The 56,197-nt window shown below is 53.9% G+C and carries 59 protein-coding genes (1 of these 59 cut by a window edge); 37 read left to right on the forward strand and 22 right to left on the reverse strand.

Going from position 1 to position 56,197, the window contains the following annotated elements:
• Nucleotides 1–452 precede the first annotated feature (452 nt).
• Nucleotides 453–875, reverse strand: coding sequence for a hypothetical protein (locus tag GO013_RS09380; protein ID WP_163810458.1), 423 nt, complete (start codon nt 873–875; stop codon nt 453–455).
• An 86-nt stretch (nt 876–961) separates the two neighbouring features.
• Between GO013_RS09380 and GO013_RS09385 the strand changes: the two genes are divergently transcribed.
• Nucleotides 962–1,447 (forward strand): CinA family protein, encoded by a 486-nt coding sequence (locus GO013_RS09385; RefSeq protein WP_163810460.1) that lies wholly within the window; start codon nt 962–964, stop codon nt 1,445–1,447.
• 85 nt (nt 1,448–1,532) lie between these two features.
• Here GO013_RS09385 and GO013_RS09390 read toward each other — a convergent pair whose 3' ends face one another.
• Both GO013_RS09390 and GO013_RS09395 read right to left on the reverse strand, forming a co-directional pair.
• Entirely contained in the window at nt 1,533–2,012 is a 480-nt protein-coding gene (locus GO013_RS09390) for a DUF3124 domain-containing protein (RefSeq protein ID WP_163810462.1), read from the reverse strand.
• Between the two features lie 64 nt (nt 2,013–2,076).
• Complete coding sequence (locus tag GO013_RS09395) at nt 2,077–2,811, reverse strand: sulfite exporter TauE/SafE family protein (RefSeq protein WP_163810464.1); 735 nt, start codon at nt 2,809–2,811, stop codon at nt 2,077–2,079.
• A 114-nt stretch (nt 2,812–2,925) separates the two neighbouring features.
• Between GO013_RS09395 and argJ the strand changes: the two genes are divergently transcribed.
• The 20 genes from argJ to truA all read left to right on the forward strand — a co-directional run bounded on the left by argJ (nt 2,926) and on the right by truA (nt 21,776).
• Entirely contained in the window at nt 2,926–4,107 is a 1,182-nt protein-coding gene (argJ, locus tag GO013_RS09400; protein ID WP_163810466.1) for a bifunctional glutamate N-acetyltransferase/amino-acid acetyltransferase ArgJ, read from the forward strand.
• Between the two features lie 9 nt (nt 4,108–4,116).
• On the forward strand, nt 4,117–4,314 hold the full coding sequence (locus GO013_RS09405; protein ID WP_163810468.1) for a 2-hydroxymuconate tautomerase family protein: 198 nt from the start codon (nt 4,117–4,119) through the stop codon (nt 4,312–4,314).
• A 92-nt stretch (nt 4,315–4,406) separates the two neighbouring features.
• Nucleotides 4,407–5,027, forward strand: coding sequence for an HD domain-containing protein (locus tag GO013_RS09410; protein WP_163810470.1), 621 nt, complete (start codon nt 4,407–4,409; stop codon nt 5,025–5,027).
• Nucleotides 5,028–5,192: 165 nt separating this feature from the next.
• Nucleotides 5,193–5,999 carry an ABC transporter permease gene (locus GO013_RS09415; RefSeq protein ID WP_163810472.1) on the forward strand — a complete coding sequence of 269 codons (807 nt, stop codon included), beginning with the start codon at nt 5,193–5,195 and terminating at the stop codon, nt 5,997–5,999.
• A gap of 8 nt (nt 6,000–6,007) precedes the next feature.
• Nucleotides 6,008–6,862, forward strand: a complete 855-nt coding sequence (locus GO013_RS09420; protein WP_163810474.1) for an ATP-binding cassette domain-containing protein — start codon at nt 6,008–6,010, stop codon at nt 6,860–6,862.
• Nucleotides 6,856–7,302 carry an outer membrane lipid asymmetry maintenance protein MlaD gene (gene mlaD / locus GO013_RS09425; protein ID WP_163810476.1) on the forward strand — a complete coding sequence of 149 codons (447 nt, stop codon included), beginning with the start codon at nt 6,856–6,858 and terminating at the stop codon, nt 7,300–7,302. Before GO013_RS09420 ends, mlaD begins: the two co-directional genes overlap by 7 nt.
• Nucleotides 7,303–7,321: 19 nt before the next feature.
• Nucleotides 7,322–7,966, forward strand: a complete 645-nt coding sequence (locus tag GO013_RS09430; protein ID WP_163810478.1) for an ABC transporter substrate-binding protein — start codon at nt 7,322–7,324, stop codon at nt 7,964–7,966.
• Nucleotides 7,963–8,784, forward strand: coding sequence for a VacJ family lipoprotein (locus GO013_RS09435; protein WP_343219559.1), 822 nt, complete (start codon nt 7,963–7,965; stop codon nt 8,782–8,784). Before GO013_RS09430 ends, GO013_RS09435 begins: the two co-directional genes overlap by 4 nt.
• 21 nt (nt 8,785–8,805) lie before the next feature.
• Nucleotides 8,806–9,285, forward strand: coding sequence for a metallophosphoesterase family protein (locus GO013_RS09440; protein ID WP_163810479.1), 480 nt, complete (start codon nt 8,806–8,808; stop codon nt 9,283–9,285).
• Between the two features lie 149 nt (nt 9,286–9,434).
• Nucleotides 9,435–10,667, forward strand: a complete 1,233-nt coding sequence (locus GO013_RS09445) for an ABC transporter substrate-binding protein (protein ID WP_239057812.1) — start codon at nt 9,435–9,437, stop codon at nt 10,665–10,667.
• Entirely contained in the window at nt 10,664–13,237 is a 2,574-nt protein-coding gene (locus GO013_RS09450) for an EAL domain-containing protein (protein WP_163810483.1), read from the forward strand. Before GO013_RS09445 ends, GO013_RS09450 begins: the two co-directional genes overlap by 4 nt.
• 38 nt (nt 13,238–13,275) lie before the next feature.
• On the forward strand, nt 13,276–14,646 hold the full coding sequence (gene nhaA / locus GO013_RS09455; protein WP_163810485.1) for a Na+/H+ antiporter NhaA: 1,371 nt from the start codon (nt 13,276–13,278) through the stop codon (nt 14,644–14,646).
• A 76-nt stretch (nt 14,647–14,722) separates the two neighbouring features.
• Nucleotides 14,723–15,454 carry a tetratricopeptide repeat protein gene (locus GO013_RS09460; protein ID WP_163810487.1) on the forward strand — a complete coding sequence of 244 codons (732 nt, stop codon included), beginning with the start codon at nt 14,723–14,725 and terminating at the stop codon, nt 15,452–15,454.
• A 59-nt stretch (nt 15,455–15,513) separates the two neighbouring features.
• Entirely contained in the window at nt 15,514–16,917 is a 1,404-nt protein-coding gene (locus GO013_RS09465; RefSeq protein WP_163810489.1) for a cobyrinate a,c-diamide synthase, read from the forward strand.
• A 34-nt stretch (nt 16,918–16,951) separates the two neighbouring features.
• Nucleotides 16,952–18,139 carry a DNA polymerase IV gene (gene dinB / locus GO013_RS09470; protein ID WP_163810490.1) on the forward strand — a complete coding sequence of 396 codons (1,188 nt, stop codon included), beginning with the start codon at nt 16,952–16,954 and terminating at the stop codon, nt 18,137–18,139.
• A gap of 119 nt (nt 18,140–18,258) precedes the next feature.
• A complete protein-coding gene (locus GO013_RS09475) occupies nt 18,259–19,536 on the forward strand; it encodes a hypothetical protein (RefSeq protein ID WP_203529495.1) in 1,278 nt (425 codons plus the stop codon).
• Nucleotides 19,537–19,620: 84 nt separating this feature from the next.
• Nucleotides 19,621–19,794: a hypothetical protein gene (locus GO013_RS17005; protein ID WP_203529497.1), complete on the forward strand. Its 174-nt coding sequence runs from the start codon at nt 19,621–19,623 to the stop codon at nt 19,792–19,794.
• Between the two features lie 36 nt (nt 19,795–19,830).
• Nucleotides 19,831–20,271 (forward strand): flagellar export protein FliJ, encoded by a 441-nt coding sequence (gene fliJ, locus GO013_RS09480; protein WP_163810492.1) that lies wholly within the window; start codon nt 19,831–19,833, stop codon nt 20,269–20,271.
• The gene (locus GO013_RS09485; RefSeq protein ID WP_239057813.1) at nt 20,231–20,905 is read left to right on the forward strand and encodes a magnesium transporter MgtE; all 675 of its coding nucleotides are present in this window, start codon (nt 20,231–20,233) and stop codon (nt 20,903–20,905) included. The genes fliJ and GO013_RS09485 overlap by 41 nt, the downstream gene beginning before the upstream one ends.
• 124 nt (nt 20,906–21,029) lie before the next feature.
• Nucleotides 21,030–21,776, forward strand: coding sequence for a tRNA pseudouridine(38-40) synthase TruA (gene truA / locus GO013_RS09490; RefSeq protein ID WP_163810496.1), 747 nt, complete (start codon nt 21,030–21,032; stop codon nt 21,774–21,776).
• On the opposite strand, the gene GO013_RS09495 is transcribed toward truA, so the two are convergent.
• A complete protein-coding gene (locus GO013_RS09495; RefSeq protein ID WP_163810497.1) occupies nt 21,777–23,678 on the reverse strand; it encodes a FapA family protein in 1,902 nt (633 codons plus the stop codon).
• Nucleotides 23,679–23,834: 156 nt separating this feature from the next.
• Nucleotides 23,835–25,073 carry a BPL-N domain-containing protein gene (locus GO013_RS09500; RefSeq protein ID WP_163810499.1) on the reverse strand — a complete coding sequence of 413 codons (1,239 nt, stop codon included), beginning with the start codon at nt 25,071–25,073 and terminating at the stop codon, nt 23,835–23,837.
• A gap of 131 nt (nt 25,074–25,204) precedes the next feature.
• Between GO013_RS09500 and GO013_RS09505 the strand changes: the two genes are divergently transcribed.
• Both GO013_RS09505 and cobA read left to right on the forward strand, forming a co-directional pair.
• The gene (locus tag GO013_RS09505) at nt 25,205–27,871 is read left to right on the forward strand and encodes a valine--tRNA ligase (RefSeq protein WP_163810501.1); all 2,667 of its coding nucleotides are present in this window, start codon (nt 25,205–25,207) and stop codon (nt 27,869–27,871) included.
• A gap of 231 nt (nt 27,872–28,102) precedes the next feature.
• Complete coding sequence (gene cobA, locus GO013_RS09510) at nt 28,103–29,611, forward strand: uroporphyrinogen-III C-methyltransferase (RefSeq protein ID WP_163810503.1); 1,509 nt, start codon at nt 28,103–28,105, stop codon at nt 29,609–29,611.
• A 70-nt stretch (nt 29,612–29,681) separates the two neighbouring features.
• On the opposite strand, the gene GO013_RS09515 is transcribed toward cobA, so the two are convergent.
• Complete coding sequence (locus GO013_RS09515) at nt 29,682–30,428, reverse strand: transporter substrate-binding domain-containing protein (RefSeq protein WP_163810504.1); 747 nt, start codon at nt 30,426–30,428, stop codon at nt 29,682–29,684.
• 206 nt (nt 30,429–30,634) lie between these two features.
• Between GO013_RS09515 and purN the strand changes: the two genes are divergently transcribed.
• The 5 genes from purN to GO013_RS09540 all read left to right on the forward strand — a co-directional run bounded on the left by purN (nt 30,635) and on the right by GO013_RS09540 (nt 33,639).
• Complete coding sequence (gene purN / locus GO013_RS09520; RefSeq protein ID WP_163810506.1) at nt 30,635–31,339, forward strand: phosphoribosylglycinamide formyltransferase; 705 nt, start codon at nt 30,635–30,637, stop codon at nt 31,337–31,339.
• 6 nt (nt 31,340–31,345) lie between these two features.
• Nucleotides 31,346–31,888: a 3'-5' exonuclease gene (locus GO013_RS09525; protein ID WP_163810508.1), complete on the forward strand. Its 543-nt coding sequence runs from the start codon at nt 31,346–31,348 to the stop codon at nt 31,886–31,888.
• Nucleotides 31,889–32,030: 142 nt separating this feature from the next.
• Nucleotides 32,031–32,798, forward strand: a complete 768-nt coding sequence (gene cobM, locus GO013_RS09530) for a precorrin-4 C(11)-methyltransferase (protein ID WP_163810510.1) — start codon at nt 32,031–32,033, stop codon at nt 32,796–32,798.
• Between the two features lie 100 nt (nt 32,799–32,898).
• Nucleotides 32,899–33,306: a secondary thiamine-phosphate synthase enzyme YjbQ gene (locus GO013_RS09535; RefSeq protein WP_163810512.1), complete on the forward strand. Its 408-nt coding sequence runs from the start codon at nt 32,899–32,901 to the stop codon at nt 33,304–33,306.
• A gap of 60 nt (nt 33,307–33,366) precedes the next feature.
• Nucleotides 33,367–33,639, forward strand: a complete 273-nt coding sequence (locus tag GO013_RS09540; RefSeq protein WP_163810514.1) for a cysteine-rich small domain-containing protein — start codon at nt 33,367–33,369, stop codon at nt 33,637–33,639.
• A gap of 6 nt (nt 33,640–33,645) precedes the next feature.
• Here GO013_RS09540 and GO013_RS09545 read toward each other — a convergent pair whose 3' ends face one another.
• The 6 genes from GO013_RS09545 to cbiE all read right to left on the reverse strand — a co-directional run bounded on the left by GO013_RS09545 (nt 33,646) and on the right by cbiE (nt 39,375).
• Entirely contained in the window at nt 33,646–34,092 is a 447-nt protein-coding gene (locus tag GO013_RS09545; RefSeq protein ID WP_163810516.1) for a hypothetical protein, read from the reverse strand.
• Nucleotides 34,093–34,165: 73 nt separating this feature from the next.
• Nucleotides 34,166–35,368: an HD-GYP domain-containing protein gene (locus GO013_RS09550; protein ID WP_163810518.1), complete on the reverse strand. Its 1,203-nt coding sequence runs from the start codon at nt 35,366–35,368 to the stop codon at nt 34,166–34,168.
• A 4-nt stretch (nt 35,369–35,372) separates the two neighbouring features.
• The gene (locus GO013_RS09555) at nt 35,373–36,071 is read right to left on the reverse strand and encodes a flagellar brake protein (protein ID WP_163810520.1); all 699 of its coding nucleotides are present in this window, start codon (nt 36,069–36,071) and stop codon (nt 35,373–35,375) included.
• Between the two features lie 174 nt (nt 36,072–36,245).
• Nucleotides 36,246–36,803, reverse strand: coding sequence for an AmmeMemoRadiSam system protein A (gene amrA / locus GO013_RS09560; RefSeq protein WP_163810522.1), 558 nt, complete (start codon nt 36,801–36,803; stop codon nt 36,246–36,248).
• A 10-nt stretch (nt 36,804–36,813) separates the two neighbouring features.
• Nucleotides 36,814–38,085, reverse strand: a complete 1,272-nt coding sequence (locus GO013_RS09565; RefSeq protein WP_163810524.1) for an MFS transporter — start codon at nt 38,083–38,085, stop codon at nt 36,814–36,816.
• A 54-nt stretch (nt 38,086–38,139) separates the two neighbouring features.
• Nucleotides 38,140–39,375 carry a precorrin-6y C5,15-methyltransferase (decarboxylating) subunit CbiE gene (cbiE, locus tag GO013_RS09570; RefSeq protein ID WP_239057814.1) on the reverse strand — a complete coding sequence of 412 codons (1,236 nt, stop codon included), beginning with the start codon at nt 39,373–39,375 and terminating at the stop codon, nt 38,140–38,142.
• Nucleotides 39,376–39,535: 160 nt separating this feature from the next.
• Here cbiE and fsa point away from each other — a divergent pair, with 160 nt between their 5' ends.
• Complete coding sequence (fsa, locus tag GO013_RS09575) at nt 39,536–40,186, forward strand: fructose-6-phosphate aldolase (RefSeq protein WP_163810526.1); 651 nt, start codon at nt 39,536–39,538, stop codon at nt 40,184–40,186.
• A 50-nt stretch (nt 40,187–40,236) separates the two neighbouring features.
• On the opposite strand, the gene GO013_RS09580 is transcribed toward fsa, so the two are convergent.
• The 5 genes from GO013_RS09580 to GO013_RS09600 are packed head-to-tail and all read right to left on the reverse strand — an operon-like array spanning nt 40,237 to nt 45,028.
• Nucleotides 40,237–41,079: a glycosyltransferase family A protein gene (locus tag GO013_RS09580; protein WP_163810528.1), complete on the reverse strand. Its 843-nt coding sequence runs from the start codon at nt 41,077–41,079 to the stop codon at nt 40,237–40,239.
• A gap of 9 nt (nt 41,080–41,088) precedes the next feature.
• Entirely contained in the window at nt 41,089–42,219 is a 1,131-nt protein-coding gene (gene cbiD / locus GO013_RS09585; RefSeq protein ID WP_163810530.1) for a cobalt-precorrin-5B (C(1))-methyltransferase CbiD, read from the reverse strand.
• Nucleotides 42,220–42,226: 7 nt separating this feature from the next.
• Nucleotides 42,227–43,729: an SDR family oxidoreductase gene (locus GO013_RS09590; protein ID WP_163810532.1), complete on the reverse strand. Its 1,503-nt coding sequence runs from the start codon at nt 43,727–43,729 to the stop codon at nt 42,227–42,229.
• Nucleotides 43,730–43,742: 13 nt separating this feature from the next.
• Nucleotides 43,743–44,021 carry a hypothetical protein gene (locus GO013_RS09595; RefSeq protein WP_163810534.1) on the reverse strand — a complete coding sequence of 93 codons (279 nt, stop codon included), beginning with the start codon at nt 44,019–44,021 and terminating at the stop codon, nt 43,743–43,745.
• Nucleotides 44,022–44,035: 14 nt separating this feature from the next.
• Entirely contained in the window at nt 44,036–45,028 is a 993-nt protein-coding gene (locus tag GO013_RS09600; protein ID WP_163810536.1) for an NAD(P)H-dependent glycerol-3-phosphate dehydrogenase, read from the reverse strand.
• Nucleotides 45,029–45,169: 141 nt separating this feature from the next.
• Between GO013_RS09600 and GO013_RS09605 the strand changes: the two genes are divergently transcribed.
• From GO013_RS09605 to GO013_RS09630, 6 genes are all read left to right on the forward strand, one after another.
• The gene (locus GO013_RS09605; protein ID WP_163810538.1) at nt 45,170–45,646 is read left to right on the forward strand and encodes an Lrp/AsnC family transcriptional regulator; all 477 of its coding nucleotides are present in this window, start codon (nt 45,170–45,172) and stop codon (nt 45,644–45,646) included.
• A gap of 27 nt (nt 45,647–45,673) precedes the next feature.
• A complete protein-coding gene (gene hemL, locus GO013_RS09610) occupies nt 45,674–46,933 on the forward strand; it encodes a glutamate-1-semialdehyde 2,1-aminomutase (RefSeq protein ID WP_163810540.1) in 1,260 nt (419 codons plus the stop codon).
• A gap of 154 nt (nt 46,934–47,087) precedes the next feature.
• Entirely contained in the window at nt 47,088–48,116 is a 1,029-nt protein-coding gene (locus tag GO013_RS09615; protein WP_163810542.1) for a cobalt-precorrin 5A hydrolase, read from the forward strand.
• On the forward strand, nt 48,109–48,855 hold the full coding sequence (gene cobJ, locus GO013_RS09620; protein WP_163810544.1) for a precorrin-3B C(17)-methyltransferase: 747 nt from the start codon (nt 48,109–48,111) through the stop codon (nt 48,853–48,855). The genes GO013_RS09615 and cobJ overlap by 8 nt, the downstream gene beginning before the upstream one ends.
• A gap of 171 nt (nt 48,856–49,026) precedes the next feature.
• Nucleotides 49,027–49,440, forward strand: coding sequence for a cytochrome c3 family protein (locus GO013_RS09625; protein ID WP_163810546.1), 414 nt, complete (start codon nt 49,027–49,029; stop codon nt 49,438–49,440).
• Nucleotides 49,441–49,516: 76 nt separating this feature from the next.
• Entirely contained in the window at nt 49,517–50,806 is a 1,290-nt protein-coding gene (locus tag GO013_RS09630) for a hypothetical protein (protein WP_163810548.1), read from the forward strand.
• Between the two features lie 128 nt (nt 50,807–50,934).
• On the opposite strand, the gene GO013_RS09635 is transcribed toward GO013_RS09630, so the two are convergent.
• The 4 genes from GO013_RS09635 to GO013_RS09650 form a co-directional block, all read right to left on the reverse strand.
• Nucleotides 50,935–52,389 carry a YdiU family protein gene (locus GO013_RS09635; RefSeq protein WP_163810550.1) on the reverse strand — a complete coding sequence of 485 codons (1,455 nt, stop codon included), beginning with the start codon at nt 52,387–52,389 and terminating at the stop codon, nt 50,935–50,937.
• Entirely contained in the window at nt 52,386–53,330 is a 945-nt protein-coding gene (locus GO013_RS09640; protein WP_163810552.1) for a phosphotransferase, read from the reverse strand. The genes GO013_RS09635 and GO013_RS09640 overlap by 4 nt, the downstream gene beginning before the upstream one ends.
• Before the next feature lie 4 nt (nt 53,331–53,334).
• Entirely contained in the window at nt 53,335–53,508 is a 174-nt protein-coding gene (locus tag GO013_RS09645) for a hypothetical protein (protein WP_163810555.1), read from the reverse strand.
• A gap of 154 nt (nt 53,509–53,662) precedes the next feature.
• Entirely contained in the window at nt 53,663–54,283 is a 621-nt protein-coding gene (locus GO013_RS09650) for an SDR family oxidoreductase (protein WP_163810556.1), read from the reverse strand.
• A gap of 51 nt (nt 54,284–54,334) precedes the next feature.
• On the opposite strand from GO013_RS09650, the gene GO013_RS09655 reads away from it, so the two are divergent.
• A complete protein-coding gene (locus GO013_RS09655) occupies nt 54,335–55,495 on the forward strand; it encodes an aminotransferase class I/II-fold pyridoxal phosphate-dependent enzyme (RefSeq protein WP_163810558.1) in 1,161 nt (386 codons plus the stop codon).
• Nucleotides 55,492–55,824: a TraR/DksA C4-type zinc finger protein gene (locus tag GO013_RS09660; protein ID WP_163810560.1), complete on the forward strand. Its 333-nt coding sequence runs from the start codon at nt 55,492–55,494 to the stop codon at nt 55,822–55,824. Before GO013_RS09655 ends, GO013_RS09660 begins: the two co-directional genes overlap by 4 nt.
• Nucleotides 55,825–55,840: 16 nt before the next feature.
• Here the strand turns inward: GO013_RS09660 and GO013_RS09665 are convergent, their stop codons facing one another.
• Nucleotides 55,841–56,197 carry the end of a 4Fe-4S binding protein gene (locus GO013_RS09665; protein ID WP_163810563.1) on the reverse strand. The gene runs 624 nt beyond the window's last position, so 357 of the gene's 981 nt are visible here — the last part of the coding sequence; the start codon falls outside the window, past its right edge — the gene reads right to left on this strand; the stop codon is at nt 55,841–55,843.

The following is a 56,197-nucleotide window of genomic DNA, read 5'->3' on the forward strand; positions in this document are numbered from 1 at the left end:
GCCTTTTTGATGAGGAGCCGAGGCGCGGAATCCATCAGGGCCATATCAAGAGTATAGGCCGAATATATGACAGCATTCGATTCTGCGTTGCCAACAAAAAAAGCACTTGCCAAATGGGCGGGTCCATATATGCCTGCTTTTTGCCGCCAAGCAAAAAGCAGGTCGCCGTAAGGGCGAAACCTTTGAAATAATTTCGAATGACTCTCTACCGCGAAGCGCGCAACGCTCAATAAATAAGGAAATAACTGGTCTTTTCCTTGTGCTTTTTCTTTGTTCTTTAAAGAAAAAAATTACCGTCGCCGGAACACCCCCTCGTCGTTGTAAGGGCGAAACCTTTGGAATAATTTCGAAAGACCTTCACCGCGAAGCGCGCAACGCTCAATAAACAAGGAAAAATGGGGCCTTTCCCTTATGTCTTCTTTTTCCCCTCTTCAAAGAAAAAATGACAAAAATCAGGGCTTGATCCCATTTTTGTAATTCTCCACCATCACTCGTATCAATGCGCCAAAGCCGATAATCAGGGCGAGGGCGGCCAGTTCTCGACTCCAGAGTGCCCAGAGAAAGAAAATTGCGATGCAAAAGACCAGAAGGAATCGTGTCCATTTGCCGGTATTCCATGGCGTTGCAAACCAATCCTTTTCCCATTCAATGCCCGCGTGAACAAACCGGAACCAGCGGGTGTTCGGTGTTGTTTTCATGCGCAATTCGAGAAAGCCGACCGCACCGAGAATGATCGTTGCGGTCAAGAAAAAAGGACTGTGAAAAAGGACCGCTAAACAGCATGAAATGAGCGCGGTAAAATGCAAACTCCAATTCCACGGCTGGCGATGGCGTTGTGTGGCGAGCTGGAATAGATCGGACGGGGTGATAGTCATGGGATCTCCTTGCGTCAGGATACAGAGGGGCTGCCCGAGATTGCAACCTCTTCGAAGATTTTGTACAGCCGTGGCTGGAGGACAGTATGGATATCAAACTTATTTCTCGGGCCGTCGCCGAAGTGGGCGAATGCCTGCGTGTGGAAGACAATTTGCTCGCCACGGCAGAATCCTGCACCGGCGGACTGCTGGCAAGCACTTTGACCGATACCCCCGGGAGTTCGGAATGGTTCGCCGGATCGATCGTCGCGTATTCCAACACGGTCAAGGCCAACGTGCTCGGCGTGTCTCCCAAAACGTTGGAAGAACACGGTGCCGTTTCAGAAGCGGTGGTGCTCGAAATGGCCCAAGGTGTTTTGAAAACCGTTGGAGCACATGTTGCCGTGGCCATTTCCGGCATAGCCGGTCCCGGCGGTGGATCGCCGGAAAAACCGGTTGGAACGGTCTGGTTGGCCTGGGCGTGGCCGTCAGGCACCCGGGCGCGAATGTATTCTTTTTCCGGCACACGACAGGATGTCAAGGAACAGACGGTCATGGCCGCGGTCAATGGCCTTTTGAGTGTGACCAAATAAAATTCACTGCGTCAAAAGAAGAAACGCCTTCAGCGCATCGTCTGAAGGCGTTTCTTTTTTGGTATGATTGTGTGAGAAGGAATGACTATTCCTTTTCCTTGATGGCAACACCGTCACACACGAAAGATATGCCCTGCGATGAAGCCGTGCCGATCATGACCGCCTGGATGATTGGGGTGGAGACCTTGGTTGTGCTCTCCCACATGACGGTGAAGTTGGCACCCGAGCCGCCGGATGTGTCGCGTTCCGGGATATAGACTTCTTTTGTCCCCATGGGCGGAATGGTGACCGGGGAGGTGAAATACGCTTTTTGCATGGTGCCGTTGTCGTCATAATATTTGACTGACGTGATGGTGATCGGCTCGTTGTAATCGACGTTGCGAATGGAAAGCAGGGCAGATAGATTGTATGGCTTTCCCTTGATTCCCTGATAAATGTGAGAATACACCGGAACATAGACTGTTTGCCCGGACGAGAGAAAGATTTCTCGACCTGCCAATGCCGGGACCGAAAGCATCACGATCAGCAATGCCGTCAGGATCGGACGAAGGATGCGGGTAGACATGGGTGACTCCTTGCGTTGCAGGTTCGTCTTCATTGTATGCCCTGTCAAGGGGGTGAAGGCAAGCCTACAAAACGCTGCGGAGCACCAGTGCAAGCCCGAGCAACGCGATCAATGCGAGGACGATTTTGCGGAAAACAGCTTCGGGGAGCAGGCGGCGGACCTTGCCTCCGAGCCAGATGCCAAGTCCTACCGGGACGATGCCGACAGCGGAAAGTGTCATGTTTTCGACAGAAAGGAGTCCCAACCGGCCCAGTCCTGCCAACATGACCAGACTGGCGATGGTAAAGGAGGTGTTGATGGCCTGAACCAATTCATCTTTGGTGATGCCCAGTGACATCAGGTACGGCATGATGGGCATGATCTGCGAACCCGTCAGCCCGTTGATGAGTCCGGTGAAAAGGCCGACAGCCATTTCGAGAGGCGGTGTCTGTCGCAGGGAAAGTTGTCCTCGCCACAAGCCCCAGGAACCGTACATGAACATGGTTGCGCCAAGGACCATGCGGGGCAGGTCCGTGGTGTTGTCGCCCAATATCCAGAGTCCGACAGCCAACCCGGGGAGCGCGGAAAAATAGAGAATCCAAAATCGGCGGAAGATGGACCAGAAATTTCCGGCGTCGATCATGACCATGGTGTTAGCCAGAAGAGAAGGAATGATGACAAGGGGGATGGCGAGGCGCAAATCGATATAGCTCGCCATGATACCGAGACAGGATGTGGCAAAACCGAGACCTGCCGTGCCCTTGAGAAACGCTGCGAAGAAGAACGTGCCGAGAACGAGTCCGATAATGAGTGGTTCCATTGCCGTGTGGTGTTACGCCTTCTGTCTTTCTTGTGCAACATGTTCCCCCTTTTCACACGGGGCACTCTGAGGTACCGTGATGACCCGATGAAAAAAAATGGTATGGAGAATTCAATGAATATACCTGTTGGATATGAATTTGCCGCCACTGCGGCATCATTTAAGAAACCTGGGAAACTCGACCTGGGAGCGATTGTCAGCCGGTGCCCGGCGGTGGCTGCTGGCGTGTTCACGACCAATAAATTCAAGGCCGCTCCGGTCCTGCAATGTCAGGAGTTGCTGGCAGACGGTCGCATGATGTCCGGGTTCCTGATGAATTCGGGACAGGCCAATGCCTGTACCGGCGAAGAAGGGCGTGCCAACTGTCGTGAAACCCTGAATCTTGCGGCCCAGGCACTGAATGTCCCGGCGGACGAATTGCTGCCGGCCTCCACAGGCGTGATCGGTGCGCAGTTTGACATGACCCAGTGGAAAGCGGCCATGCCGGCCCTTGGCGAGAGCCTTGGCAAGGCAACCCCGGAAGACACGGCCAAGGCCATCATGACCACGGACACCATCCATAAAATCAGTGAGGCTTCGTTTTCGTTGAAAAACGGTGAAGTCCGTGTGCTCGGCATGTGCAAAGGGGCCGGGATGATCTCGCCGAACATGGCGACCATGCTGTCGTTCATTACGTGTGACGCCGCCATTGACGCGGAGGCGTGGCAATCCATGCTGACGGATTGTGTGAATCAGTCCATCAACAGGGTGACCGTGGATGGCGACACGTCCACTAACGATTGCGTGATGGCCCTTGCCAACGGTGCATCCGGTGTGACCATTGAATCCGACGAGGAGCATGTCTTGCTCCGTAAACATCTGCTGACCGTGCTTGAAGATCTGGCGTACAAGATCGTCATGGATGCCGAGGGCGGAACCAAGGTCGCCTTCATTCAGGTTTCGGGTGCGAAAACTGATGCTGATGCCGAATTGGTCGCGCGTGCCGTGGGCAATTCCCCGTTGGTCAAGACCGCGCTTTTCGGGTCCGATCCCAATTGGGGACGTATTATTTGTGCGGCCGGGTATTCCGGTGCGGACTTCAAGGCGGAAAATCTGGTCCTGAAAATCGGGGGGATCCTCGTTTTTCATCATGGGACTCCAGAACCCGGTGATATGGACGACCTGCTCGGGCCGATCATGCAGAAACGGGATATTGTCATTCACCTCGATTTGGGCAGTGGTCCCGGCAGTTCCATCCTGCTCGCTTCGGATTTGACCCGGGAATATGTGAGTATTAACGCGGATTATCGATCCTAGGAGTATTGTATGCCGATCTTGACGCTACAGACATGGGCGGGAACCCCGCTGGAAAAGAAACGTGAGCTGGTGGACACCTTGACTCGTGAGATTGTCAGGATGCTTGAGTGTCCGAAAGAGGCGGTCACTGTGCTGATTGAAGAGGTGCCCAAGGAAAATTGGGGTGCGGCCGGAGAGCTGTGTTCGGAACGGTTCCCCGACAAATGATGAGAACTCGATAGATTTCCCTGTTTGCCGTGCGCCGGGCTGTCTGGCTTGGGTGGATTTGGCGCGGACAGTGGATGGGAGAGCGTTGGATAATGGTGAATATGAAAGGTCGGGATAAACTGACCAGAATAGTTGATTTTTTAAATGAATGCGGTATGTTGCGAAAAACGCCAAGGACCGGATATCAATTTTTGGGATCAGGATCGGAATCCGTGGCCGAACATTCGTTTCGGACAGCGGTCATCGGGCATGTGTTGGCCCTGATGGCAGATGCTGACGTGGCGCGCACGACGTACATGTGTTTGTTTCATGACCTGCACGAAGCCCGGACCGGGGATTTCAATTACGTGAATCAGCTCTATAACAGCTCGGAACGGACCACGGCCCTGAAACATGCCTGTGATGGCACCGGACTGGAAGACGCTGTTCTCGGATATTGGGACGAATTGGAAGAGACCGAAACGCTCGAAGCGACGTTGGCGCAGGATGCTGACCAATTGGACTTCATCTTGAATCTCAAGGAAGAGAGCGACCAGGGCAACACCTATGCCGGGCAATGGCTGGAATCGGCCTTGAAACGGGTGCGGACGAAATGGGGTCGGGAATTGGCCGAGACCATCGCCAAAACCGATCACAAGGATTGGTGGTTTTTGGGACCTGATTCAGAGTGGTGGACCCATAAGAATGGCAAGGATGACAAAAAAACGTCATGAGGGTGTTTTTTGGATGAAGTGTTCAGAGAGAATAGGTGGAGAACCTTGCCGTTTTTGAAGATATTGGGTACATGATTTTCTTGATACTGTGCTCTGTATAGGGCGCGTGGTGTTTTTTTGAGTGCTCTATTGTGCTTTATCTGTCTTGGATGATATGGATATTTTATGACTGTGAAGATTCGAGACCATTCAGTGCCTGCTTTTTTCCCGTATACACTGTGTCGGAAGATTGTGGATGAAATAGGGGAAATATTCCTTTTTTCCCTTGATTCGTTGCGGTTGATTTTTGCGGGACGAGGGCAGTTCTCCAAGATTATCCGTCAGATATATTTTATTGGAGTGCAATCTGTCAGTGTTATCGCCTTGATCGGACTGTTTACGGGCATGGTCATGGGGATGCAGTTGTATTATGCCCTCTCCGTGTTCGGTGCTGATGGTTTTCTCGGGACGGGTGTCGCGTTGTCCATGGTGCGAGAGCTGGCTCCGGTGCTCACGGCGATCATGTTGACGGGGCGGGCCGGGTCCGCCATGACCGCTGAAATCGGGGTCATGCGAATTTCTGAACAGATTGACGCTCTATCCATCATGGATATCAATCCCATGCGATATCTGGTGGCTCCCAAAATGGCCGCCTGTCTTATCAGTTTTCCAATTCTGACGGCTTTTTTCAATCTGATCGCCTTGTGGGGTGGATGGTTGACCGGGGTAAAATTGCTGGGGGCCAATGCCGGAGTGTACTGGTCGAGAGTGAATGGTGCTCTCAGTTGGGATGATATTGAAGGCGGATTCATCAAGTCCATCGTTTTTGGCCTGCTCGTCTGTACCGTCTGTTGTTTTGAAGGATACTATACCCATATTCGTTCCGGTCATGCGGGACCGGAAGGAGTGAGCCAGTCCACCACTAATGCGGTGGTCAAATCCTGTGTGATAACCCTTGCGGCAGATTATGTTTTGACGTCGCTGCTTTGGTAGAGGTCTTTGTGAGTAACGCACCCAGCATACGACTTGAAAATCTGGCTGTCGGCTATGGCGGCAGGCCTGTTGTCAGCGACCTGAATATCGAATTTCCCGGCGGGAAATTGTCCATGGTCGTTGGTGGCTCTGGATGCGGAAAATCCACATTGATTCGGCATATCCTGCAACTTCAGGCACCGATCAGCGGTAAAATTTATATGGGCGGTCATGATCTCAGTTCCATTTCCGCCAAGAAACAACATTGTCTCAGACAACGAACAGGGGTGCTGTTTCAGGACGGTGCCATGTTGGGATCGTTGCGCCTCAAGGATAACATTGCTCTGCCCTTGCGGGAGCACACGAAACTCGGCGAAGCAGAAATTTTGCGGATTGTTCAGGATCGGCTGGAAATGGTCGGGCTTGGACATGCCATGGAATTATATCCCAATGAATTATCCGGGGGAATGCGCAAACGGGCCGGACTTGCCCGTGCGTTGGTCATGAACCCGCAGGTCTTGTTTTGCGATGAGCCGACATCCGGGCTGGACCCGATTTTGTCAGCGGAGCTGGATCAGTTGCTGCTCGACATGATGTGTCATTTCGACATGACCATGGTTGTTGTCACACACGATTTGGCAAGTATGCGTGCATTGGCCGATAATGTGGTCATTCTGGGAGAAAGAAAATGCCTGTATCAGGGCACGATCGAGCAGCTTGAGACAACGGAAGATCCATATTTGCGGTGTTTTTTGGATAGAAAGGCCGAGGAGCGGACAGCCCCCAGGTTGACCATGACTCCTTTGGACCCGTCCATGCTGAAACGTGATTGTACAAAGATACTTGGCGAAAACATAACGATCCGAAAAGGTGACCGATGCTGAAAATGAAAAAAGAAACCGCAGTAGGGATTTTTGTGGTCATGGGGTTGCTCGCCGTGGTCTACATGAGCATCAAGCTGGGTAACGTGCAGTTGTTCACGGATAAATATTATGAAGTGAAGGCCAATTTTTCGGATGTGTCCGGACTGAAGGTCAATGCGCCGATTCAGATGTTTGGTGTGGGGATCGGGTTTGTCAGGGAAATTCATATAGATCAGGACAAGGGCGTCGCGGCCATTTCCATGATGATCGACAAGAAGGTGACGTTGACGGACGATGCCATAGCTGCAATTAAGACAAGTGGACTTATCGGAGATAAGTTCGTGAAAATTGTGCCTGGTGGGCTTGGAGATCCTGTTCATGCCGGAGATACGCTGTTTGACACGCAGTCGGCTATAGACCTTGAAGATCTCATCAGTAAATTCGCCTTTGGCAATGTATAAAGAGTGTGAAAGGATCTGCATGGTGTTGAAAAGAATTTGTACCGTATTGGTCATGTGTAGCGTCCTTTTCGCGAGCAGCCTTGCTCTGGCGGATCAGACGCCGACGGACCGAGTCAAGGCTGGGGTTGAAGAGTTGATTGCCATGTTGTCTGATCCGGATATGTTGGACCCGGACAAGCATGACGCCTCGGTGACCCGTTTGCGAAAGACTGCGGAAAAATATATCGATTTCGGATTGGTGACCAAGTATTCCATCGGCAAGCCGTGGCTCAAGATGTCATCGGCACTGCGTGCTGACATGACAGAGGCGTTCATTCAGTTGATGGAGCGGTCGTATCTTCGCCGGATTCCGGCGTATAGCGGTGAAAAAGTTCAGTACACAAAAGAATTGATTTCCGGGAAGAAAGCGAAAGTTCTTACGGAAATAATGAATAAAGATAAAAAAATAGTCGTTGAATTCCGGTTAAGAATAGTTCATGGAGTATGGATGATCTATGATGTCGTTGCCGAAGGTGTGAGCCTGGTGATGAATTATCGGAGTCAGTTCTCTGCCATTTTGCAAAAGGGAACGCCCGAAGATCTGTTGCAATTGATTCATGAACGGGTCGAGAAACTCGACAGAAATGAGCCGGATGAACTGGACAAGGAAGAATTTGCGTCGTGAAAACTGGTGCTGAAATACGTCAATATCTGCTGATATGTTGCTTGTTTGCCGCATTGTGTGTGGGGTGTGCTGGAACCGTTTTTGCGGCGGACTCCACTGCGTCCGAGACGCCGGTTCAACTGGCTCAGTTTTCTTCTGATATGGATGAAGAAGATGATTTTGACGATTTCAACAGTGAGTATACAGAGCAGGTTCGTGTCGCTGATCCGTTATATTATTGGAACCGGGTCTGGTTTGAAATCAATGATGCGTTGTATCACGGGCTGTTTCGTCCTGCTGCCGAGGGATACGCCTGGCTGGTTCCTGTCAAGCCGCGTACCTGGGTCAATAATTTCTTCACCAACCTGTTGTTTCCCGTCCGATTCGTCAACAATATCCTGACTGGCAAGTTCGATGCCGCCTACATGGAGACCTCGAAGTTCATCGCGAATACCGCATTCGGCTTGGGGGGATTGGGTGATGTGACCGGCGGAATGCCTCGCAATTGGGAGCCAGAACGGCCAACAGCCGACGGTTTTGGCCAGACCCTTGGCAAGGCTGGCATCGGGCATGGCGTCTATCTTGTCTGGCCATTTATTGGCCCGAGTTCCATTCGTGAATCCGTGGGCTGGGTGGCTGATGCCTATATGGACCCGTTGACCTATGGTCGGTTCACCTTTCTTGAATTTGTCTCCATTCGGGCCTTCAACAATGTGAATACCTTGTCACTTCAGTTGAAGGGGAACGAATATGAAGCCCTCACTGAAGGGGCTGTGGACAAATATGCGGCTGTGCGTGACGCCTACATTCGGTTCAGGGCCAAAAAAGTCGCTGAATAGTTTTTCCCCTCCTGATGTATTATGAAAATCGCTGTTATCTCGGATACCCATATGGGGTCAGTCCCTGCGTGGCTTGACGATGTTTATTCCACATGGCTCGCGCCTGCGGATGTTCTTGTTCATTGTGGTGATATCACTTCTGTCGCGATCTGGTCCTACTTCATGCAGCACGACAATTTTGTGTGCGTTCGTGGGAACTGTGATTGGGACCCGCAATTCGCCGATTTGCTCAAACCCATGACCTCTTTTGAACGGGACGGTCTCTCCGTGGGGGTGACACATGGTTGGGGACCTCGTTCCCATGTTCCGGTGACGGTTGCTCAAGCCTTTGGTCCCGAATATGACCTCGTCTGTTACGGTCATACCCATGCACGAGACTGGTCGATTGTCGAAGGTCTGCAATTGGTGAATCCTGGCTCTTTGGGTGAATCGGGTTCCCTTGCCCTGATCAGTATTGCGACCGATGGGACCATGCAATGTGAGTTCGTGGACGTTTTCTGATCCTTTTTCGGAAGTGTTTTTTATCAACTCGTTGCCGTTTGGACATACCTGTGTGAAAATACGGTTAATCTCCAATGAAAAATGGCAGATTGGTTGCGCTTTTTTCCTATGAATGGCATAAATTAACCGTGTCAAAAATGAGCTTCACAATGCGCTGTGCGACAGCTGTTCTTCTTCTGCTCATGTCTCTGTTGTTTTCTGCTGTGCCGGTCAGAGCTGAAAATTCCCGTGAGTTGACTTTTGGCATGTCCGCAGCTTTTACCGGCGCGAATGGAGAACTCGGCATTGAGTTTTACCGCGGGTTCATGGCCTATATTGATGCTTTCAATGCCGCTGGCGGCGCAGACGGATGGACGATCAAGGTTGTGCCAGCCAATGATGGGTATAATCCTGGCCCGTGTTTTCAGAATACCGTGCGCTTCATAAAGCAGGATGCAGTCTTCGCCCTGTTTTCCTATGTTGGAACACCGACCACTACCCATATTCTTCCTTTGCTACAAAAATTTGAAGATGAGAATATTTTCTTGCTCTTCCCTTTCAGCGGGTCGCAACCTTTGCGGACTGAACCTTTTGGTCAATATGTCTACAATCTTCGGGCATCGTATTTCGATGAAACCCAGGGGCTGGTGGACCGCCTTGTCGCGATTGGGCGAAAAAGGATCGGTGTTTTTTATCAGAGCGATGCCTATGGTCGAACCGGCTGGGATGGAGTGCATCGGGCCTTGGAACGACACGGTTTGTCCCTTGCGGGTGAAGCTGCGTACAAACGCGGTGCGTCTTTTTCCCAAGATTTTTCTTCCGAGGTGGAACTGTTGTTGAGCAGTGACCCGGATGCCATCATTGTCGTTGGGACCTATGCCTCTCAAGCCGCGTTTATCCGCGACGCGCGAAATTATGGGTATACGGATCCCATCGCGGGGTTGTCTTTTGCCGATAGCGACAAGATGCTCGAATTGCTCGTGGCCGAAGGGAAGCGGGTTTCAAAAAAGTACACCGGAAATCTGATCAATTCGCAGGTGGTCCCAAGTTATACGGACGAGCGGCTTCCCGGTGTGCGGCTGTATCGGAAGATCATGGAAGGGTATACCTATGAGCCGGTGGCCAGAAACGACGAGTATACGCCTAGAGTTTACAGTTATGTCAGCTTCGAAGGGTTTCTGAATGGCGTTATTCTGGGAGAAATGGTCAAACGGATGGCAGATGATCCTCGCCGGACGCGGATTCCACAAGTCATGAATTCCATGCAGAATTTCGATTTGGGGATCGGTGTCAATGTGGATTTCAGCCGGAATGGTCATCAGGGGCTGGATACCGTGTATTTCACCACCGTCATCAATGGATTGTTTCAGTCTGTAGACGATTGGGAGCAGTGGCGACGATGAAGGCACCCAAACTTTTTATCAAGCCGCTGATTTTCATGGTGGTCGTCTTTGGGATGATCGCCTTGGTCACCTCTTTTACTTTCAGTACGCGCATCAAGCGGGAAATGACGCGGGAGTACGAATCCAAGGCCCTTTCCCTGGCCAGAAGTGTCGCGGAATCGGATATCTCGACGATCTTGAGCCAGGACGCCGGGTCGGTTCAGTCCCGGATTGATCAGTATCAGGCCATCGCCGGGGTTTCCTATGTACTGGTGGCGGACGAAGAAGGGACCGTCCTCGCGCACACCTTTGTCCCGATTGTGCCGGAAGCCGTCCTGCATATGGTTGTCGAGACGTCCTATCAGCGCAACCGGGAAGAGCACATTATTCGGGATGTGGAACTGAGTGGCGAACGATTTCTGCATGTGACCAGCCCAATTTTGACCGGCATTGCCGGATACGTGCATATCGGCATGGACATGGCGGTGATCCAGCAGAATATTCAGGAAGCAGTGGTTGAACAACAGCTTGTCATGCTTGTCCTTTTTGTGGGCAGTGTGCTGTTGGCATTCGTCTTTGTCCTGAATATTTCCAAACCATTGACCCAGTTGTCAGAGTACGCCGGGCGTGTGGCGGTCAAGGATTTCACCAATGTGCCGGATATCAAATCCAATGATGAAGTCGGCCAATTGGCCCGTGCCATGAATGCCATGACGGGTCAGATTTCGGAACTGGTCGGGAATTTGGAAGACCGGGTTCTGGAAAAAACGCACCAGCTCCAGGAGGCTCGGGACGCCTTGAAGCAGAAGGTCGAGGAACGAACGTGCGAATTGATGCGGACCAATACCCAGTTGAAGATCGAGATCGCCGAGCGAAAGGTGATTGGGGACGCGCTGCGCAAGGCTGAAAAAAAATATCGCGCTATCTTCGAGAACGCTGTGGAAGGAATTTATCAATCGTCGCCCAGCGGTCGTTTTCAGGACACGAATCCTGCACTCGCTCGAATCCTCGGCTACAATTCGCCCGAAGACCTCATGAGTTCCATCTACGACATCGGCACACAGATGTATGTGGACCCGAATCGCCGCAAGGAATTTTTGAAACTGCTTGAGGGTAAGGACGAGATCAAGAATTTTATTTCCAAGGTTCGTAAAAGGGATGGGCGGATTATTTGGGTGGCGGAAAATGTTCGCAAGATTGTGGATGGCGACGGGCATGTGGTTTGCTATGAGGGGTCCATCGAAGACATCACCATGCGTAAGAAAGCCGAAGATCAGTTGAAACGTCAGGCCTTTCATGATCCGTTGACGGGACTACCCAACCGTGCGCTTTTTTTGGATCATTTGCGAATGGCCATGGAACGGTCCCGCCGCCGCAAGCATATGTTCGCGGTGTTGTATATGGATCTCGATCGGTTCAAGGTGGTCAATGATTCTCTGGGGCATGATGCCGGGGACGAATTGTTGTGCGGCGTGGCTCGTGTGCTGGAAAATTGTGGCCGATCCGTGGATACCGTCGCTCGTTTCGGCGGCGATGAATTTGCTATTTTGCAGGAAGAGATATCCGCGCCAAAGGATGCCATTGCCATTGCCCGCCGTATTCTCGAAGGTGTGCGACAGCCGTTCAATATCGGTGGGAACGAGGTCTTTACGTCGGCGTCACTTGGTATTGTCCTCAAAACCGATGGGTACGACCGGCCCGAAGCCCTGTTGCGAGATGCCGATACCGCCATGTATCGGGCAAAGGAACTGGGAAAATCCCGATTCAAGGTCTTTAACCGCAAAATGCACGATCAGGCTTTGCAGCTCATGGAGCTGGAAACAGATCTTCGTCGGGCCGTGGACCTTCGTGAATTCGAAGTGTACTATCAGCCGATCGTTCAATTGGATAAACGCCGGGTGTGCGGCTTCGAAGCGTTGGTCCGCTGGCGGCATCCCGTGCACGGCATTATTGGCCCGGTGGATTTTGTTTCCTTGGCTGAGGATACCGGGTTAATCTATTCCATTGATAATTTAGTCCTTGAAGAAGCGTGCGCTCAAGTCAAACGTTGGCAGACCGTGGCAAAGGTCGAGTCCGGTCGGGATCTGACGATTAACATCAATATTTCAGGCAAACACTTCGGCCACTCCATGCTGGGCGGACAGGTGGCGCGCGCTTTGGAAGACTCCGGACTCGGACCGGAGTCGCTCAATATCGAAATCACTGAATCAGCCCTGATGGACAATCCCACGGTGGCGGAAGAGATGTTGCAACAACTCAAAGACTTGGGTGTCAGCATTTGCATTGATGACTTCGGGACAGGGTATTCTTCACTTTCCTATTTGCAGCGATTCCCCATTGATGTGGTCAAGGTTGATCGGAGTTTCGTGATCGATGTCGAGACGGACGCGGACAGTCAGGCCATTGTCCGAACCGTGTTTTCCCTGGGTGAGTCCATGCGACTCAAGATCGTTGCCGAGGGTGTCGAGACATCCGGGCAACTTGAGTTCTTGGAAAACGAAGGATGCAAGTTCGTGCAGGGGTATTTCTTTTATAAACCCATGACGGTGGAAGCCGTGGATCGATTACTGGCTGGCACTGTCGGAGCGTGATTCAGCGTCGGGGACGCGTCAAGCAGGGAGAAGAAACCATGACCATCAGGCAACGTCTGACGTGTGGCTTGGAACCCATTGAACAGGTGCTTTTACCATTTCAGGCCTTTTTCAAGTCCAAGACAACAGGCGGTATCCTGTTGATTATAAGTGCCGTTGCCGCGCTTGTCTGGGCCAATTCTCCGTGGTCCGATACGTATTTCGCCTTGCGGGATACCAGCTTTACCGTTGGTTTCGGTCAGGCCTCTCTGTCAAAGCCGGTTGTGCTGTGGGTCAATGACGGGCTGATGGCTCTGTTCTTTTTTGTTGTCGGACTTGAGATCAAGCGGGAATTTTTGGTGGGGGAACTGTCTTCCCGCAGTCAGGCTGTCCTGCCTATAGCTGCTGCACTTGGCGGTATGATTGTCCCTGTGCTGGTGTATGTGCTGGTCAATTGGGGCACGGAATCCGCCAGAGGATGGGGAATCCCCATGGCGACCGACATTGCATTTGCCCTTGGTATTCTCAGCCTTCTCGGCGATCGTGTTCCATTTCAGTTGAAGATATTTTTGACCGCTGTCGCCATTGTAGACGATCTCGGCGGTATCCTCGTGATTGCATTTTTTTATACCGCCGATATCTCTTTTGGTCTTCTCATGGCAGCCGGCGGGTTGCTTCTTGTGGCCTTTGTGGGAAATCGTCTGGGAATACGATCGCCGGCATTTTATGCGATCGTGGGGCTTCTGGTATGGTTGACGGTCTTGAAATCCGGTGTGCATTCCACGGTTGCCGGTGTGCTCATGGCTTTCATGATTCCGGCCCGGACCCGATGTGACGCGTCCGCCTTTGTCCAGAATGCAACTGATGTGCTGGAAGAGTACAAGGGAGCGATGCGACCGGGGACGTCTGTCCTGACCAATTCCTCAATGCTTTCGGCCCTGCTGTCCATGCAATACGTCACCTCCCGATCACAAACTCCGTTGCAACGATTGGAACATGGGCTGCACCCGTTGGTTGATTTCGCGGTCATGCCGCTCTTTGCCCTGGCCAATGCCGGCGTGGTTTTTGGCGGTGACATGGGAGCCGTGATGTCCAGTCCCGTTGCTGTGGGGACCGCATTGGGGCTGGTTGTCGGCAAACCTCTCGGGATTGTCGGTGCTGTCCTGCTGATCTTCTGGATTTCCGGCGGTGTGCCTCGCGGCGTCCATATACGACATTTTATCGGGATCGGATTGCTCGGCGGCATCGGCTTCACCATGTCCCTGTTTATCGCGACGCTGGTTTTTGGGGACGCTCCCCTCTTGTTGACCGGTGCCAAGACAGCCGTTTTTGGAGCCTCTGTGGTGGCGGGCATTGCCGGATATTTTGTTCTGCGCAGTGCGCCAACCGTCGAGGAGTTGCTCTCGGGAGAGACTTCTCAACACGACTGAAGACGTGTACGGTGCGGAGACCTGCTGCCCTGCACGAGCGGGCAGTTCACTCAACGTTATTGTCGGATAGTGAAATATGAACGTAGACAACCGGCTTCAAGGTGTTTTTTCCATTGAACGAAGAGCGAAAATCGGGACCGGCACCACGGCCCGACGTGTTGCACAGTCCGCGCTGTATTATGCGCAGGAAGTGGATGATGAGATTATTCTGCTTCAGGGATTGAACACCAAGCATGTTCCGTTTGGTGAAGTGGAAGAGATCACCAAGGATCAATTGTTGGCCGACTATTTGCCCATGCCGCAGCTTTTCAAGGAAGTTGTCGGTAATTTGCGGAAGGTCCAGAAATCCGTGGCCCGTGGTGACAAGTTCCGCAAACGTGGAGAGACCTTTACCGCAGAATATGAATACGCCAACGCCTTGAATCTAGACGAACAGAATGTGCGGGCGAATTTTGGCATTGGACTGTGTTTGTTGGCCCGGGATGAAACCGACAAGGCCCGAAAGGTCTTTGATCGGATCATCCAGATCGATTCGGCCTTTGGACAGGATCACAAGCATTTGTTCAATGAATATGGCATTGCCTTGCGCAAGAAGAAATTGATCGGTCAGGCCGTGGATTATTATCGGCGTGCGTTGGATCTCGCGGTTGACGATGAGAACTTGTGGTACAATCTGGCCCGGGCGCAGTTCGAGCGTGAAGATTGGGCCAAATGCGGAGAGGCGGTGTCCCGGTGTCTGGATCTTGATCCGGCGCACCCCGAAGGCAAAAAATTATTGGAATATCTCACCGGCAAGGGATTGGTTTGAAGAATCGTTCCCATGGCTGATTGCTGTGTTGGCAGTGAAAATATGGATCAAGGATACGCATGAGTACGCTCAAAGGTTTTGTTATCGCGGGAACGCACAGCGGATGTGGCAAGACGTCAATCGCATTGGGGTTGATGGCGTCTCTGTCACGCAAGGGACTTGCTGTGCAACCATTCAAATGTGGACCGGACTTTATTGATCCCGGACACCATGCCCTGGCCTGTGCCCGGGACGGCCAGCCTGTGCCAAGTCACAATCTCGATGGATGGATGCTCGACGAAACAACGAATATTGATATTTTCAATCGGTATGGAGCGTCAGCCGATGTCGCGGTGATCGAGGGCGTCATGGGGCTGTTTGACGGCATTTCCGGGGTTACGGATGAAGGGTCCACCGCGCAGATGGCCAAGACGTTGAAATTGCCAGTGATTCTGGTGGTGGATGCACGGTCCATGGCTCGGTCCGCAGCTGCACTTGTCTCGGGGTATGCCGATTTTGATCCCGAGGTGAATATTGTCGGGGTCATTTTTAATCGGGTCGGTAGCGAATCTCATGGGGATTTGCTTCGTGAAGCCATGTCGCTCATGCCGGATGTGCCAGTGCTCGGCTGTCTGAAACGGGATGAAGCGATCGCCACTCCGTCGCGCCATTTGGGATTGGTGACGCCGAATCAGGAAGGCCCGGACATGGATCGATATCAGCGGTTGGCCGATTGGGTGGAAACCGGTCTTGATCTGGACGCGCTGCTCGAAACCTTGCCGCAAATTGCTGTTGATCCGCCGTTCGAGCCGGTCCCCCAGTTGCCCAGTGTCACCATCGGATTGGCTCGGGACAATGCCTTTTGTTTTTATTATGAAGAGAATCTGCGGCTGTTGCGCACGGCCGGGGCTCGCTTGGTGGAATTTTCACCCCTTGAAGATACGCGGCTGCCTGAACATCTTGATGGGTTGTATCTGGGAGGAGGATACCCGGAATTGTCTGTCTTTGAGTTGGGACAAAACACCCGGCTTCGTCGAGAGATCAAGGCATTTTGCGAATCAGGACGCCCGGTGTACGCCGAGTGTGGCGGGTTCATGTATTTGATGAACGACATCATTACGGGGCGGGGGCGATATGCCATGGCCGGGGTCTTTCCGATTCGGGCAGAGATGTTTGAAAAATTCCGTGCCCTTGGATACCGGGAAGTGACCACGCAGGCCGAAACACTTTTGGGACCGGCCGGAACCTGTGGGCGTGGCCATGAATTTCATTATTCTTCGATTCAGGATGAGCCGGGAATGCAATCGTTGCCGTCTGTGTATTCCATGACCGGGCGCAAGGGACCGATCACGACTCCGGAAGGGTTTCAGATGGGGAATACGCTCGGGTCGTATGTGCATATGCATTTTGGCAGTCAGCCTGAGATGGCGCGCTATTTCGTGGATGCGTGCAAGCGTGAATCTATTCGGAACATGCAGGATTGATTGTTGATTTCGAATGGAGTCAGGATCATTGGGTATGCAGCATTGGATACTTCACATCGACATGGACGCCTTTTTTGCCTCTGTGGAGCAGCTCGATAACCCCGAATTGCGCGGTCAGCCCGTGGCGGTCGGTGGGTCTTCTGAACGGGGGGTTGTCTCAGCCGCAAGCTATGAAGTCCGGGCGTATGGCGTGCATTCGGCCATGAGCGTGGTCAAGGCGCGGCAATTGTGCCCGAATATCATTCTCGTGCCCGGTCGGATGAAGCGGTACAAGGCTGTTTCGCGTCTGGCCATGGGCGTGTTGCACGAGTTCTCTCCGACGGTCGAACAGACCAGTGTGGATGAAGCCTATCTGGATGGGACCGGACTGGAGCGACTGTTCGGGCCGATTGACGAAGTCGCTCGGCGGATCAAGACCCGGATGGTGGAGGTCACTGGATTGACCTGTTCCGTTGGTGCCGCCCCGGTTCGTTTTTTGGCCAAGATCGCATCCGATGTGAATAAACCAGATGGTATTTTCATCGTGCATCACCAGGATGTCCCGACATTTTTGCACACGCTACCCGTCCAGAAAATTCCCGGTGTCGGTAAAAAGTTTGTTCAAAGATTGAAACGGCATGGAGTTCGAACCTGTGGCGATGTGTTGCGTAAACCACGTTATTATTGGGAAGAAAGACTTGGCAAGTATGGTGGTGCACTGCATGATCGCGCCAGTGGAATCGACCCGACGCCGGTCATGGTTTCCTCGGGTGCCAAGAGTTGCAGCGCGGAAAATACGTTTCATCAAGATACCACGGACAGAGATATTTTGAAGAAGTGGTTGCTTGTTCAATCGGAACGGGTTGGGGCAGATCTTCGACGACATGGCTACAAGGGGCGGACCGTGACGCTCAAAATCAAATACGCTGACTTCAAGCAGATCACGCGGTCCAAAAGTCTGGATGGACGCACGGATGAAACCTCGGTCATTTTCGAAACCGTGTGTGGCCTTTTGCAACGGGAGCGGCTGCGCCGGGCCGTGCGACTTATCGGGGTCGGCGTTTCCAATTTTGAAATACGCACACGACAGGTCATGCTTTTTGAAGAGTCGCCGTTGGAACTGGAAGCGACCAGCGAACTGGACAAGGCCGTGGATGCGGTCCGCCGTAAATTTGGTGGGACAGCCGTGACGCGTGTGGACCTGCTGGGATTTCAGGGAAAAAAAACGGATTCTGATAAATAAGTTCATCATTTCATCGATATAGCAGAAACTTGCCAAGGCCATGAAAGATTACTACATCATGCCTTGAGACGTGACATTAACTGTCCGCATGTCTGTGCGGCGTAACCCAATATGGATATATGAAAAAAAAGAGTGTGCGTTTTCAAACTGTTGCCCATGGCTTTTGGGTCATGCTCGTTTGTTCCCTGCTGGCTGTTTCTTCGGCCTTTGCCGAAGACCCGGAAGGATTGATGGACGTTGATCTGTCCCCCAAACCCGCTGCCTTGGACTCGGCTGTCGAGGCCGGACTTGACCATGTATTTCAGGTTTTGGAAGGGGACAATGCCCAGTTCAACCTTCAGGCAATTCAGCCCATGCTGGATTTTGTCGTGAATACGACCGATGACCCCAAGAATATCGCTCCGGCCAAACGATTCAAGGGAAAAGGCATCTGTTTGCGGCAGGAAGTCGCCACGGATCTCGATACGATTTTACGGTATTTCTACAACCCGGATATTCCCAATTATCTGTTGTGCCCAGCGGTGCTTCGGTTGTCCGGTTGGCACAAGGACAGCCAGTTCCTGACCCGGGACAAGGGCTTGTGGGAAGAACTGCCGACATTGACCGAACCGGTGTTTGTCCGGGGACGTGAATTTGAGGCCAATACGCCGGACTCCTTTGCTGAAGCCTATTATGCTTATGATTCAAATCGGCTGCTCATTCTGCTTAACTATCAGGGAAAAAACGTTTTGGTGTCCGTCACGGAGCAGGACGGCAAATCTGATGTTGGCCGCAAAGGCGCGATCTTGAATGACACGCAATGGGATTATTTCTATTCCGGTCTGGAGGGATTGAACAAGGGCATGATCGGGTGGATGGATACCTTCATGTATTCGTCCGGTTCGGTGCAGATTTTCGTGGAGCATGACGCGACCGCGCCACAAAGTTCCGTGTTCCTGTTCAAGTGGCTGAACGCGGGTTGGGCTGGAATGAACGTGGTCAAACGGAGCCATATCTATGACGGAAGTCTTCGGTATGCCCGGAGTTTCAAAAAGGTAGTCGAGTCCACGGATCTGACCCCTGAATCGGTGGTGCAGAACATGGCTGACGTGGTCTCCATGTCTGATATCGAAATGGATGTGCTGATCCGCCAGTATGCCAGGAATTTTGAAACCCGTTTCAAGAATGATCCCAAACTCAATTCTGGAGAATATGCAGAGATCATCGCGGACGGCGGCTATGCAAACGTTTTGGACAAAGAAGGTCGTCGGTCGGTTTTGGCCTTGGAAAAGCTCAAGAGTATGCTCGGCATGGAAACGCTGGTGACGCTTGGTGATGCACCCGCAGCCCCGAAAGTGGTTGCGACACCGGCTCCGGTTGTCGTCGAAACCCCTGTCAAGGAAATGCCGGAAGGGTAAACGCTGGCAGGAAACTCGTATCCACGCTATATTGACGGCGCGTTCCATTTGGTGACGCGCCGTTTTTTTGCCAAGGAGAATACCATGTTGGTCAGTGAAAGTGATGCCAAGTTCATGTTTTGTCCCCTGCTTAAAACACACGATGATAAAATGAAGATGTGTCAGGTTACCATGTGCATGATGTGGCGATGGGCTGATGAAACCCGGGGAAAAGGGTATTGCGGTTTGGCTGGAAGTCCTGTTTCAGCCAAGAAATAACTGGCTGTTTTTCTGGAAGAATAGCGGGAGACGGGTGTGTCAAAACCATTTGAATTTCAACTGGAAAAGGTTCTCGAATACCGGGAGCAGCTCGAAGAGCAGGCCAAGGGTGCTTTGGCATTGGCCAAGGCTGCGCGGGAGACGCAGGCGGCCAGGGTAACTGCGTTGGAAGAGCAACTGCGGAAACATCTGCTGACGGAAAACACGTCCCATTCTTCAGCCAATGATATGTGGTTGTGGCGGCAGTACAAGGACGCGTTGACTCAGGATCTTTCTGTTGAACGGGTGAACCTGAATACTTTGGAACTCAAATTGCAAAGATGTCGGACGGAGGCCGTGGAACGCTCCAAGGAAAAAAAACTTCTGGAGAAGCTCAAGGCAACACAAGCCAAGAAGCATCATGACGAAGAAAACGCCCGCCAAGAGAAGGAAAACGATGAAATGGCAACGCTTCGGTACAAATCTCAAAATTTCTAGAATTCTCGCCAGCCTCGTCTTTTTGGCGTTGCTCAAGCTCGCGGTATTCGGAATGCTCAGTGTCGATTCTCTGACACTCAAGGTCGTGGAATCGGTTTTGCCCGACAGTGTGGCCTCTGTGGCCAGTGCTGCGGAAACCGAAAAACCGTCTTCCACTCCCATTGCGGATACGGCTGATTCAGAGGCCAACCGGCGGATTCAGGCAGAGGCTGAAGCGGACAAGGCCGCCGCGTTGCGGACAGAAGACGATTTGCCCAAGGAGTGGAAAGCCCTCAAGCGCAAAGAGGAACAGCTCGCCATCAAGGAGCGCACGCTCAAGGAGATGGAGGCCAGTATCAAGGCCGAGGCCGCCAAGGTGGAGAAGCTTCACGCCGAATTGCGGCAGATGCTCGACGAGGCCAAGCGGGTCAAGGACAAGCGCGTCAAGCAGTTGGTGGATATGCTCTCCAACACCAAGGCCAAGAAGGCCGCCGAGATTTTGCAGAACATGGACGACGACTTGGCCGTGAAGGTGTTGTCCGGGATGCGGGGTCGTCAGGCCGGTCAGATCCTTTCGTTTGTAGAGGCGAACAAGGCGGCGCGGCTTTCGGAAGAGCTGACCAAATTGCAAATTCCCTTTGATGCCGACATGTGATTTTGAGAGGAAAATGATGGAAAGGGTGTGGTTTTGAGCCGCACCCTTTTTTTGTGGGGAAGCCTCTGGTGGCCTTTTGGGGGTGGTCTTTCCAGTTCGGGATGTTTCGGGTATACCCGGGCGCATGATTCGTATTCGATTGACCCTTGCCTATGACGGGACTGATTTTTGCGGGTGGCAGTTGCAACCCCGGGACAGGACCGTGCAGGGCGAGTTGGAAAAAGTACTTGCCACGATTTTGGGCACACCCATTCGGGTGCATGGTTCGGGCCGGACTGATTCCGGGGTTCATGCCCTGGGACAGGTCGCGCATTTTGACTGTGACGATGCCCGGGAGGATTTTCCGTGGCGGCGCAGCCTGAATGCCCTGTTGCCCAAGGATGTCCGGGTGGTTGCTGCGGCAAAGGCTCCCTTGACCTTTCACGCCCGGTATTCTGCCGGATCGAAGACGTATGAATACTCCCTCTGGCATGAACGCGAGTTCTGTCTGCCCCAGCGGCGTTTATTCGTGTGGGACTGTGGCCCGGTAGATTTTTCTGCCATGGATGCGGCGGCCCGGATATTGGTGGGCGAGCATGATTTCGCCGCGTTTCAGAATGTGGGAACTGACGTTTCGTCAACGGTTCGTTCCATCAGTGAGATTTCGCGACATCCCGGCCAGACGGTCCATGAGTCGATGTGGCGGTTCTCGGCCAACGGATTTTTGAAACAGATGGTCCGCAATCTGGTGGGGTGTCTGGTGGCGTGTGGTCGAGGTCGGATGTCTCCGGATGCCGTCTCAAAACTGCTGGATGGTCGTGATCGGACACAGGCTCCAGCCACGGTGCCGCCGCAGGGCTTGACCCTGATGCAGGTGGAGTATCCGCACTAATTATCTGGTCAGTATATCGCGGTCCTTTTCGCTGAAAAAGAAGGTACTCGCTTCCATGCGCTGCGTGATGGGCTTGACCTTTTTGCAGAATTTGATGGTGGTTCCCGGGTAGACCATTCGTTTGACCTGAATGTCGATGCCATCGAGTTCCCGTTGATGAGCAACCATGAGGTCTTGCATCCTGTTTTCCACCGATTGATGACATTTGGCCAGAGCGGCCCGATGTTTGAGCACTTTGGCGATGGCCTGTCGTTTGTCCTTGGGTGCGCGGGTGAGCAGTTCCTTGGGAGACGATGTGCCGATGGCCTCGTCGATTTTCGCGATGGCCTGCCGCACCTTGTTCCGTTTCAGGCGGAGGTCGTCATCTTCCTGTTGTTCAAGGTAGACCCCGATGACGGTAATCACGCCAAGCTCCGAGCTGGTCTCGTTGGCTTCGACGCCTTTGCGAGTCAGGATCGTTCCACCATTGATGACGCCTTTGCCCGAAGTGGCGAATAAACGACCATCCGCAGAGATCGTGGAGTTGAGGATTTCGTTGGCCACATGGATGTCGCCTCCGGCCCGGACATTCGCATTGGTCATGTAGTTGGCAATGATGTCCCCGTCACAGACCACTTCTCCCCCATCCGGCATGAGGATGCCCCCTTTGACCTCGATCAGGTCTCCGGCATAGACCGTGGCGCTTTCGATGGACCCTTCGACAATGACGTGCGCCGGGGCTGAGACGGAAAATCCGGCCTGGACGGACCCGAGAATCTTGATGGAGCCGTGCTCCACCTTGATGTTGCCGGAATTCAGGTCCACATTGCCCGGAATAACGAGACATTCGGTGACGGAAAGCGTGTTGCGTTCCATGACGACGATGCCTTTTGCCTTGGAGCGAAAGGTGATCTCGTCGTCATCGAGCATCACGTTTTCGCCAAGGTGGACATGCAGTTCTTTCCCTTCATGAGCCGGGATGGTCTTGCCATAGAGGTCAATGCCTCCTTCTCCCGTTGTGGGTGGGTGCAATTTGCCGATGGCCTGATTGGTTCGGACTGTCGGATAGGTTCCCCTGTTGCGAAAATCCAATCGTCCCGACGTGTCTTCGGTCCCAGTTGTCTCTCTGGTGGTAACGAGATATTCGAGCCAACCATCCCGACCCGGAACCGGGTGTGCGCCTTTGACGAGCGTCTGTTCGTGCAAGGGAAGGCCAAGTCTTTTGGCTTGGCTCAGCTTTTCGTCAAGTGCTGTGCGGTCAACGTCAATGACGACGCCGAGATCACGCATTTCCTTGTCAATGCGTTTCGGGGTGATGCGGTTGCCTTTGAAGTCCTGATGGTGAAGTGTTCCCGAAATTTCCACGGCGTCTTCTGAAATGCGTGGAATGGGGAAGACCGAAACAATGCCGTCCGAGACTGAGGCCATACCCCATACTTCGGAAATATATGACTGGCTAACGGCATCCCAGTGGACGTTGTCTCCGGCTTCGATGGAGATTTCTTCCGGTTTGAAAACGCCTTTGGGCGTCAATGTATGACCGTCGATGGTCTGACCGTTCGCGGCTTTTTGGGCCTTGCGGAATCGAATGAATCGATCGTTCGGGAAAACAGGAAATTTGAGATCGCCAAGGGCCATGAGTGTTGCGTCTCGGGGCTCTTGTGCTGGAATGCCTCGCACCAGAGTGATGCCCTTGAATTCTTTTTCTTGAGTGATGGCATCGATGATTCGTCTGGCAGCGACATCGTCAACGGGAAGCTGGACACCGGCTTCGGCAACCTGTTTTCGCAGCAGACTGACGCTGGGCTGCTCTCCTCCATCGGGAGGGAAATAGCGGTTCACTCCAAGTTTCATGCCGTCTTTGGACATGGCGAAACGAAATCGTGCGTCCAGGCCTTTTGTATGTGCTTTTTCGTCTGCCATTATTCCACCGTCAATGAGAAAATGGTTGAGGGTCAGGTCACAGGGCGTCTTTGCAAAAAAGGGAAATCCAGAGTCTAAAAAAGACCTATCACAGGATTCTCGAGTCTGGCAATTCCTCGAAGAAAGAAGTATTTATAGGAGTAGTTATGGTTTGCTTTAGCGGGAAAGTCGCCAGTACAATTCTTCAAGGAGTGCCACGAGATCGGCGTGGATTCCCCCTGGTTCCGGGGGGATGCCGAACAGAGCGCGACGTTGTTCGCGGAGTCCTTCGGTCGAGACGGCCAACGGGTCGGAATGGAAGACTGTCATGGCCAGCCGTTCGGCGAGGAGATAGCCGGTCAGGCCATTGACCAAAAGGTCCATCAGCTCTTTGAAACGGTTGCGATTCCGGTTCCAGAATTCGAGAGCATCATTATTGGGTTCGGTGGCCACGGATTCGCAGATGAGCGAGTATAACGAATTGATACCGGCGCCGGGAATGCCACGTCGCCAGCCAAGGAGCCACGGGTTGCGCCAGAAGAGCAGGAAGTGGTCCGTGCCAGTGGTGATGATCTGTTCCATGGCCTTTTGGGCTGAGAGAAGGATGGGGTCATCCCAATGGGTCGGGCGGGCCGAGATATCCCATGCCGGGACCGGGCCAGTGTCGAACGTGGTACCCAGGGCCTTGCCCAAAATGTGTTGGAGCCAGTGGTTCGCATGTGGTGAGGCTGGAGTTTCAAGGTGTGCATAACTCAGAATCACTGTTCCCTGACCAAAGTCGTTGGCCGTGACACAGGGCAGACCATCCATGAAATCCGGGCTGAGATGGATTCCGTACAGATTTTCCCAATCCGCCATGGTCCCCTTGGGCAGGGTGGACAGATTGATGTCTGCGACCCAGAAATCCGGGCCGGGTTTTCCGTATCGGGCCAACACGGTCACGGAGTCGTCCTTCGGAGCGAATCGGCCTGGCCACCAGACCGGGAGCAGGGCATCTTTCATGTCGTCGGGGATCAGGGAATTCCCTTGCGTCAGGGTCACGTTGACATGGCCGGATAAGAAGTGGTGGAGTCGATTTTTGTAGCCCCGGCGAGTCCAGGGTGAGAGTCCCAGTCCATACGGGCCGGTCAGGGCCAGACCCGTGCCGCCGCAGAATCCGAGATAGGTGCCGCCATCGTGAACGAATTGACAGATGGCGTCCATTCCCCGTGCGGTCAACCGATCCGCCTTGCCTTTGGCCCGTCCTCCGGGAACGATAAGGAGCTTTGGCGTGTCTCCGAGCTTGCCAGAGAGCGCGCCATCAGCTATTTCTTGGCCGCGTACAAGACGATGGGGAATACCCCACGCGGACAGTGCCCGTGTGATCAAAAGTCCCCAAAAATGGGATTCGTCCCAATATATATGTATGCTTGACATATGCGGCCCCCTCGACAAGGGTAAGTGCGCACGCTACCAAGGCCTGCCCCGGGAGGCAAGCTTAACCAAACGATATTTCAGGCCGTCAGTTTCGCAGACTGGCGTTTTTGCTCTCATAAAGGAAGGATTTCATGGCACGTAAAGAGTTGGCCAAAGCCTACGAACCGTGGGATGTCGAGGAAAAGTGGGAAAACCACTGGGAAGAAAACAAGACTTTTACCCCTGATCCCGAGGCGGAAGGCGATCCGTATTCCATCGTCATTCCTCCGCCGAACGTCACTGGCGTTCTGCATATGGGCCACGCGCTCAACCTGACCATCATGGACATCTTGTGTCGTTTCAACCGGCAGCAGGGCAAGAATGTCCTGTGGGTGCCCGGGATGGATCACGCGGGTATCGCCACGCAGAACGTGGTCGAGCGGCAGCTCAAGGAAGAGGGTTTGACCCGGTACGACCTTGGCCGCGAAAAATTTATCGAACGTGTATGGGACTGGAAAAAGGAGAAGGGTGACCATATCCTGAGCCAGATCCGTCGCATGGGCGCATCCGTTGACTGGAGCCGGGAATGTTTCACTTTTGACGAACAGCGCGCCAAGGCCGTTCGCAAGGTTTTTGTCGAGCTGTATGAAAAAGGTCTCATCTACAAGGGCGACTACATCATCAACTGGTGCAATCGGTGCCACACCGCCCTGGCTGACGATGAGGTCGAGCACGAGCCGAAACCCGGCAAGCTCCATCATATTGAATACAAACTTGGTGACGGGTCCGGTACCCTGACTATCGCCACCACGCGTCCCGAGACCATGCTGGCCGATACAGCCATTGCCGTGAACCCCGAGGACGATCGTTTCAACCATTTGATTGGCAAGACCGCGATCCTGCCCATCATTGGCCGCGAGTTGCCGATCATCGGTGACAAATACGTTGATATCGAATTCGGAACCGGTTGCCTCAAGGTGACCCCCGCACACGATATGAACGACTGGGAATTGGGCCGCAAGCACAATCTCGAAGTGATTTCCATTCTGGATGAAGATGGTGTCGTCAACGAGAATGCCCCGGAACGATATCAGGGACTCGACACCGTGGCCGCGCGCAAGCTCATCCTCGAAGAACTCGACGAACTCGGACAGCTCAAATCCATCGAGGACCACGATCACAAGGTCGGCGTGTGTTATCGCTGCAAATCCGTGATCGAGCCGCATGTTTCCACCCAGTGGTTCGTGTCCATGAAGCCGCTGGCTGAAAAGGCCCGTGCCGCCATCCCGTCCAAAACCCAGATTTTCCCGGAACATTGGACCAAGACGTATTACAACTGGTTGGACGAAATTCGTGACTGGTGTATTTCTCGTCAGATTTGGTGGGGGCATCGTATCCCGGCCTGGACCTGTGAGGAGTGCGGTGAATTGACCGTGGCCGTGGATGATCCGACCTGTTGCTGCAAGTGTGGGTCAAAGAAGATCGTTCGAGACGAAGATGTGCTCGACACCTGGTTCTCGTCCGCCCTGTGGCCATTTTCCACCATGGGCTGGCCCGATGAGACCAAGGAATTGGCGAAATATTACCCGACGTCCTGCCTGGTCACCGGCTTTGATATCCTGTTTTTCTGGGTGGCCCGCATGATGATGATGGGGCTTGAATTCATGGATGAGATTCCGTTCCACCATGTGTATATTCACGCGTTGGTCCGGGATGAAAAGGGCAAGAAGATGAGCAAGTCCACGGGCAATGTCATTGACCCTCTGGACATGATCAAGAAATATGGTGCTGATGCCCTGCGTTTTACTCTGACGAGCTTCGCTGCCATGGGCCGCGACATCAAGCTCTCGGAACAGCGAATTGAAGGCTACAAGCACTTCATGAATAAAATTTGGAATGCGACCCGGTTCGCCATGATGAATCTGCCGGAAGAAATTCCGGCGGTTACGTTGTCTGAAGCGGATGGGCTGGCCAACAAGTGGATTCTGCACCGCCTCGAAGAGGTCAAGCTGGCGATCACCAAGGCCACTGAGGAATACAAGTTCAACGAGATCGCCCAGATTCTCTACAAGTTTATCTGGAGTGAGTTCTGCGACTGGTATCTGGAGATGGTCAAGCCTGCGCTGTACGGTGAAGACGAACAGGCCAAGGCCGCGACACAAGTGGTGTTGTGGACGGTGCTGTCCGAAATCATGGTTCTGTTGCACCCGGTGACGCCGTTCATCACGCAGGAAATCTGGTCCGTGCTGCCCCGTCCGGCTGGCGATGACCGGTCCGATGATATCGCGACCCTGCCGTTCCCCGAGACTCGGGATGCGTGTCTGGATGCGGCCAGTGTCAAGGACATGGAATTGTTCATGGGCGTGGTGTCCGGTGTGCGGAATATCCGGACCGAACTGTTGATCGAACCGGCCAGAAAGCTGGATTTGCTCATCAAGACCGTGTCCGATGCCGACAAGGCCGTGCTCGAAGCTAATATTACCTTGATTCAGTCCTTGGCCCGGGTAGACACCGTGACCATTGGTCCTGATGTGGTCGCTCCCAAGGCATCCGGCGCAGCCGTGGTGCAGGGCAACGAAGTGTCGGTCCCGCTGGAAGGCGTGGTGGACTTCGAGTCTGAACTGGCCCGTCTGGACAAGAATATGGTCAAACTTGAAAAGACCATGAAGGGTGTATCCGGCAAATTGGCCAACCCCGGCTTCGTGAACAACGCTCCCGAAGCGGTTGTCGAAGGCGAGAAGAGAAAATTGGCTGAAATGGACGAAGAAAAAACCAAACTGTCCGAACTCAAGGCCCGCCTTGAAAGCGTGATGGGATAAATTGTCTTCATTCCGGGAGCGGTTTCGATCATGAAGCCGCCCTCGGTTCTTTCACCTGAACTTGTACCGCGTCGTCAAGAGTTCGGGAATGCAAATGATATTTATTGGCGACGCGCGGCACAGTCCTTTTGCTTGTGCCAGAAACATCAGCACCCCGTTTTCCCCCTCACTCGCGAAGCGGCCCACGCGTTTCGGAAAGGAGAAAGGGATGGGGGTGCGGAGGCAAACATCATGGCAAACGTATTTCTTGTTGGAGCCGGCCCGGGTGATCCGGGAATGCTCACATTGCGTGCAAAGGAAATCATCGAGACCTGCGACATCATGATTTACGACTATCTGGCCAACGCCGACTTTTTGAAGTGGTGCAAGCCGGAGTGTGAAATTTTGTATGTGGGCAAAAAGGGTGGAGATCACACCCTGCCGCAGGATAAAATCAACGATCTGATCGTGGAAAAAGCTCGGTCCGGCAAGGTTATTTGCCGACTCAAGGGCGGCGATCCCTATGTCTTTGGTCGTGGCGGCGAAGAAGGCGAGGAATTGGTCGAGGCCGGTATTGATTTCGAAGTCGTTCCAGGTATCACCGCAGGTGTGGCCGCCGCAGCCTATGCCGGTATTCCGGTCACCCATCGCGATCACACGACCTCTGTCTGTTTTATTACCGGACATGAGGACCCGACCAAGAGCCAATCCGGTAACAATTGGGCCGTGTACGGGCAATCCACATCCACACTGGTTTTTTATATGGGTGTGGGCAACCTGCCCATGATTGCCAAGAATCTCATGGACAATGGTCGTGCCGTTGATACGCCAGTCGCTTTGGTGCGCTGGGGGACCCGGTGCAACCAGACGTCCTTTGTTTCCACTTTGGAAAATGTGGCTGAAGAGGCCAAAAAACGCGATTGGAAGGCCCCGTCCATCATTATTGTCGGTGGGGTGTGTTCCCTGCATGACAAGCTGGCGTGGTTCGAGAAGAAACCCATGCTCGGCCAGGGCGTGGTTGTGACCCGCGCTCGTGAACAGGCGTCCGGGCTGGTCGATGTCTTGCGCGGCCACGGTGCCTGTGTCCACGAGTTCCCGACCATTTCCGTGGAACCACTCGCTGACTATATGGCTGTCGAGACCGCGATCTTGCAGTTGGCCAGATATCAATGGACGATTTTCACCTCGGTGAATGGCGTGAAATTCTTTTGGAAACAACTCAAGGAAATCGGTTTGGATTCCCGTATCTTCTGCGGAATGCAGGTGGCGGCGATCGGACCGGCCACGGCGGACGCATTGCGCTCCCGTGGGATCGAGCCGGATTTTGTACCGGAAAAATATGTGGCTGAACATGTGGTCAAGGGGCTGCTCGAACTGGATATTCAGGGAGCGGATGTCCTCATTCCCCGCGCCAAGGTCGCCCGTGAAGTCCTGCCCGAAGCATTGAAAAAGGCCGGATGCAACGTCACGGTGCTGCCAGTGTACGAAACCAAACTCGTCCAGGCTTCCGGGGATGACATGGAAGCATCGCTGACCAATGGTGAAATTCAGTATGTGACGTTCACCTCGTCCAGCACGGTAGAGAACTTTTTTGCATTGGTCTCACCCGATGTTTTCAAGAAGTACCCTGAAGTGAAGATCGCCTCCATTGGACCGATTACTTCTGACACCGTCAGGAAATTCGGCTTTACGCCAAGTCTGGAACCGGAGGATTACACGATTCCCGGTCTGGTGGCGGAATTAGTCAAGGATACGGAATAACGATTTTGAAAAGGCTTTTGACAAGGGCTTTGACCATGTGGTTGAAGCCCTTTTTTTGTTGGATGGCGTGTTATCGATAGCGTGCTATAATGCGATCGAGTTCGCCTGAGATCGTGAGGTGGTCGAGGGCCTTTTGGAGTTTGTTGACCGTGGCCGGGTCCATGGATGGATTCACTCCGAAGGAGAAAGCATTGTCCATGAGTGGGTAGACGCTTTCAAACAGGTCTGGGTCCGCCCCCAGCTTTTTGATATGATGTGAAAAAGCGAGTTCCGGTATGGCGATCAGATCAATGCGACCAGAGAGCAGTTTCTGGACGTTCAGTTGAATGTCATGCAAACGCTGGATATTTTGGTTTGGCACGCCGTGCGCGGTCAGCGCGTGATCGGACGCACTTTTTCGCACCGTTCCGATGGAATAGTGCCGAGTGTCGGCTACCAGGTCTCGAATGACGATTTTCTTGTTTTTAGGGGCAATGAGGCTGCTTTTGATGTGGACAATCGGTCCGATCCATTGGAAGTGCTTTTCTCGTTCAGGAGTTCTTGCCATGCAAAAGAGGATGGCATTGGGTTCGTCCTGGAGTTTTTGATACGCTCTGGCCCACGGCAGGATCTGGATGTCGTCGCGGGTGAGTGGCACCTGAGCAATCTCGGTCATTCTGAACAGGATATCTGTTGCCAGACCGGATATCCCTTCTGCTGATGTATAGTTGAAGGGAGGATTCTCTTCCGTCAGAAAAAGTATCTTCTGGGCTTTGGCCGAAGCGGTCCCTAGAATGACGGTGTATAAAAAGGCGAATGCCCACAGTGCTTTTTTCATAGTAGAGACAGACAATACGATGTTAGATGTGCCCTCACCCCTGTTGTGACAAAACCTCAGTAGGGAAGCAATGTTTTTACAGATATTTGCACGCGATGTTGTACTGTGGCTGCTTGTGGAAAATCCGCGCTTGAAAAAATGGGCGGATTGGGCCAAGTTCGGGCCTGGAGAAAAACACCTTCTGGACATATTTCAAGGGAGTATTCATGCCATTGCCCATAGCCGTTCTCGTGTCTGGGAGCGGGTCGAATCTGCAATCCATCATCGATCGGGTCGAAGCCGGAGTACTGGATGTCGAAATCAAGCTGGTCATATCCAACAAGGCCGATGCCTACGGGCTTGAACGAGCCAGACTCCACGGCATTCCCACACGGGTTCTGCTGCATACCGACCATGCCTCCAGAGAAGCCTTTGATGCCGAAATGGTCCGGGCGATCACGGAGAGTGGTGTCGGTCCTGAGGGTGTGGTCGTCATGGCTGGATTCATGCGTATCGTGACCCATGTTTTTCTCGGTGCATTTGAAAATCGGGTCATCAACATTCATCCGGCGTTGTTGCCGTCGTTCCCCGGTGTGCATGGGCAGGACGACGCCGCAAAGTATGGCGTCACGATTGCCGGGTGTACGGTTCATTTTGTCGATGAGGAAATGGACCATGGGCCGGTTATCATTCAGGCCGCTGTTCCCTGCCTGGCAGGCGAAGGTGGCGATGGCCTCGGATCGCGTATTTTGGAAATGGAACATCGGGTCTTTCCACAGGCCTTGCAATGGCTCGCAGAAGGACGACTCGAAATCGAGGATCGGTCCGTGCGGCTGAAACCGGCAGAAAAAAAACAGGCCATCCAACCTGTCGCGGGTGTCGATAAAGAGACTCGTGCATTGATTTGGCCACCATTGGAAGCGGGGTTTTAAACGGGTATGTCACTGCATTCTATTGAAGATGTTCGATTTGTAGCTATTGATTTTGAAACGGCTGATCCCAAACGGGATTCCGCCTGTGCCGTTGGCATTGTCGTGGTGGACAAGGGTGAAATCGTCACCCGGGATTACCGGCTTATTCGGCCTCCCCGGAAGAAGTTCAACCCATTTTGCGTTCGGGTCCATGGCCTGCATTGGGAAGATGTGTGTGATGAACCGAGTTTCGGCGACCTATGGCCGGAGCTGGAACCGCTTTTCACGGATGCTGATTTCATTGTGGCGCACAATGCGCCTTTTGATAAGTCAGTCTTGCACACCTGCTGCAAGGAATCCGGGTGGAACGCTCCGCCGCAACCGTTTTTGTGTACGGTCCAGTTATCTCGGACCACGTGGGAACTGGCGTCCAATAAACTGCCCAGCGTGTGCGATCATCTCGGGATTGCGTTGAATCACCATAATGCGGCGTCCGATGCAGAAGCGTGTGCGCTTATTGCGGTCAATGGTCTGCGGGAGAACCCGCATTTCATGGACCGGATTTTTTAGATAGCATGAGAAGGGGCACTCTTTGTCCGGGGATTTGTCCTGTGGATGTGGGTGTTTTGTGCCGTTTTCTTGGCTTTCGCGACACCACCGTGTAGCGTGGTGTCATCGTCATGAATTTTCAAACAGCGTGGTATAAAATTATATGGGTCTGACAAATGTGTATTTCATTGGAGCAGGACCGGGTGATCCTGAATTGCTGACTGTCAAGGGGCAGCGGTTGATCAAGGAGGCTGATCTGGTCTTGTATGCCGGGTCATTGGTGCCTCTGGAGGTCATTTCCGGAACCAAGCCCGGCGCACGGGTGGCGGACTCTGCGCCGTTGAATTTGGAAGAAACCCATGCCCTGATGATGGAGACTGTTCAGGCCGGTGGCACGGTGGCGCGAGTACACACGGGAGATCCGTCCCTGTACGGGGCCATCCGTGAACAGATGGCCCTGCTTGATCGGGATGGGGTGTCGTATGCGGTCATTCCCGGTGTCACGGCTGGATTTGCGGCTGCGGCTGCGGCCACCCGGTCATACACCGTTCCGGAAGTGACTCAGACCCTGATTTTTACTCGATTGGCCGGGAAAACACCGGTCCCTGAAGCCGAGGCCTTGCGCCGATTGGCGTCTCATGGTTCGGCCATGTGCATTTATTTATCCGCAGGCAATCCCGAAGGTATTCAGACGGAACTGCTGGCAGGAGGCCTGGCCGAATCCACGCTGGTGGTCATGGCATATCGAGTGGGATGGCCGGAACAACGAGTGGTCGAGGCCCAGCTCGGCAATCTGGCTCAGACCGCGCGGGAGAACGATTTTGTGCGTCAGACCGTGTTCCTGATCTTGCCGGGACAGGGTGTTGACGATGCGGGCACGGCCCAGTCCTTGCTGTATGATGAGAATTTCACGCATATGTTCCGAAAATAGCAATGGTTCGGCGCGGTCGTCTCTTTTCGCCGAAATGCGAGAGAGCGTGACAATGCGTCATGACGTTCGCCTGGATTGTCTTAACCCAAGGAGAAATGTGGTGGAAACGCTCCGTGTGCAGACCCGTTCCCGGGAAGCAATGGTGGATATCACGCAGGCCGTGCAACAGCGGATTCGGGAAAAGGGATGGTCGGATGGCGTGCTGATGGTGTATTGTCCGCACACCACGGGAGCCATCACCATCAACGAGGGGGCCGATCCCGATGTGGTGCGGGATATCCTCGTGAATTTGCGGGCACTTGTTCCGTTACATGGTGACTATCTGCACGCCGAGGGCAATTCCGATGCGCATATCAAATCCAGTCTGTTTGGGTGCGATCAGCATGTGATCGTTGCGGACGGAGTCCTTCAGCTCGGGACATGGCAGAAGCTGTACTTCTGTGAATTTGATGGGCCAAGAACGCGTACCGTGTGGATGCAGTGGATGGCTTCGACCTGCGAACAGTAACACGATGGAGCGCGTTTTCGTGTTGTGACGGAGCGTGTTCATCATTCAGGGAATGGTGTGATGAAAAATAGTCACCGGTTCTTTAGTAATACCGATTGTCAGTATTTCCCGTGTCACAAGACCAGTCGGCCGGAACGGTTCAACTGTCTGTTCTGTTATTGTCCGTTGTATTTCTTTGAGGAATGCGGCGGCAACTACCGACTTTTGAAATCCGGGGTCAAGGACTGCACCGCCTGTCTCATCCCACATACATATGAAGGGTATGACCACATTCTGGCCAAGTTGCGGGAACGGTTCGCCGTGATCCGTGGTGAGACTTCTTCGGAGGAGTGAGCGGGGCTATTTGGTATGTCTGTTCACTGAGAATGGTGAATGGGTCATGTACAGATTCAGCTCCCTTTCGAGGCGATTCCTTTCCCAGGTAGCCGCCCGGGCTTGCGCTTCAAGGTCATGCTTGGGATTTTGAAATCGGGAAATGGCTACAAAGCAGTGCTTGATCCTTTGCAGGTCTTCGTGCCGACGTTTTCTCCAGAAATAATACGCCAGTATTTTGGCCGCACTTTTGATGTCTTCCTTGGAATACGGGAGCATTGATTCATCCAGTGGGTGGTCGCTTTCGTCTTCAACGAGTGGAAGCACCGCCATCAGGACATCTTTGGACCGGTGTAAGGATTCCCGGCTGATCCGATAGATTTTCACCTTTCGTTTGCGAAGGACATACCATTTGAGCAGATAGAGCAGAAAGGTCGTGACAAGGATGCCGACCCAGACCTGGGTGTCGATCATGTGGATTCTCCGATGGCGTGCGTGGCTGGCGGTGGTGTCATGGCGTGTGGGAACAGTGAAGTGACCGACGGCATTATTGCGGCATCATGCTTTCGAGAAGCGTGTCGCGGTATTTCGAAGGATCGGCACATTCCTTGATTTCGACGGGAGGCGTTTTACCCGAAGACTGGTTTGCCAGGTCGAGATCCCATGGCGTGACGGGCCGCATGGTGTGGTCCATGATGATTTTGATTTTTGGACACAGTGGGCGATCGGCGTTGGACTCGAAAACCAGCGCAAAATCGCCGGTGTTCAATTTGACGAGACTGCCTGCTGGAAAGATCCCAAGGCACTTGATGAACAACTGGACCTCCACGGAGTCGAAGTCCTGATCTCGCATTCCGTACATGATGCCCAGGGCCTTGTTGGGCAGGACCCCTTTTTTGTAACACCGATCACTGGTGAGCGCGTCGTAGATGTCTGCCATGCACAGGATGCGGGCAAAGGCCGGAATATCTTGACGAGTCAGTCCGTTGGGATAGCCGGACCCGTTGCATTTTTCGTGGTGCGCTCGGACCGCTTCAAGCACCTTGTGTGGAATGGCGGTATTTCGGCTCAGAATGGCGTATCCGTACTCGGGATGCCGTTGCATTTCCGCACACTCGAATCGGGAGAGCCTGCCGTTTTTGTGGACGATTCCGGTTGGAACTGATGTCTTTCCAAGATCATGCATCATACCGGCCAGGCCCAGCATGACGAGATCGTCGCGGGACATGCCGATGAATTCACCGAAGACAACGGCAATGGCAGCCACATTGATGGAATGGGTGTACGTGTACTCGTCAAAAGCCGCGAGTCGTGAAAGACAGATCAAAGTGTCCGGGTTACTGATCGCCGAATCCACAATGGCATTGGCCGTTTCCAGTGCCGTTTCATAGTCGATTCCTCGACCCATTTTCACGTCGTTGATGATTTTCATGGCATAGGCCATGGCACTTTCATAGGTAACTCGTGTTGTCTTGATGGCCTCGGAAAAGGGGGCGCGTTGCACGGAATCGGCCGAGGCTGTGTGATGCAACAAGGTATTGAGCGTGGTGCTGTCGGCGAGAGCTTCAACATCTTCCGTTCTGACAACAACTTGCTGGAAACCCGATTTCTTGATTCGGGTGATCGCGTCTTCGGATTCAATGACACCGGGAACCGCATAGAGATATGGTTGATGTTTCCACGGGCTGGAAGACAGTGCAACCACTTCCATGCCGACGGTGAGTTCGTTAATGGCTATTTTTTTTATCATGGGTTTAACGGGTATGCCTTTGGACTCGGGCCAGGTATGCGTTGATGTGTTCCTTTTCTTCTTTTTGAATATCCAGAAACATGGTTCCCATGGTGATGATGCCGTGGTCCTTGTGGACGTTTCGTATAAGGATTGGCAGCTTGAGAATGCCATTTGAACCGAGATTCATTATCACGAACAAGGTGTCATCGACCCGTGCTTTGGACAATTGGTCTCGCGAACCGGCCCGAGCGGAAATTTTGCAGCCGGTTTCACTCACGTTGACGATGAAACAGTCATATGTCGCGTTGGATGTATGGAGTGTCCCGTCAATGTTGCAATGCGTGCGCTCCTTGCGCCGTAATTCGATTTTTTCAATCACACTGGGATAATCGAAGAAAAGGAGAGAAGTCGGAGAAACAATGGCGTTGTGCACCGTGGTCTTGAACCCATACACCGTGCCTTTGTGGATGTATTTCAAAATGATTTCACCGCCGAGCGCGAGTTCATGCCGGATGCGTGACGGCAGACGCACATTGGCAATGACATAGTCGTATGGTTCGTAGCCCACGATTTTTCCGCGATAGGACTGTTTGGTCCCAGGAATTCGGATGATGACTTTTTTCCCTAATGAAATCTGCATTTTGACGCCGGGAATGAGTGCGACTTTGGTGTCGTTCAGGGTACAGATTTCCGGTTTGGTTGTATGCGGCTTCGGAGGCATTGTGTGATGGGACGTGATGTTAGGGAATCTCGAATGCGTTTTGTCCATTTTTAGAACAGTCGAGTCCGTTCGGACACGCGAATATAGCCTATACTTTCGAGTGTTGTCGATAGGAGAAAGTCCCGTTTGTACATTACGGGTTGTATTGAAGGGCTGATGCTGTGCGTGTGTGGACTAGAAAATAACTGCTTCAAACCAGAAAATATCAGTATTTTCATACATCCAGGCATTCTTGGGTAATCCGGCCTTGATGCAGGTCTGCGTCAGGAATGTTTCCCGATCCCACGCCCATTCCACCGGGACCTGTGGCAAGAGCAGACCGGAATACCGCCCTTGGGAGACGATCAGGCCATGGCGACCTATTTCCACCTGTTCGGGGTCCAGGCATTTTTCAATGGGACCCAGAATGGATATTTCGATGTCGAGTGCATCGAATTCATGGTCGGTAACCGGGGGAAATCGGGGATCTTCAAAGGCTGCGCTGTGTGCCATGGCCCAGACGGTACGGTACAGTTCGCCCTGGCCCCGAACATTCCCAATGCATCCTCGCAGGGTGCCGCCGAGCTTGAGAGTGACAAATGCCCCCAGTTCATCCCGAAGCGTTTGTGTCGGCGGCTCCGGGGGAGTGGATGGAGCATCGGCTGTGCCAAGTCCGAATTTGATGGACTGTTTGACCAGTTCTTTGAGGTAGGTCTTTTCTTCATCTGTCAGGGTAAAACGAAAATGGGTCATGATATGCCTCTCATTGGGGTTTGACGGCAGGGACAAAACACATTCCGATCAGGCCAAGGACGAACAGGACGATGATGGAAGCCATGCCCACCCGTTGGTTTCCTGAAACAAGGGTGAGCCAACCGACCAGAAAGGGACCGACAAAGGATGTGAGTTTGCCGGACAGGGCGAGAAGCCCGAACATTTCAGTTCGATGTTCGGGTGGGGCCGCGTGAGATAGGTAGGAGCGGCTCGAAGCCTGGACCGGGCCGACGAAAAAACCGAGGCTCAGGCCGAATATCCAGAACAGGGTCACGTCCGTGACGAGCAGGATGGCTGTTCCCGGAACGATCAGTCCGATCAGGGCATAGAGGATCGTCTTTCGCGGTCCCAGCCAGTCGTCGAGCCAGGCGAATGAGGCCGCGCCCAGTCCGGCCGTGATGTTGAGCCCGATGCCGAAGATGATGACCTGTGAGGGGGCCAGACCAAAGGTGGCCGCCGCATAAATACCGCCAAAAGCGAACATGGTGGTCAGTCCGTCATTGTACAGCATCCGGGCCAGCAGAAAAATGGCGATTCCCTTGGAGTCTCGCATGGATCTGAGGGATTGACGGAGTTGGATACATGCTTCGGCCACTGCCTGTTTGAAGGGAATGGCTGCGGTCGGGGTGTCCGGGGTATACCAGAACAGCGGTAGGCAGAAAATCAGATACCAGAGCGCGGTCAGCGGCATGACCATTCGGATATGCAGGGCTGCTTCCCGGGAGATGCCGAACCACCCCGGGGGTTGGACAAATCCATAGAGAGCGATCACCAACAACACGAGTCCGCCTGCATATCCCAATGCCCAGCCCCAGCCTGACCATCGGCCAATGGTTTGCGGGGATGCCAGATCAGGGAGCATGGCGTTGTAGAAGATTAGGGCGTATTCACTGCCGAGCGTGCCGATTCCGGCCAGCAGCAATGCGAGCCAGACACACGATGTGTCCGGTTGGACCAGCCAGAGAAGGGCCGTGGCCACAATACAGAGTCCGGTGAACAGGCCGAGCCATGGCTTGCGGCTGCCCGATCGATCGGCAATGGCTCCGAGAATCGGGCCGCCAAGACCTATCAGCAGGCCGGAAACCCCCATCATGGTGCCCCATTGGGCCGTGCCGATGGTTTCGTTTTCGGCGACGGCCTTGGTAAAGTAGGCAGCGAATACAAAGGTCTGTACCAGTGCCGCAAATCCCGAATTGGCCCAATCGTAGAGCGCCCATGCGCGGATGGCCCGAAGTGGTGAAGAGGGACGTGCGGCAGACATGGTGACGGTATCCTCGGGTTAAATGACTGCTGACACTGTTTCGGTCACATTGTCTCAGGGTTTTTCTGCCCAGAGGACGAAGACTGGATTTTGCGCCTTGAATCGAAGGTCCCCAGCAAGGGAATCCGTGGCCGAAGCCTGGAGTTGCGTGACGCCAAAATGCCAGCCGAGTTTTTTGAAGGTGTCTTTGGCTTCATGCAGGGAATCCAGCAGAATGCAATGAATCACAATACGGCCCTGCGGTTTGAGCCGGTCACAGGCAATGGAGAGCAGGGATGATTTCTGATTGGCCGGCCCCCCCAGTCCCCCACCGATGAAGATGCGATCTGGTGCAGGAAGTCCATCAAGAGCCTTTGGAAGTTCTCCGAGAACCGTATTGACGAGCCATGCGCCAGTGCGTCGAATGTTTTCGCGGATCATGGCCGCTCGGGTCTTGTGTCGCTCCACGGCAAAGACGTGTCCGCGATGGGCGAGGTATGAAGCCTCAATGGACACGGACCCGCAGCCCGCGCCGAGGTCCCAGACTGTGGAGTCCGGTTTGACATTGAGGTGGGCCAATCCCGTGGCTCGAACAGGCAGCTTGGTGATGAGATTCTTCTGGTGCAGATAGAAATGATCGGGAATACCGAGATTTAAATCGATCTCAGGTGGATATAACCGTTCCAGTATGACCAGATTGAGGGGAGAGAACTCCATGCCCCAGGTGTCGGGCAGAGCCAGAGGACGAATACGTTCCTCCGGGGTGCCAAGGTCCTCAAGGACGGTCATGGCAAAGCAGTCGGCACCCCGTTCAAGCAGGGCACGAGCCACTTCGGCCGGGGTGTTTTCAGCATCGGTGAAGACGGCGATCTGATCGGCTCGGACCAATGCCGCATAGAGTGGCGCGTAGTCCGAACGTCCATGCAGAGACACGAAATTCATGTCCTGCCACGGGAGTTTCAGCCTTGATGCAGCCACTTGGACGGTTGATATATTGGGTTCGACCGAGATGTTTTCACGACCGAATTCTTCGGAGAGTCGTTTGCCGATGCCGAAAAAAAGCGGGTCCCCGTCAGCGAGGACGACCACGGATTTTCCAGCTTGGGCAGTTGTACGTATGGTTTTGATGATTGGCGCCAGTGCCCCGGCAATGGGGAGTGTGGTGCATGAAGTTGACGAAATTTCGTCATGGCAGGCGGCGAGTAAACGGGTACCACCCACGACCAGATTGGCTGTGGCAAGGGTCGTGCGTGCGGCGTGCGATAGGGCAAGCGAACCGGGGGCAAGACCGATGATGTGAAGAGGTTCCATGATCGACATGCCGTCAATGTAAACGAATCCGGACAAAGGGGAAAGGAGAATAGCATGGTATCGAAAACGTTTGCGGTTGGTTTCCACTTTTTTTCGACTGTGCTATGCTCGCGGGAATTGATGTGCGGAGCATGGTGTTTCCGCTTCAGAAGGAGGACGGATGAAATTTTTTTTGGATACAGCGAATTTGGATCAGATACATGAAGTGAATGAACTCGGTCTGCTTGATGGGGTGACCACCAACCCGACATTGATGTCTCGGGAGGGCGGAGATTGGCGAGCGCAGGCGTCGTTGATTTGTGAAGCCGTGGACGGTCCGGTGTCGTTGGAGGTGATCGCCACCACCCACGAGGCCATGATCGAGGAGGCCATGGACCTCGTGACATTCGGGCCGAACGTCGTGGTCAAGATTCCCATGATTCCCGAAGGACTCAAGGCGTTGAAGGTGCTGCATGAACGGGAAATAAAGACCAATGTCACGTTGGTTTTTTCACCGTCACAGGCTTTGCTGGCTGCCAAGCTCGGGGCAACCTATGTGTCTCCTTTTGTGGGCCGGATTGACGGGCTGGGTCAGAGCGGCATGGAGTGCGTGGATCAGATGCGGACCATCTTTGATAATTACGGTTTCACCACCAAAATTCTGGTCGCTTCGGTGCGGCATCCCATGCATGTCATCGAATCCGGGCTGATCGGTGCGGATGTCGTCACCCTGCCCTATGCCACGATCATGCAGCTTATGCACCATCCATTGACAGACAAGGGGCTGGCTGCATTTTTGGCTGATTGGGACGCCTTTCAAAAAAATCAATAGGTGTGAATAACAGAGGTCTCATTGTCTTATGATGAGGCCTCTGTTTCAGATTATGGCGCGTCTGGTGCGGTGATACCCCTGCGTTCAACCGTTTTCAGCAAGGTGCGGATGTCGATCGGGGTCGGGATGTATCCCCGTTGAAAGGGGTGAGCGTGAAGTCTGCCTCGGAGGAGTCCTTCAGCCCATTCCTGCACCGTTGGGTGAAAAAAGGGTGGGTTGTTCTTGACGATGGTGGCCTTGGCATGTCCATCGTGGTCCCGTGCGGTGTGGGAAAAGTTTGCTGAGTGCATCTCATAGATGAAAAGCGGGGTGGGGAGGTGGAGAAAACGCGCCTTTTTCATCACGCATTGTATCCAGTAATCCCAATCTTCATATTCTGTGGTGGTGCGATACCGGATACCGGCATCCCAGATCCATCGACGATACATGGCGGTGTTCGGCAGGATATTTTGTGTCCGGAGCAGTCCCTGATTGAATTTCGGTAATGCTACTTTCCGAGCGGAGTGAAGGCCTTTTTCGAGATAATCCGTGTAGACGATATCGGTGTCCGGCGTTGTGTCGAGCGTGTTGACACACCGGGCGAGGAAGTCGGGCAACAGGGAGTCATCCGCGTCCATGCAGAGCAGATAGTGACCAGTGGCCGTGGCCAGCCCCGCATTGCGGACCGGGCCGGGAGAGCCGGTGTGGTCCAGTTGAAGGATTTCGAAACGGGCGCAGGGCAATCGGGTCGCCCATTGCGTTGCATTTGCCACGGATTCGTCGGTGCTGCCGTCGTCCACGAAAAGGATTTCCACTGTTTCAAGCGGTAGGGTTTGCGCGGCAATGGACCCGAAAAGGCGGTCCGAGAAATGACCGTAATTGTAGTTGGGAATGATGATCGAGACCTGTGGCATGGACGTTCCCTATGCTGAAGGCGTTTCTTTTGAATATTTGGCTGTGTCGGTCGCAGGCTGTGACGTTCCCAGTGTGCGTCCGTCAAAGTCGAAGACCATGTACGAAACCGTGCAGCGACCGTCGGCAAAGGCCGTGGCTGAAGCCGAGGCCTTGCGGATCAGCAGATCGATGAGCGCGGGCCGGGCCGGATCGTTCTCTAGCATGGCGAGCACCTGAACCGCAGTATTCGCACCCCGGATGACCGGGATATGGTGCGCGGCCACGTCGAGGCTTTCACACCAGTTGGCCAGCCTGTCGAAATCCACGGGGTGGGTCTTGGCATGGGTGTATGGCAGCCCCTGGGCCTGTTTGACCAGCTTGCCGAAAAACAGGGACCAGGTGACATGGGGAAAGTGTCGCTCTGCTGCGGCCTGCATGGCGGATTCGAAAAAGTCTGCGGCCTGAATCATGGCCAGTTCCGGGATGTGTGGATGGGCTTCCTGATACAGTCGTTCGGACCGTCGTCCCGTGGTGAAGATGGCGGTGTCCAGACCTTGCGCCTTGGCCACATCCAATCCTTCTTCAATGGTCGCGATCCATGAGGCGTGGGAAAAAGGCTTGACGATACCCTGTGTGCCCAGAATGGAAATGCCGCCGATAATGCCGAGTCGGGAATTCATGGTTTTTGGGGCAATGGTCGCACCATTTGGCACCTCGATGACAACGACAATGCGTTTGCCCTCAAGCGCACCGGCACCCGCTCGAATAGCTGTCTCGATTTGCCTGAGTGGTTCGGGATTGATGGCTGCCTTGCCCACTGCCACGGGCAACCCCGGTAGGGTGACGCGGCCAACACCGGTTCCGCCGTCAATGTCCACGGACAGCCCGTGTTCATGGGATGACTCGATGGACACCACGGCCTGGATTTCCGTCCCGTGGGTCGCATCCGGGTCGTCGCCACCATCTTTCATGACCGTGACGCGGATGTTTTCGCCGTCCGGCTCGTATCGTTCGATGGGGACGGAAAGGGAGCCTCCGGGAGGAAGAGGGACGTCCACCGCCGTTGGGCGGGAGCCGGTCAGAAGAGCGATGACGCCACTCATGGCCGCTGCCGAAGCACACGACCCCGTGGTTCGTCCGGTACGAAGCGTTTTAGACATGATGATCCTAGGCGACACGACGAGGCGGTTGATACAAGTGCGTCCCTGCCAGGTCGGAGATATTTTTGAGAATGTTTTTGAATAAAAGGCCATGGAATGGATACATGGCGTACCAATAGAGAATGCCGGTCAGGCCCTTGGGGAGGAATTTTGCGGTCATGGACAGGTCCACGGCATTGCCCCAATGCGCATCGAGCTTGAATTCGAGCAGGGCTTCGCCTGGTAGTCGCATTTCTGCCAGCAACAACAGTTTTTTGCCGGGGTCGCTGGAGATCACTCGCCAGAAATCCAATGCATCGCCCACGCGTGGCGTTTCGGTGCCATATGGTCGGCCTCGCCGGAGTCCGGGACCGGCCAGCAGCCGGTCGATCAGTCCCCGAATGCGCCAGAGTGAGTCGCCATAATACCACCCCTGTTCACCGCCGATTCGGGAAACGACCTCCCATACCTTGTCCGGGTCTCCCTGCAATCGGGCTGCGTAGCCCATTTCAAAACGGGTGCCTCCGGCATAATCCGGGTCATTGACCGAGGCCCATTCCGGCAGACAGGCACTGCCCACGTCAAACAGACAGGTTTCGACCTGTTTGTGTTCGGTCTTGTCGAGGGCCAGTCGGATGGCATCCCGGCAGGACATGCGGTGGATGGGAATGAGTGAGTGGATACGGTTGTCCCGGCAGATGACTTCATTGCGCAATCCTTCGATCAGGGAGCGGGAGAGTGTCATGGGGACCGGAGTGATCATGGAGACCCAGAAGGACGACAGTCGGGGCGAGAGAAACGGCAACGCGTGGATGCGCCGTTTCGGGATGTCCGCAACTTCGGCATAGAGTTGAAATAGTTCTTCATAGGACAGGATGTCCGGGCCGCCGATATCCAGCGTCAAGCCGGCTGTTTCTTTGGTTTCCAGGCAGCCGATCAGATAGTCGAGCACATTACGGATGGAAATGGGCTGGGTTTTTGTGCGGACCCATTTGGGGGTGAGCATGAAGGGCAATCGGTCCGCCAGATACCGCACCAATTCGAATGATGAGGACCCGGAGCCGATGATTTGGGCGGCGCGCAGTGTGGTCACCGAAGCCGGGGCCAGCGCGAGAATTCGACTGACTTCGGCCCGGGAACGGAGATGCTTGGACAACGGATGGTCTGCGTGATCTTCCCCCAGTCCTCCTAAATAGATGATACGCGAAAGGCCGGTTTTTTGCGCTGCTGTGACCATGTTGTACGCGGCATCGCGTTCCTGTGCCGCGAAATCCCGGCTCGGACCGCTCATGGAATGGACCAGATAATAGGCTGCGGAACACCCTTTGGCCGCACGGGTCAGGCTGGCCGCGTCGTGCATATCCGCTTGTACCGCTTCCACATGGGGATTGCGTCCCCATGACCGTCCCCGGATCTTGTCCACACTGCGTCCGGCAGCGCGCACAGTAAATCCTTTTTCCACCAGCAGGGGAACCAGTCGGCCTCCGACATAGCCGGTGGAACCGAGAACCAGAATCGGGCCGTGTGTCATGCCGTCCCTCTGCTTACCGGGGTTTGGTTTCGAACCGATACCCATCGTAATCTCGCTGGGGTATCCAGCCTTTTTCCCGCAAGCATTTTTCGTATTGGACGGCCTGTTGGCGTTTGTCCAATGGATACAGGTCCAGTGCATTGAACTTGCAAGTATCCGTGTCCTTGGCGAATTGTTTGTCGGCCGCCGCGCCGCTGAGATCGGTGTGATACCACGCTCTTGAACAGCCTGAAAACAGGAGCAGGGCAAGGAGCAAAAGGGTGAGACTCACGGTGAAAACGAGCTGGCGCATGGCGACTCCCGGGGTTATTCGTCTTTCAGGTTCCGGTTCATCAGGTCGCGAGTGGCCTGGGCCGGGTCTTTGTCCTCATAGAGTATCTTATACACTTGATCGGTGATGGGCAATTCCACGCCGAGTTTTTGTGACAGGTCATGCAGGGACTTGGTGGTTTTGACGCCTTCAGCCACCGCGTGCATGTCATTGATGATGTCGTTGAGTTTTTGTCCTTGTCCGAGTTTCAGGCCCACTTGTCGGTTGCGAGACAGGTCGCCGGTGCAGGTCAGGACCAGATCGCCCATGCCGGAAAGTCCCATGAAGGTCCGTTCCTGACCGCCCATGGCTTCTCCCAGACGGCTCAGTTCGGCCAGTCCTCTGGTAATGAGTGCGGCTCTGGCATCGTGCCCGAAGTTGAGACCATCGGCCATGCCGGCTGCAATGGCAATGACGTTCTTGACCGCGCCACCCAGCTCCACACCGCGATAATCGGGGGTGAAATAGACGCGGAAATACGGGGTGGAAAAGGCTTCCTGCAATTCGCGGCCAAGTTCGTGATCCTCACATCCCAGCGAGACTGAGGTGGGCATGTCAGCGGATACCTCGGCGGCAAAGGACGGGCCGGATAACGAGGCGTAACGGGGGCGTTTCCCTTCGAGTGATTCGGCGACGACACGGGACATGGGGGCCAGAGTATCCAGTTCGATGCCCTTGGATGCGCAGACGATAACCGGGTTGTCCGGCAGGATGTCGCGGAATCCTTCAAGGGCTGGTCGGATGAACTGACTCGGAATGACGACCAGAAAGTAATCGGCTTCGGCAAAGGCGATTTCGGGGTCGGATTCGACGTTGAGTTTTTCGGACAGGGTGACACCCGGCAGAAACGTGGTGTTTTCCCGGTTTTTTCGAATGGCGGTGACCACTTCTGGTTCACGTGCCCACAGGGTTGTATTGACATTGTTCTTTGCGAGCATGTCGGCCAGGGTGGTACCCCATGCGCCTGCGCCCAGAACTGCTATTTTCATGGATAAACTCCTTTGGTGCTCTCTACGATTGTGCAGCATACGTATGCTGGGAGCGGGTGGCAAGTCCCCAGTTCCGACTGGATAAAGGCGGGTGCGTGCACAAGGTTGCATCCTGTTACAGCCAGATGTATAGACCCTCCCATGGCTATACAATTCACCGAGACCGAGGAAAGGATACTCGCGCTGGCCGGGACTGATTTGCCGGACACCGAGCAGCCGTTCAAAACCATTGCCGAGACAGTGGGAGTGGACGAGCAGGATGTGCTCAATCTTTTGGCTGATCTCAAGGAGCGCAAGATTATTCGCCGCTTTGGAGCGACGCTCAGACACCAGCAGGCCGGATATGGTCACAATGCCATGGTGGCTTGGCGTGTGCCGGAAGAGCGGACAGACGAGGTCGGTGCAATCTTTTCGGCCCGATCCGAAATCTCCCATTGCTACATTCGGCGTACCTACCCGGAGTGGACGTATAATTTTTACACCATGATTCATGGTGAACGACCGGGCCATGCCCAGGAAGTGGTGGCCGAACTCGAGCAGATCATCGGTATTGATGACAACTGCGTCCTGCGGTCCCTGAAAGAACTGAAAAAAACCTCCATGGTCTATTTCAAATAATCCAATCGACACGAATCCGAGGCTGTCATGAACTCAAAAGAACTTTTTGCCAAGGCCCAGACCTTGATGCCCGGCGGTGTAAATTCGCCCCTGCGTGCCTGCAAGTACGTCAACGCTGAACCTGTCTTCATCGAGAACGCCAAAGGCGCGTATCTCTACGATGTGGAAGGTCGCAAGTATATCGATTACGTCTTTTCCTGGGGACCGCAGATTCTCGGCCATCAGGACCCTGCCGTGTCCGAAGCGGCACACAAGGCCATCGATCAGGGATCAAGCTATGGCGCGCCCTGTTTTGGTGAGGTCGCTCTGGCCGAAGCCATCAACAAGATCGTTCCTTCCATGGATATGATGCGCATGGTTTCATCCGGAACCGAGGCCACCATGTCCGCTCTGCGTCTGGCTCGGGGCTACACGGGCCGGGACAAGTTCGTGAAGTTCATCGGTAACTATCATGGTCATGCCGACGCCTTCTTGGCTGCTGCCGGTTCTGCCGCAGCCGTTGTGCCTGGAACGCCCGGTGTCCCGGAAGCAGTGACCAGTCACACTTTGCTCGCCCAGTATAACGATCTTGAGGCGGTCAAGGCCCTGTTCAAGGAGTCCGGTGACGAGATTGCCTGTGTCATCGTGGAGCCGGTCGCCGGAAACATGGGACTGGTCAAGCCCAAGGACGGGTTCCTTCAGGGATTGCGTGATTTGTGTACCGAATACGGTGCAGTGCTGATTTTTGATGAAGTCATTACCGGATTCAGGGTCGCTCGTGGTGGCGCGCAGGAACGGTTCGGCATCACCCCGGACCTGACCACGCTCGGCAAGATCATCGGCGGCGGTTTCCCGGTGGGATGTTTTGGCGGCAAGCGGGAAATCATGGAACACATGGCCCCTGTCGGCGGCGTATTCCAGGCAGGAACACTGTCCGGCAACCCGGTGGCCATGGCTGCTGGTGTGGCAGCCTTGAACCGTTTGAGCGAATGTGATTATGACGCTCTGGAAGCCCGGACAACCGCGTTTACCGAAGAACTGGCATCCATCATTTCCGGAAAGGGCAAACCTGTTCATCTTGTGCAGGTTGGTTCAGCTTTTACCATGTATTTTTCCGACAAGCCGGTGACCAATATGATTGAATCCGGTGAATGTGACGGAGAGGCATATGCCACCTATTGGCAACAGATGATCGCTCAGGGTATTTATTTGGCCCCGGCCGGTTTCGAGTGCGCCTTTACATCTTTCGCCCATACGGACGAGGATTTTGAGAAAACACTGGATGCAGCCCGAAAGGTTGAATTCTAGTCGAGAGTTTTTGGTTGAGTCGAAAACCGGGTCGATGCGCCGCGCGTATCGGCCTGTTTTTATTGTAAAGTTGATAGTGCTTCCTCTTTTTGCCGAGGGGTATTTTTTCACTTTTTCACTTTTGAATCATGCATGACGCTGATAAAGATAGAGAATGACAGCAAAAAAAATAGCGTATTACGCCCTGACCAGTAAGGGGCATACCATTGTCAGCCGTTTGGCTGTGAAGTTGGGCGGGACTGTGTATGCGTCCCGACGTCTTGAGGCCGAAGGGGCCACTCCGTTCGATTCGCTTTCCGATTTGATCGCCGCGACCTTCAATGCGTTTGATGCGCACGTTTTTGTTGCCGCATCCGGGATTGTTGTTCGTTGTCTTGCTCCGCACTTGCAAAGCAAGGAAACCGACCCCGCAGTGGTGTGTCTGGATCAGGAAGGCAAGTTTGCCATCAGCCTGTTGTCCGGCCATCTGGGGGGTGCCAATGAATTGGCCACGCAGTGCGCGCGGGTCATGGATGGACAACCCGTGATTACCACGGCCACGGATTCCGTGGGTGTTTTGTCCATCGACATGCTGGCGCAGTCTCGGGGATTGGCCATCGGCGATATCAGCAAGGTGAAGTATGTCAATATGGCCTTGTTGGAAGGGTTGCTGGTGCAGTTGCATGATCCCGAAGATTGGCTCGGTCTTGCCTGGAATATGAACTTTGAAGGCGTGAATTCGGTTGAGGATTGGGATACGTCCCGGCCTGGTGTCTGGGTTTCCTGGCAGAATGATTGCCCGGAAGGGGCGTTGTGCCTGCATCCTCGGACATTGCATATGGGTATCGGCTGCCGTCGTGACGTGTCCAAGGAAGAAATTCTTGACCATGTTCATACGATTTTCGCGGCAAAAGGACTTGCTTTGAAGAGCGTTGCCTCTCTCGGGTCTGTGGAAGCAAAACGGAATGAAGTCGGATTGCTTGAAGCCGCTGAAGATTTTGGCGTTGAGCCGGTTTTTTATTCGACCAAACAGCTTGCCTCTATTGATGTTCCCTCCCCGTCCGACATGGTGCTTGCTCATATGGCTGTACCTTCGGTGGCCGAAGCTTCAGCTTTGCTCGCGTCCCATGGTGGAGAGTTGATCGTGACCAAACAGAAAACCAGTACAGTGACCTTGGCTGTTGCGAGGACGCGGAATGATTAAAGCAGTGAGTTTGGGACCCGGTGACGAGAGCCTCTTGGTCCCTGCCGCCCGAGCGGCTTTGCAGGATGCGGATGTTATCGCCGGGTACAAGGGATATATTGAGTTGACGCCTCCTGAATTGTTGGAAGGCAAGGAAATCGTGTCCACGGGTATGATGGGTGAAGTGGAACGCGTGAAGGCTGCGGTGGACTGTGCCCGTTCTGGCAAGAAAACCGTGATGGTGTGCAGCGGCGACGCTGGCATTTACGCCATGGCCGGATTGATTCTGGAAATTCTCGAAGCGGAAAATCTGCTTGAGACCATTCCGTTCGAGGTTATTCCCGGAGTGGCCGCATTCAATGCGGCGTCTGCCCTGCTCGGAGCACCGCTCATGCACGATTTTGCTTCGATCAGTCTGAGCGATCTGCTCACACCGTGGGAACGTATCGAAAAACGACTCTCGGCTGCGGCAGAAGCGGATTTCGTCATCGCCATCTATAATCCGCGTTCCCGAAAACGGCATGACCAGTTGCGCAAAGCGCTTGATATTATCGGGAAATTCCGTTCACCAGAAACCCCGGTCGGTGTTGTTGGCAAGGCATATCGTCCTGGCCAATCCGTCACGGCGGTGCCTTTGAATCAGGTCGATGTGGAGACAGTGGACATGCAGACCGTGCTCATTGTCGGGAATTCCGCAACCCGGATTACGGGTGGCCGTATGTTGACACCACGGGGTTATCACCGAAAATATGATATCTGATACGAGTGGGGAAACTCGGAAAAGGCCCTTGCCTTGAAGGGGCTTTATCAGGTAAAAGCGAAAGTCTACGGTAGCGTACCTTCCTTGACAGGGGGGGGATACTTATTTATCCCGCTCAGTAGAGAGTGTGACTGTTTATCTTTTTTTTATGCAACAGGAGGAACTAACTCAATGAAGAAATCACTGATGATCAGCCTGATGGTTGTTGCTCTGGTGTGCGTGTTCGCCTTGCCTGCGGTTATCGCCGGTAATGCCGCTCCGGACCAGATTACGATCACTGCCCCTGAGGGCGTGAAGGCGACCAAGACACCCGTTGACTTTCCGCACAAGATGCATGCCGATTCCGGCATCGACTGTCTGGTCTGTCACCACAAGGACGAGTCCAAAGACGCAGTCAAGAGCTGTGCCGCCGAGGGCTGTCACGTAGATGCCAGCAAGGCTGCCAAGAAGAAACCTGAAGGTTTCTACCAGGCTTTCCATAACAAGAAGTCCAAGACTTCCTGTCTGGGTTGCCACAAGGCTGAAAAGAAAGCCGGCAACAAGAAAGCTCCCGTAAGCTGTAAGGCTTGCCACCCCAAGAAGTAAAACGCTCGGGTAATTCGAGGGGGGGCTGTTCAAAGACGGCTCCCTCTTTTTTTTAATCTTCTCTCAGGAGGTCGATATGACCCCGGCTTCTCCCCATGACAAAAACGTCGATGTCAGTGAGCTTTTGAATGAAAATGTGCCCGGAAAGGACGGATTGGATCCCGATTCCGTGGATGCAAATTTTGAACAGGAGCTTGAAGACCTTTTTGCTGACGACCTGGAAGATGCTCCGTCCGATGGCAATGATGGGCCTGTTGTGCTCGACGAGGTTGTGGAGGACGACGTCATTGTGTTGGACGACGTCATCGAATCCACTGATGATGCGACTCAGGAGATCGAGACGCCTGTGGTCGAAGAATTCGACGACGATGACGAATTGATCGTGCTCGAAGATATCGTTGAAGAGGATTCGGATGAACCGTTGATTCTCGATGATGAAGTGCCCGTTGTTTCCGACGAAAAAGTGGCCGAGGTCGAAGCCCTGATTGACGATATCGCCGAAGTCTCCGAGCCTGAATTCGAGCCGGAGAGCGCGGAAGAAATCATTGAGTTGGATGATTTGGTGATTGAATCCGAGTCCGCAGACGATGCGATTCCGGAATTGGACGAGTTGTTGGATGAAGCCGACAGTTTCGGGGATGGAACCGACGTGATTCCCGAGAGTCAGAGTGACTCGGATGCGGACGCTCTTTTGGATGACGAGAGCGAGTCTGAATCCGAAGAAAATTTTTCTGTTTCTGAAAACATAACCGAAAATGAACCAGTTGAATCTTTTGTGGAGGACATTCCTGTGGAACAGGCCGTGTCCGAGGCAGCCATTGATTCGATCATGGATGAACCCGAGTCTGAATCCGATGTTGAGCCGACGGCTGAGAAAGTTCCGGCCAGTGCGGTTGTTGCTGGAAATGTGTTTAACCAGATTCGTAAGAATACACAGGATTCCACCGAGGTGGACAGCGATTTGACAGGCCTTGAGGCACTGGAAAATGATGCCATCGAAGACGTGGACAGCTTGCTTGACCATGTTGATGTTTCGGATGTCATTGACGCTGAAAGCGATGATGGTCTGGGCATGGATATTGCGGTCGAGGATTTTGAAGACGTGGAGATTCCCGAGAGAGTGTCGCCCGACGCCGAGTATGACATGGCCGATGATCTGGATGTGGATGGATTGCTTGAAGACGTGTGTTCGGAAACCGAGGCCGCGACCATCGCGGAATTGCAGGACACGGTTGCCGCGCTTGAATCTCGTGTTGAAGATCTCGAAAAACGACTGCGAGACGATATTGCCCAGATGGTCCCGGCTGTCGCCGCACGTATAATCCGTGAGGAGATCGTGGCGTTGGCCAACGATTTGGACGAATAATGCTATAGATTCCAATTCGGCTTTTGCGTCGGTTTGGTGCTTATGGTCAGATTGCTGTTATGCAGCAGAAAAAGATCAGCTTCCCGTGTCTGAAAGTGACGCGTCGGTCCTGATCTTTTTTTGTGGGATCAGGTCCCACAAAAGGTCTGTTTGACCTGCTCGGATGGTGTTGGTGGAAGCAGGTATTCCGCATACTTCGGTTGGTCCGAGAACGGTGCGTCAAGCAGGGTGATGAGGGTGTGCGTTTTGGAAAAATCCCCATGTGTTTCGGCTGCCTGTATGGCCTTTTCAACCTGATGATTCCTGGGGATGAAGGCGGGATTGGTGGCTCGCATGGACTGAATGATGGATTCCTTTGATCGGGGTTCCCGACCAAGAAGGACATGCCAGTCCGAGAGCCAGTGCTCGATTTCGGGGTGCGTTGAAAATAGCGCAGCGAATGAGGACGTTTCTGTGACCGCGCCACTCAGACGGCGGAAGGTTTCGGTGAAATCCGCATGGTCCTGATGCATCAGTTCGAGCAGACGTTTGACATGGGCGAACCCGTCATCGCTTTCTTTAGACAGCCCTATCTTGGCACACATGGCCGTGCGGTAGTGGTGGGCAAAGGTCGGGGTGAATGTCGCGAGCACGGTTTCGCCGATGTCCGTGGCAGCATCTTCATCCGCATGGAACAACGGCATGAGACACCCTCCCAGACATCCGAGATTCCATTGGGCGATCAATGGTTGCTGGTTATAGGCATAGCGTCCCTGATGGTCGATGGAGCTGAAGACCTGGGCCGGATCATAGTGATCCATGAAAGCGCATGGACCGTAGTCTATCGTTTCGCCGGAAAGAGCGGTGTTGTCGGTGTTCATGACTCCATGAATGAACCCCACGCTCATCCATTTGGCCAGCAGACGGGCCTGACTGTCGCAAATGAGTGCCAAAAGTGTTGCTGCCGGGATTTCCGTGTCCAGTGCTTCGGGGTAGAGTCGCTGTATGACGAAATCAGTGAGCTGTTTTAGACCGTCCACATCCTGTCGGGCCGCGAAAAATTCAAAGGTGCCCACTCGAACGAAACTGCGGGCGATTCGTGTGAGAATGGCTCCGGGAAGTTCGGTTTCCCGGTGGACTTTTTCACCCGTCAGAACCATGGCCAGTGCGCGGGTGGTCGGAATCCCCAGTGCGTGCATGGCTTCAGAGACGATGTATTCCCGGATAACCGGTCCCAAGGGCGAGCGGCCATCACCACCGCGTGAAAAAGTTGTTGGCCCGGATCCCTTGAGCTGTATGTCGAACCGAGCGTCTTTGCTCGTGAGAATTTCTCCCAGAAGCACAGCCCGACCATCGCCGAGTTTGGGGACAAAATGACCGAATTGATGGCCTGCATAGGCCTGCGCAATGGGGTCCATCCCGTCGAGCAACATATTGCCCGCAAAGAGTTCCGCCAGTTGTATTTGATTGTCTGGCAGAGGGAGTTCCAGTTCTTTTGCCAACGGGGTGTTGATACGAATGAGACTGGGCTTTTCAACGACGACAGGGCTGATTTGTTGAAAAAAGCGGCTTGGGAGCCGAGCATAGGTGTTGTCGAATATCATGGATGTCCCAAAAGGTTTTTCCAGGCCGGCAACAGGGTGTCGATGGAGTTGGCGAGCAGCTGCATGTATTGAATTTCGATGTCGATCATTTCCGTATCATTTCGTCTGAGCCATTCGGACATCCACGCGAACCGCATCCCCAGAATCAACTCTGGAAGCAGTGTGAATGCGTCGTTTTCAAGATACCCTGCCGTGTTCAGAGTGGCCAAGAGCGTTGGAGACAGGCCCCGAATGAGGGCCAGCGGGTCTTCGATGCCGACACACCCCAGGCAGTTGGCCACATCGAACAGGGCAGGTCGAACGCCGGAAAATTCCCAGTCGATGACCGCCGCCACTTCGTGCTCCTGCCAGATGATATTCAGAGGGTGAAAGTCGCCGTGGCAGAGTGTGGTTGGCAGATCGGGCCATGCTTCGAAAAGAGGAGAGAGTCCGTCCTGGATCGGGATCAGGGCGTGATGGATTTCCGGATGCCGGACAGCCAGCGTCTCCATGAGTTCATGGATGTATGTTTCCAGTCTGAATGGTGTGGCCGCGTCACATTTCTGAAGATTCGGAGCCGCTTCGTGGAGCGCGACCAGAAATTGACCCAGCGCATGGCCGCGTGTTCGATCTTCGATGTAGTCGGGTTGCGGCAGCGGTGTCCCGGGGACAAAGGGGGACAGTTGAAAAAACGCGTGATCCTGTTTCACCACGTAGTGGCCATTGCGGTCGGCACGGTATGCGGGGATGGGGAGATCTTTTTGGGCGAGGGTCGCGAGGCAGTGCCCTATCTGCTCGCGTCGTTCGAGTTGGTCTGGTCGGAGCTGTTCAAGTATCCAGACCGTGCCTGAGCGATCTTCCACTGGTGCGCGGTGGAGGCATCGTTGGGGGCTTCCCGGTAATTGTATGTCTGGTCGTGGTCTGCCTGGTTCCAGGTCCCACAGCAACAGATGGTCTTTCATGGTGTCAATACTTCCTGGCAAGACCAAGGGCCAGACACAGTGCGTCCATGTTCTCGCGGATGAGTGTTTGTTCGGAAACCGGGATGTGGGTATCGATGGCGGAGCGGTGGGCTTCCATCTGGCCGTCCAGTTGTTCGGCGAGCATCTGTTTCATTCTGATTCGTTGTGTTTCGGGCATGTTTTGCCTCTGTGCCTTGATCTGATGAGTCATGGTTTCCAGCTAGTCCACGTTTACCATGGTCAGGGCGTGGTTGTATATGTCCATGACTCGTTCTTTTTTTCAGCCTCGGCTGTTGCGTGAGGCCATTTGGCCATCGGACAACGATAGGTGTTTATGCGGTAAAGACGTTTTTGAGCAGTTCGGTGTCCCCGGAGTCGGTCGGGTCCATGGACTGCATCACATATGGCCGCCAGATAAGGGTCGTGATGCTTGGGGCTTCGACAGCCAGTTGGTGTGCCAGATGTTCTTCTGCTGCCTTGGCTGCGTAATAGGCTCCAATTCCTGGCTGCGCTTGTTCAGCACCGTCAGAACCAAAGAAAATGGCCAATCCTTCGCCTTTTCGTAGCAGAATGGGGACGGCATATCGGATCAATTGGTGGGCCGCGCCCACTGAAGCGTTCATGACCTCGTGGAGGTGGTCTTCAGTGATGTCCCAGACCAGTGGTCCCGGTTTGAAAATCCCGGCGGCCTGCACAAAACCATGAAAATTGCCAAGGTCGTAAGCGGTTTTGACAAGCTTTTTGGCAACGGCCGCAGTTGAGGCGTCACCGGCCAGACTTTCCGCCTGGACGCCGTAACTGCGGCAGGTGTCACGGGTCTTCTCAAGTCCCGATTCCGTTCTGGCGCCAAGGACGAGGTTGACGCCATCATGGGCCAGTTCTTTGGCCAGGTTTGCCCCAATGCCTTTGGATGCCCCTGTCACCACAAGGGTTTTATTCCTGAGAGAAGTCATATACGGTATCCTTTCTCTAAAAAAAACACGTGACCATAAAGAGTATACACCATGACACTAAAAATGGGCAAGCACAGACAATTAGTGGCTCAATCCGAGATACGAAACATGACGCTGGAGTGTGCGAAAGTCGGTGGAGTGAACCTGGCTCAGGGGGTCTGTGATCTGCCCGTGCCAGATGAAGTCGTTGCCGGTGCGGAAGAGGCCATGCGGTCCGGATTCAATACCTATACCCGATATGACGGGCTACCCCGGTTTCGTGAGGCCATCGCTGCCAAGCAGAAACGATACACCGGTATGGACGTGGACCCGGACTCGCAGGTCGTGGTTTCCGCTGGAGCAACCGGTGCCTTTTATGCCACCTGTCTTGCCTTGCTCGATGAAGGCGACGAGGTCCTCGTATTCGAACCGTATTACGGATATCATGTCACGACCCTGGCCTCGCTGGGAGTTACGTCGGTTCCGGTGGTTCTCGAACCGCCGGAGTGGGCGTTTACTGCGGACGATCTGGAGCGTGCGATCACGAAAAAAACGCGGGCCATTCTTGTGAATACCCCGTCCAATCCGGCGGGCAAGGTCTTTACCCGTGAAGAATTGACCGTGATTGCGGCGTGTGCCGAAGCCCATGATTTGTTTGTGTTCACGGATGAAATTTATGAACATTTCGTATTCGATGGTCGGGAGCACATCAGCCCGGCCACCCTTCCGGGCATGGCTCGGCGGACCATCACCATTTCCGGGTTGTCCAAGGTCTTTGCCGTGACCGGTTGGCGGCTCGGCTATGCCGTGTGCGATCCAGAATGGGCCTTGGCTATCGGGCATTTCAGTGATCTGGTGTATATTTGTGCGCCTGCTCCGTTGCAGGTCGGTGCGGCCAGGGGGTTGGAGCGGTTGGGACCGGAGTATTATCAAGGGATATCAGACGACCATCAGCTCAAACGAGATCTTTTTTGCCAGACGTTGGAAGATATCGGATTGACGCCGCACAGGCCCCAGGGTGCGTATTATACGTTGGCTGACGTCACCGCGCTTCCGGGTCGGACAGCTCGGGAGCGGGCCATGTTCCTGTTGGAAAAAACCGGCGTGGCCTGTGTGCCGGGGTCGGCGTTTTATTCCGGCCCGACCGGAGAAACGCTGGCCCGTTTCTGCTTTGCCAAACAGATGGATGCCTTGGAGGATGCCATGACTCGATTGAGAGGGCTTCAGTTATGACTGACGCGCAAAAAAGGGAATTCAGAGCATATGCCCAGGCGGAAATCGACGGTTTGAAGACGGAGATTCCTCGACTGGAGACATTGGTGCAGCCTGTTGCGCCGGATAATGCCATTGGCCGTATTTCCCGGATGGATACGATCGTCAATCAGTCCGTGACCAAGGCGCAACTCTCCAAATGCAAGATCCGGCTTGTTCGTTTGAAGGCGGCCCTTGAGCGGGTGGACGACGAGGATTTCGGGCTGTGTGTCGAATGTGATGAGCCGATCCCCATGGCGCGGCTCAAGGCCATGCCCGAGACGCAACTGTGCGTGGAGTGTGCAGACTGATCCCAGCCAGCGGGGACTATGCCCCGAGAATCATCATGTAGATCCGTTTGAGCATGGCCGGTGACATGGTGGAATCCCAATGCCCGGTCGCCTTGGCCCAGGCCCAGACCAGCAACAGCGTGGCCACGGCTCCGATGCCGACGGTCAGCCACGGGATGCGTTTGCCTCCCGGCAATCCCATGGACAAACAGTCCTCAACCGGACAGGCTTCAATACATTGAGCACAGCCGAGACATTCCGGTGAATGAACCACGGTTTTTTGGTGGATCGTAATCCCGGACGGGCAGTGATCTGTACATTTTTCACAGTGGATGCACTGGGTCGTGTCTCGTTTTACGGCGACAGGGCTGAACCAGGCGAGCAGGCCGAGCAA

Origin of the sequence: Pseudodesulfovibrio sp. JC047 (assembly GCF_010468615.1) — a bacterium.
Taxonomy (GTDB): Bacteria; Desulfobacterota; Desulfovibrionia; order Desulfovibrionales; family Desulfovibrionaceae; genus Pseudodesulfovibrio.

What these genes read in the sequence shown, in the direction of transcription:
- GO013_RS09465 (WP_163810489.1), top strand. Translation starts at nt 15,514, where the DNA reads ATGAGTACGCTCAAAGGTTTTGTTATCGCGGGAACGCACAGCGGATGT.
- GO013_RS09565 (WP_163810524.1), bottom strand. Translation starts at nt 38,085, where the DNA reads ATGTCTGCCGCACGTCCCTCTTCACCACTTCGGGCCATCCGCGCATGG.
- GO013_RS09615 (WP_163810542.1), top strand. Translation starts at nt 47,088, where the DNA reads ATGACAGCAAAAAAAATAGCGTATTACGCCCTGACCAGTAAGGGGCAT.
- purN (WP_163810506.1), top strand. Translation starts at nt 30,635, where the DNA reads ATGCCATTGCCCATAGCCGTTCTCGTGTCTGGGAGCGGGTCGAATCTG.
- GO013_RS09580 (WP_163810528.1), bottom strand. Translation starts at nt 41,079, where the DNA reads ATGCCACAGGTCTCGATCATCATTCCCAACTACAATTACGGTCATTTC.
- GO013_RS09635 (WP_163810550.1), bottom strand. Translation starts at nt 52,389, where the DNA reads ATGATATTCGACAACACCTATGCTCGGCTCCCAAGCCGCTTTTTTCAA.
- GO013_RS09625 (WP_163810546.1), top strand. Translation starts at nt 49,027, where the DNA reads ATGAAGAAATCACTGATGATCAGCCTGATGGTTGTTGCTCTGGTGTGC.
- GO013_RS09460 (WP_163810487.1), top strand. Translation starts at nt 14,723, where the DNA reads ATGAACGTAGACAACCGGCTTCAAGGTGTTTTTTCCATTGAACGAAGA.
- GO013_RS09405 (WP_163810468.1), top strand. Translation starts at nt 4,117, where the DNA reads ATGCCGATCTTGACGCTACAGACATGGGCGGGAACCCCGCTGGAAAAG.
- GO013_RS09515 (WP_163810504.1), bottom strand. Translation starts at nt 30,428, where the DNA reads ATGAAAAAAGCACTGTGGGCATTCGCCTTTTTATACACCGTCATTCTA.
- GO013_RS09390 (WP_163810462.1), bottom strand. Translation starts at nt 2,012, where the DNA reads ATGTCTACCCGCATCCTTCGTCCGATCCTGACGGCATTGCTGATCGTG.
- GO013_RS09605 (WP_163810538.1), top strand. Translation starts at nt 45,170, where the DNA reads ATGGCTATACAATTCACCGAGACCGAGGAAAGGATACTCGCGCTGGCC.
- GO013_RS09440 (WP_163810479.1), top strand. Translation starts at nt 8,806, where the DNA reads ATGAAAATCGCTGTTATCTCGGATACCCATATGGGGTCAGTCCCTGCG.
- GO013_RS09590 (WP_163810532.1), bottom strand. Translation starts at nt 43,729, where the DNA reads ATGACACACGGCCCGATTCTGGTTCTCGGTTCCACCGGCTATGTCGGA.
- truA (WP_163810496.1), top strand. Translation starts at nt 21,030, where the DNA reads ATGATTCGTATTCGATTGACCCTTGCCTATGACGGGACTGATTTTTGC.
- dinB (WP_163810490.1), top strand. Translation starts at nt 16,952, where the DNA reads ATGCAGCATTGGATACTTCACATCGACATGGACGCCTTTTTTGCCTCT.
- cbiD (WP_163810530.1), bottom strand. Translation starts at nt 42,219, where the DNA reads ATGTCTAAAACGCTTCGTACCGGACGAACCACGGGGTCGTGTGCTTCG.
- GO013_RS09485 (WP_239057813.1), top strand. Translation starts at nt 20,231, where the DNA reads ATGAAATGGCAACGCTTCGGTACAAATCTCAAAATTTCTAGAATTCTC.
- nhaA (WP_163810485.1), top strand. Translation starts at nt 13,276, where the DNA reads ATGACCATCAGGCAACGTCTGACGTGTGGCTTGGAACCCATTGAACAG.
- GO013_RS09540 (WP_163810514.1), top strand. Translation starts at nt 33,367, where the DNA reads ATGAAAAATAGTCACCGGTTCTTTAGTAATACCGATTGTCAGTATTTC.
- GO013_RS09445 (WP_239057812.1), top strand. Translation starts at nt 9,435, where the DNA reads ATGCGCTGTGCGACAGCTGTTCTTCTTCTGCTCATGTCTCTGTTGTTT.
- fsa (WP_163810526.1), top strand. Translation starts at nt 39,536, where the DNA reads ATGAAATTTTTTTTGGATACAGCGAATTTGGATCAGATACATGAAGTG.
- GO013_RS09600 (WP_163810536.1), bottom strand. Translation starts at nt 45,028, where the DNA reads ATGAAAATAGCAGTTCTGGGCGCAGGCGCATGGGGTACCACCCTGGCC.
- GO013_RS09650 (WP_163810556.1), bottom strand. Translation starts at nt 54,283, where the DNA reads ATGACTTCTCTCAGGAATAAAACCCTTGTGGTGACAGGGGCATCCAAA.
- GO013_RS09555 (WP_163810520.1), bottom strand. Translation starts at nt 36,071, where the DNA reads ATGCCTCCGAAGCCGCATACAACCAAACCGGAAATCTGTACCCTGAAC.
- GO013_RS09475 (WP_203529495.1), top strand. Translation starts at nt 18,259, where the DNA reads ATGAAAAAAAAGAGTGTGCGTTTTCAAACTGTTGCCCATGGCTTTTGG.
- GO013_RS09410 (WP_163810470.1), top strand. Translation starts at nt 4,407, where the DNA reads ATGGTGAATATGAAAGGTCGGGATAAACTGACCAGAATAGTTGATTTT.
- GO013_RS09525 (WP_163810508.1), top strand. Translation starts at nt 31,346, where the DNA reads ATGTCACTGCATTCTATTGAAGATGTTCGATTTGTAGCTATTGATTTT.
- GO013_RS09550 (WP_163810518.1), bottom strand. Translation starts at nt 35,368, where the DNA reads ATGATAAAAAAAATAGCCATTAACGAACTCACCGTCGGCATGGAAGTG.
- GO013_RS09505 (WP_163810501.1), top strand. Translation starts at nt 25,205, where the DNA reads ATGGCACGTAAAGAGTTGGCCAAAGCCTACGAACCGTGGGATGTCGAG.
- GO013_RS09415 (WP_163810472.1), top strand. Translation starts at nt 5,193, where the DNA reads ATGACTGTGAAGATTCGAGACCATTCAGTGCCTGCTTTTTTCCCGTAT.
- GO013_RS17005 (WP_203529497.1), top strand. Translation starts at nt 19,621, where the DNA reads ATGTTGGTCAGTGAAAGTGATGCCAAGTTCATGTTTTGTCCCCTGCTT.
- mlaD (WP_163810476.1), top strand. Translation starts at nt 6,856, where the DNA reads ATGCTGAAAATGAAAAAAGAAACCGCAGTAGGGATTTTTGTGGTCATG.
- GO013_RS09450 (WP_163810483.1), top strand. Translation starts at nt 10,664, where the DNA reads ATGAAGGCACCCAAACTTTTTATCAAGCCGCTGATTTTCATGGTGGTC.
- GO013_RS09660 (WP_163810560.1), top strand. Translation starts at nt 55,492, where the DNA reads ATGACTGACGCGCAAAAAAGGGAATTCAGAGCATATGCCCAGGCGGAA.
- cbiE (WP_239057814.1), bottom strand. Translation starts at nt 39,375, where the DNA reads ATGGAACCTCTTCACATCATCGGTCTTGCCCCCGGTTCGCTTGCCCTA.
- GO013_RS09430 (WP_163810478.1), top strand. Translation starts at nt 7,322, where the DNA reads ATGGTGTTGAAAAGAATTTGTACCGTATTGGTCATGTGTAGCGTCCTT.
- GO013_RS09655 (WP_163810558.1), top strand. Translation starts at nt 54,335, where the DNA reads ATGACACTAAAAATGGGCAAGCACAGACAATTAGTGGCTCAATCCGAG.
- cobA (WP_163810503.1), top strand. Translation starts at nt 28,103, where the DNA reads ATGGCAAACGTATTTCTTGTTGGAGCCGGCCCGGGTGATCCGGGAATG.
- GO013_RS09645 (WP_163810555.1), bottom strand. Translation starts at nt 53,508, where the DNA reads ATGCCCGAAACACAACGAATCAGAATGAAACAGATGCTCGCCGAACAA.
- cobJ (WP_163810544.1), top strand. Translation starts at nt 48,109, where the DNA reads ATGATTAAAGCAGTGAGTTTGGGACCCGGTGACGAGAGCCTCTTGGTC.
- GO013_RS09595 (WP_163810534.1), bottom strand. Translation starts at nt 44,021, where the DNA reads ATGCGCCAGCTCGTTTTCACCGTGAGTCTCACCCTTTTGCTCCTTGCC.
- cobM (WP_163810510.1), top strand. Translation starts at nt 32,031, where the DNA reads ATGGGTCTGACAAATGTGTATTTCATTGGAGCAGGACCGGGTGATCCT.
- GO013_RS09495 (WP_163810497.1), bottom strand. Translation starts at nt 23,678, where the DNA reads ATGGCAGACGAAAAAGCACATACAAAAGGCCTGGACGCACGATTTCGT.
- GO013_RS09630 (WP_163810548.1), top strand. Translation starts at nt 49,517, where the DNA reads ATGACCCCGGCTTCTCCCCATGACAAAAACGTCGATGTCAGTGAGCTT.
- argJ (WP_163810466.1), top strand. Translation starts at nt 2,926, where the DNA reads ATGAATATACCTGTTGGATATGAATTTGCCGCCACTGCGGCATCATTT.
- GO013_RS09500 (WP_163810499.1), bottom strand. Translation starts at nt 25,073, where the DNA reads ATGTCAAGCATACATATATATTGGGACGAATCCCATTTTTGGGGACTT.
- hemL (WP_163810540.1), top strand. Translation starts at nt 45,674, where the DNA reads ATGAACTCAAAAGAACTTTTTGCCAAGGCCCAGACCTTGATGCCCGGC.
- GO013_RS09640 (WP_163810552.1), bottom strand. Translation starts at nt 53,330, where the DNA reads ATGAAAGACCATCTGTTGCTGTGGGACCTGGAACCAGGCAGACCACGA.
- GO013_RS09380 (WP_163810458.1), bottom strand. Translation starts at nt 875, where the DNA reads ATGACTATCACCCCGTCCGATCTATTCCAGCTCGCCACACAACGCCAT.
- GO013_RS09395 (WP_163810464.1), bottom strand. Translation starts at nt 2,811, where the DNA reads ATGGAACCACTCATTATCGGACTCGTTCTCGGCACGTTCTTCTTCGCA.
- amrA (WP_163810522.1), bottom strand. Translation starts at nt 36,803, where the DNA reads ATGACCCATTTTCGTTTTACCCTGACAGATGAAGAAAAGACCTACCTC.
- GO013_RS09545 (WP_163810516.1), bottom strand. Translation starts at nt 34,092, where the DNA reads ATGATCGACACCCAGGTCTGGGTCGGCATCCTTGTCACGACCTTTCTG.
- GO013_RS09385 (WP_163810460.1), top strand. Translation starts at nt 962, where the DNA reads ATGGATATCAAACTTATTTCTCGGGCCGTCGCCGAAGTGGGCGAATGC.